Source organism: Microbacterium sp. JC 701 (genome assembly GCF_021026215.1).
Classification (GTDB): Bacteria; Actinomycetota; Actinomycetes; order Actinomycetales; family Microbacteriaceae; genus Microbacterium; species Microbacterium algihabitans.
The window spans coordinates 678,975-735,343 of sequence record NZ_JAJNCV010000001.1; the positions used below are offsets into that span (position 1 = coordinate 678,975).

Here is a 56,369-nt window from a genome sequence, read left to right on the forward strand (position 1 = left end):
CTCGAAGAGGTCGCGGAGCGCGGCGTGGTCGTGCGCGTCCTGCTGGATCACTGGGCCAACCGCGGCAAGCCGCACTACAAGCGCACGCTGCGCCGTCTCGATGCCATGGGCGCGCACTGGCACCTCATGCTGCCGGTGCAGCCGCTGCGCGGCCGGTACCAGCGCCCCGACCTGCGCAACCACCGCAAGCTGCTCGTCATCGACGGCGACGTCGCCTACATGGGGTCGCAGAACGTCACCGATTCCTCGTACAACCTCCGCAAGAACATCCGCCGCGGCCTGCACTGGGTCGACCTCATGGTGCGGGTGCAGGGCCCCGTGGTCGCGAGCATCAACGCGGTCTTCCTGTCCGATTGGTACAGCGAGACCGACGAGACCCTCCGCCACGAGATCGACCTGTTCAGCGTGACGTCGGGCCCGGGCGATCTCGATTGCCAGATCGTGCCGTCGGGTCCGGGCTTCGACTTCCAGAACAACCTCAAGCTCTTCCTCGGCCTGCTCTTCGCCGCCCAGCAGAAGATCATCATCGTCAGCCCCTACTTCGTCCCCGACGAGGCGCTGCTGCTCGCGATCACGACCGCGTGCCAACGCGGCGTGCACGTGGAGCTGTTCGTCTCCGAGGAGGGCGATCAGGCGATGGTGTACCACGCGCAGCGCAGCTACTACGAGGCGCTCCTGCGCGTCGGTGTCGTCATCTGGATGTACCCGAAGCCGTTCATCCTGCACAGCAAGAGCGTCACGATCGACGACGAGGTCGCCGTCATCGGCTCGAGCAACATGGACATGCGATCGTTCGGTCTCAACCTCGAGGTCTCGCTGCTCGTGCGCGGCGAGGAGTTCGTCCGCGACATGCGCGCGGTCGAAGACCACTACCGGGGTCTCAGCCGCCAACTCACCATCGAGGAGTGGCGTCGTCAGCCGCTGCGCTCCACGATCCTCGACAACCTCGCGCGTCTCACCTCGGCCCTGCAGTGATCGCCCGCCGGCGCGCCGGATCAATGCACCCGCCCGCCGGACGCGCCGACGTCACGCCGACGCCGTCCAGGAAACTCCGCCATCATGGGCGCAACTCGCCCCGGAGGTTCTCATGTCCCGTCATCGTCTGACACTCATCGCCGCGATCGGCGCCGGTCTGCTCGCGGCCGGTGCCCTCACGGGCTGCGCCACGGCCGCGTCGACGCAGGGTTCGACCCCCGCGTCGTCATCGACTCCGGATGCCGAGGGCACGGCATCCGCCGATTCGATCCAGGTCGGCTGGCTCGAGGGGGGCGCCGCGGTCGCCCTCGTCACGCTCGGCAGCTCGTCGTGTCCGCCGGTCGTGGAGGGGGAGCCGAGCGTCGAGGGGACCACCCTGACGGTGGTGCTGGCCGACTCGCGGCGCACGACGTGCACGCGCGACATGGCGCCGCGCGCGACCCTCGTCAGCGTGCCGACCGGAGTGGATCCGACGGCCGGACTCGCGGTGCGCGTCACCGGTGCGGCCGAAGGGGCGGCGATGCTCCCGGGCCTCGCCGCGGCCTCCGCGAGCCCGGAGCAGTTCACCTCGAGCGCGGGATGGGTTGGCCGCGACCTGCTCGCCGTCCTCACCTACGGGAGCTCCGGCTGCCCGCCGGTGGTCGAATCGGTCACCGCGGCAGGGTCCGAGCTGGCGGTGCAGTTCGCGACGCCGCCCGCCGATCGCATCTGCACGATGGACCTCGCCCCTCGTGTGACGGTCGCCGAGGTGACCGGCGTCGCCGGGCCCGACGTCACCTCGGTCGCGCTGTCCGGCGGCGGTGTCGAGGCGCCGGAGCCGATCGCCATCCTCGGCTCGCGCTGACCCCGGTCGCCGATGGCGCGAGGCGCTGACCGACGACCGCTCAGGACGGGTCGATCACCAGGAGGTCGCCGACCTCGCACTCGAGCACCCGGCAGATCGCCGACAGCGTCGAATAGCGGATCGCCCGGGCGCGGTCGTTCTTCAGCACCGACAGGTTCACCACCGAGACCCCGACGAGCTCGCTGAGGCGGGTCAGCGTCATGCCTCGGGCCTCGAGCAGCTCGTCGAGACGGCAGTGGATGCCGGTGGGGCCGTCGTCGGTCGCCGCCGGGGTCATACGAGGCCCTCGGTGTCGCGCTGCAGGCGGTCGCCGACCGCGAAGGCGGTGCTCGCGAGGGCTGCGACGAAGGCGACGCCGATGAGGGAGGGCAGGTCGACCAGCTGCACGTCTCCGCGGTCGTAGGTGCGCTCGGAGAGCCAGGCGATCGCTCCGTTGGCCACCATGTTCTGGAAGAACGGCACCCCGGCGATGCCGACCAGGGCGACGATGCCCGCGGCCGACACCAGGGCGGTGTTGCGACGACTGAAGATGCGCCCGCGCAGGATGTCGGCGGTGAGGACGAGGAGCAGGATCACCACGGTGATCACGACCGCGGCGAAGAGGCCCTCCGCGATGAACAGCGACCACAGGGAGGCGGGAGGAAGGGAGGGTGCGGTCACCACGCCTCCGGTGAGCTCGATCGCGACGGGCGCACCGTCGGGGCCGAGAGGGGCCTGCGCGGGCGAATCGAGGAACGGCACCGCGACGCGGACGTTCTGATTCGGGGCGGCGGCGATGATGTTCGCGATGCTGCGGACGACGGCCCAGACGGCGATCGCGGCGCCGGCCACGACGAAGAACCAGAGGGACGCAGCGTCGCTGCGGGAGAGGACGCGGGGAGGTCGGGGGGATACCATGATCGCTCCTTATCGATGATCGTTGTTATCGGTTTTCGATAAGCTAACGACTATCGATGGGTTCCGCAAGGTCGACCGCGCAGACGGTATGCCCACGGCGAACATGGGTCTCAGGCCTCCGGCCGCTGGTTACTCTCGTTGTACGGCGCGCGGAGGCGTGCCTGTCAGCCCATTTTTGGAGGGACTGAGGATGTTCGAGAGATTCACCGACCGTGCTCGTCGTGTGGTTGTGCTCGCCCAAGAAGAGGCGAAGATGCTCAACCACAACTACATCGGAACCGAGCACATCCTCCTAGGCCTCATCCACGAGGGTGAGGGTGTTGCTGCCAAGGCGCTGGAGTCGCTGGGCATCTCGCTCGACGCCGTCCGCGAGCAGGTGCAGGACATCATCGGCCAGGGGCAGCAGCAGCCGACCGGCCACATCCCCTTCACGCCCCGTGCGAAGAAGGTGCTCGAGCTGTCGCTGCGCGAAGCGCTGCAGCTGGGCCACAACTACATCGGAACCGAGCACATCCTGCTCGGTCTCATCCGCGAGGGCGAGGGCGTCGCCGCACAGGTGCTCGTCAAGCTCGGCGCCGACCTGAACAAGGTGCGCCAGCAGGTCATCCAGCTGCTCTCGGGGTACCAGGGCAAGGAGCCCGCGGGCGTCGCCTCGGGTGCCGGCGAGCAGAGCCAGGGAGCCGCCCAGGGCGGTTCGGCGGTGCTCGACCAGTTCGGCCGCAACCTCACGCAGGCCGCGCGCGACAACAAGCTCGACCCCGTCATCGGGCGCGAGAAGGAGATCGAGCGCGTGATGCAGATCCTGTCGCGCCGCTCGAAGAACAACCCCGTCCTCATCGGCGAGCCCGGTGTCGGAAAGACGGCGGTCGTCGAAGGCCTCGCCCAGGCCATTGTCAAGGGCGACGTGCCCGAGACGCTCAAGGACAAGCAGGTCTACTCGCTCGACCTCGGCTCGCTCATCGCCGGATCCCGCTACCGCGGTGACTTCGAGGAGCGCTTGAAGAAGGTCACGAAGGAGATCCGCACGCGCGGCGACATCATCGTCTTCATCGACGAGATCCACACCCTCGTCGGTGCGGGTGCCGCCGAGGGCGCGATCGACGCCGCGTCGATCCTCAAGCCCCTCCTCGCCCGCGGTGAGCTCCAGACCATCGGTGCCACCACGCTCGACGAGTACCGCAAGCACTTCGAGAAGGACGCCGCGCTCGAGCGCCGCTTCCAGCCGATCCAGGTGGCCGAGCCGAGCCTGCCCCACGCGATCAACATCCTGAAGGGTCTGCGCGACCGGTACGAGGCGCACCACAAGGTGCAGATCACCGACGGCGCGATCGTCGCGGCGGCCAACCTCGCCGACCGCTACATCAGCGACCGCTTCCTGCCCGACAAGGCGATCGACCTGATCGACGAGGCCGGCGCCCGCCTGCGTCTGTCGATCCTGTCGAGCCCGCCGGAGCTGCGCGAGTTCGACGAGAAGATCGCCAAGGTCCGCGAGCAGAAGGAACTCGCCTCCGAGGAGCAGGACTTCGAGAAGGCCGCCGCCCTGCGCGATGAGGAGAAGTCGCTCCTCGCCGAGCGTCTGCGCCTCGAGAAGCAGTGGCGCTCGGGCGACGTCGCCTCCCACGCGGTGGTCGACGAGGGTCTGATCGCCGAGGTGCTCGCCCAGGCGACCGGCATCCCGGTGTTCAAGCTCACCGAGGAGGAGTCCAGCCGCCTCATGTTCATGGAGAAGGCCCTGCACCAGCGGGTCATCGGCCAGGAAGAGGCGATCGCGGCCCTCTCGCGCACGATCCGTCGGCAGCGCGCGGGCCTCAAGGACCCCAAGCGCCCCTCGGGCTCGTTCATCTTCGCCGGCCCCACGGGCGTCGGAAAGACCGAGCTCGCCAAGGCGCTCGCCGAGTTCCTCTTCGACGACGAGGGTGCGCTGATCTCCCTCGACATGTCGGAGTTCGGTGAGAAGCACACGGTCTCGCGTCTGTTCGGTGCCCCTCCCGGATTCGTCGGATTCGAAGAGGGCGGCCAGCTCACCGAGAAGGTGCGCCGCAAGCCGTTCTCGGTCGTTCTCTTCGACGAGATCGAGAAGGCCCACCCCGACATCTTCAACTCGCTGCTGCAGATCCTCGAAGAGGGTCGCCTGACCGATGGTCAGGGTCGCGTCATCGACTTCAAGAACACCGTGATCATCATGACGACGAACCTCGGTTCGTCGGCGATCGCCGGTGGCCCCGTCGGCTTCCAGGTCGAGGGCAGCGCCCAGACCTCGTACGAGCGGATGAAGGGCAAGGTCGACGAGGAGCTGAAGCGTCACTTCAAGCCCGAGTTCCTCAACCGCGTCGACGACGTCATCGTCTTCCCGCAGCTGAACAAGGACGAGCTCCGTCAGATCGTCGGCCTGTTCGTGAAGCGTCTGGCCGACCGTCTGCTCGACCGCGACATGACCGTCGAGCTGTCGGACGAGGCGAAGGACAAGCTCATCGACATCGGGTTCGACCCGACGCTCGGTGCGCGCCCCCTGCGCCGCGCCATGCAGCGCGAGGTCGAGGACCGTCTCAGCGAGAAGATCCTGCACGGCGAGCTCGAGTCGGGCGATCACGTCAAGGTCGGCGTCGAGAACGGTCAGTTCTCGTTCGAGACCAGCCCCCGCGGTGAGAAGGTCGCGATCGGGGTCGGCACGGCCGGCGAGATCGCCGCGACCCCCGACACGCTCGCGGGCAGCTGATCGCATAGCGAAGGAAGGGCTCGGATGCCACGGCATCCGGGCCCTTCGTCGTTGCGGCGTACGCTTGTCGGATGACCTCTTCCGCGCCGTTCGTCGTCCGCCCCGCCGGAACCGCCGACGTCCGCCGCATCCACGAACTGCTCGAGCCGTTCGTGCAGAAGCGCATCCTGCTGGGCAAAGACCTCGTCGTGCTCTACGGGTCGGTGCAGCAGTTCGTCGTGGCCGAGGCCGACGGAGTGGTCATCGGCTGCGGTGCCCTGCACGTGATGTGGGACGACCTCGCCGAGATCCGCACCCTCATCGTGCACGACGACTGGCTTCATCACGGAGTGGGGCGGGCGATCGTCGAGGTGCTCGAGGCGCGGGCTCGCGAGCTGGGCGTCTCGCGGCTGTTCTGCCTCACCTTCGAGGTCGACTTCTTCACGCGGCGCGGCTTCGCTCCGATCGGCGAGCAGGTCGTCGACCCCGACGTGTATTCGCAGCTGGTGCGCAGCCCCGACGAGGGGGTGGCCGAGTTCCTCGACTTGGCGCACGTGAAGCCGAACACCCTGGGCAACACCCGCATGCTCAAGCAACTGTGAGCGTGCCGTGGCGGGGGCGCCTCGCTGCTGCGCCTACCCTTGAACCATGACCGATGCCCCCCGTAGGCGGAGGCAGTCCCCGGCGGTCTACCGTCGACGTCGTCTCGCGGCCGGGCTTCTCGCCCTGATCGTGATCGGCCTCGTCGTGTGGCTCGTCGCGGCTCCGCCGTGGCGCACCGCCCCCACTGCCGATGCTCCGCCCACCCCTGCCGCGAGCACGCCCGCCGTCGCGCCGAGTTCCGCCGCGCCCGCGGTGGCCGACTCCCCGTCGCCCACGCCGGCGGCGCCCTCCGGACCGGTGGAGTGCACGCCCTCCGACATCACGGTCGAGGCGCTGTCGGACAAGGCGGAGTACGCGCAGGGCGAGAACCCTCAGCTCTCGATCCGCCTGACCAACACCTCGGCGAACCCCTGCATCATGAACGTCGGTACGAGCGCGCAGTCGTTCACCGTCACCAGCGGCTCCGACGTGTGGTGGCGTTCGACCGACTGCCAGTCGGAGCCCAGCGACATGGAGGTCACCCTGTCGGCCGGGCAGACCGTCACGAGCTCCGCGCCGCTGACCTGGGACCGCACGCGTTCCTCGGTCGGCACGTGCGAGAGCGAGCGCCCGTACGCGCCCGGCGCCGGAGCGACCTACCACTTGAGCGTGTCGATCGGCGGGATCCCCTCGACGGGGACGGCGTCGTTCGTGCTGCGCTGACCCGAGCATGACGAGGGGGCGGATGCCGCGGCATCCGCCCCTCGTCTTTGTCCTCAGGAACGTCGGTCGGTGCCGAACACCTCGCCCTCCATGGCGTCGTAGCCCTCCTGCTGCGGGTCGCCGTGCAGCCCGCCGGACAGGGCGTACTCCTCTTCGGGCGAAAGTACGAGGCGGTGCCGACCGTACACGGCGAAGGCCACGAAGATCACCGCGTAGACCGCGATGATCGCGACGATCGCGAGCAGGTACGCGGAGTTCAGCAGCAGGCCGAAGAACACCACGGCGGCGATGATCGCGGCCGAGTACGCGCCGAACAGGCCCCACGGGCTCTTGTAGGGCCGCACGGCGTTCGGGAACTTCCGGCGGAGCACGATGAACGAGACCATCTGCAGGAAGTACGCCAGCACCGCGCCCCATACGGCGATGTTCAGCACGATCGCGCCGGCCGGGCTGGTGTCGCCTCCCGCGGCCTGGACCACCACGAGGGCGATGAAACCGAGGACCGCGCCGAAGACGAGGGCCACCCACGGGGTCTTGCGCTTTCCGGTGAGCGAGAGCCACCGCGGGTAGTACCCGGCGCGCGAGAGCGAGTACATGTTGCGGCCGTAGGCGAACATGATGCCCATCAGCGACGCGAGCAGGCCCACGAGGGCGAGCAGGGACAGGAGCGCTGCGGCCTGGTCGCCGACCATCGCGCGGAAGCCGTCGAGCAGCGGTTCGACCGATTCGCCGGTCGCGTCGGCCCCGAGTACGCCGGTGTTGAGGAAGAGCACGATGAGGCCCGTGACGATGAGCGTGCCGCGCGCCCAGAGGCCGGCGCGCGGGATGTCGCGGGCCGGGTCGTGCGACTCCTCCGCGGCGAGGGGGAGCTCCTCGATCCCGAGGAAGAACCACATCGCGAAGGGGAGGGCGAGCAGGATCGATCCGACGCCGAAGGGGAGGAACTCCGTGTTCCCGGGCTCGGGGGTTTGATTCCACAGGGAAGCCCAGTCGAAGGCCCCCGATGCCAGCGCCATGATCCCGAAGACCACGATGATGCCGATCGAGATGATCGATACGACGATCGCGAACCCGAACGAGATGTTGGCGCCCGCCGCGTTGAGCGCGATGAACAGGGCGTAGAGGATGATCCACCACACGAACGCGGGAAGGCTCACGCCGGTGAGGAGCTCGAGGGCCGAGTCGGCGTACTGGCCCGAGAAGTAGACCACCACCGCGGTGGTGGCGACGTACTCGATGGTCTCGGCGAGGCCGGTCGCGAGGCCGCCCCAGGGGCCCATCGCCGACCGGGCGAACGAGTAGGCGCCGCCGGTGTGCGGCATGGCCGCCGCCATCTCGCCGATCGAGAAGGTGAGGCCGTAGTACATGATCACGAGGATGACGAAGGCGATCAGCATGCCTCCGAAGCCGGCGAAGCCGATGCCGAAGTTCCAGCCGGAGAAGTCGCCCGAGATGACGGCGGCGACCGCGAGGCCCCACAGCCCCCACACGCCGGCGGAGCGTTTCAGGGTGCGTTTCTCGAAGTAGGTGGCGTCGGTCGCCGTATAGGTGGCTCCGGCGACCTTTTTTCGTGAGTGGCTCGCGGTGGACATAGGGCCTCCAGACGTATCGGGCAGGCTTCGGGCTCGCCTTTGCGGAAGATCATGGCCTTCTATTGGTCGACCTGTCTACCTTTGGCGTGTAAGTTCCTCGTTACGTCCTCCGCTCGGGAGGGCGTCGATGAGGCGAGAGGGACACCATGGCGGGCAATCTCACCACCGCGGAGCTGGATGCCGTGATCGATGCGGGAGAGATCGACACGGTCGTCGTCGCCTTCCCCGACGCGCAGGGCCGCCTCGTCGGCAAGCGCGTCGCCGCGCGGTTCTGGCGCGACGAGGTGCAGGGCCACGGTGCCGAAGCGTGCAACTACCTGCTCTCGGTCGACGTCGACCTCAACACCGTCGACGGCTATGCGATGTCGAGCTGGGACAAGGGCTACGGCGACATGCTCCTCGTGCCCGACCTCGACACCCTGCGACGCGTGCCCTGGCAGCCCGGAACCGCGCTGGTGATGGCCGACCTCGCCTGGGAGGACCGCGCGCGCGTGGTGCAGTCGCCCCGCGGCATCCTGAACGCCCAGCGCGAGCGGCTGGCCGAACGCGGCCTGACCGCCTACGCCGGCACGGAGCTCGAGTTCATCGTCTTCGACGACTCGTTCCGCGACGCCTGGGCCAAGGGGTACACGCACCTGACGCCCTCGACCGACTACAACGTCGACTACAACCTGCTCGCCACCACCCGGCTCGAGCCGCTGCTGCGCGACATCCGCGTCGGCATGGACGGCGCCGGCATGTACTGCGAGGGCGTGAAGGGGGAGTGCAACTTCGGCCAGCAGGAGATCGCGTTCCGCTACGCCGAGGCACTCGAGACCGCCGACAACCACACGATCTACAAGAACGGCGCGAAGGAGATCGCCGACCGCCACGGCAAGTCGCTCACATTCATGGCCAAGTTCAACGAGCGCGAGGGCAACAGCTGCCACATCCACCTCTCGGTGCGTGGCGACGACGGCGCGGCCGTCATGGCGGGCGACGAGGAGCACGGGTTCAGCCCCCTGATGCAGCACTGGATCGCCGGCATCCTCGCGACCCTCCGCGAGTTCACGCTGCTGTACGCCCCCACCATCAACTCCTACAAGCGCTACGCCAAGGGGTCCTTCGCGCCGACCGGCGTCGCCTGGGGTGTCGACAACCGCACGTGCGCACTGCGCGTCGTCGGTCGCGGCTCATCGCTGCGCGTGGAGAACCGCGTGCCCGGGGGAGACGTGAATCCGTACCTTGCGATCTCGGCGATCATCGCGGGGGGCCTGTACGGCATCGAGAACGAGCTCGAGCTGCCCGAACCGCTCACCGGCAACGCGTACGCGGCGGGCGTGGACACGCTGCCCACGACCCTGCGCGACGCCGCGAAGCTCTTCTCCGAATCGACGATCGCCCGCGCCGCCTTCGGCGACGAGGTCGTCGAGCACTACCTGAACCAGGCGCGTATCGAGGTCGAGGCCTACGACGCCGCCGTGACCGATTGGGAGCGGGTGCGTGGTTTCGAGCGCCTCTGATCCGAGCAGGACCCCCGTCGTGGGGCTCACCACCTACCTCGAGCGCGCGAAACAGGGAGTCTGGGACGTGCGCGCCTCGTTCCTGCCCCAGCAGTACTTCGACGCCGTGACCGCCTCGGGCGCCACCGCGGTGCTGCTGCCGCCGCAGCCGCGGTCCGAGCAGGCCGCCGCGGCGGTGCTCGACGGGCTCGACGGGCTGATCCTCACCGGCGGCCTCGACGTGCAGCCCGAGCTCTACGGCGCCGAGCGCCACCCCACGACCGACCCCGCCCGCGCCGACCGCGACGCGTGGGAGATCGCGCTGCTCGCGGGGGCGCGGGAGCGCGGCATCCCGGTCTTCGGCATCTGCCGCGGACTCCAGCTCATCAACGTGGCCATGGGCGGCACGCTGCACCAGCACCTGCCCGAGGCGCTCGGCACCGAGCGGTACCGCATCGGCGGCGGCGTCTTCGCCGAGAACGTCGTGGAGGTCGAGGCCGACACCCGGCTCGCCGGCCTCGTCGGCGCCGGACCCCTCACCGTCCACAGCTACCACCACCAGGGCGTCGACCGCGTCGCCGACGGCCTGCACGTCACCGCGCGCACCGACGACGGGCTCGTGCAGGCCGTCGAAGTCGACGGCGACGACTATCTGGTCGCCGTGCAGTGGCATCCGGAAGAGAACGCCGAGGACCGGCGACTCTTCCTCGGACTCGTCGCCGCCGCAGCCCGGCACCGGGCCGCCCGTTCCCCTGAACACCAGAAAGCCACCGCATGAGTTCCTTCACCGTCACCGATCCGTCGACCGCAAAGCCGATCACCACGCTCGAGCGCGCCGACGTCGCCGAGGTGGACGCCGCCGTCGCCGACGCCGTCCGCGCGCAGCGCTCGTGGGCGGCCCTCGCCCCCGTCGCCCGCGCCGATGCGCTCCGCTCGTTCGCGCGCGTCGTCGAACAGCACGTCGACGAGCTCGCCGCTCTCGAGGTGCGCAACTCCGGACACCCGATCGGCTCGGCCCGATGGGAGGCCCAGCACGTCGCCCAGGTGCTCAACTACTACGCCGGTTCTCCCGAGCGCCTGATCGGGTCGCAGATCCCGGTCGCCGGCGGACTCGATGTGACCTATCACGAGCCCTACGGCGTCGTCGGCATCATCGTGCCGTGGAACTTCCCCATGACGATCGCCGCGTGGGGCTTCGCTCCCGCGCTCGCCGCGGGCAACGCCGTCGTGCTGAAGCCGGCCGAGCTCACCCCGCTCACCGCCGTTCGTCTCGGCGAGCTGGCGATCGAGGCAGGGCTCCCGGAGGGGCTGTTCCGCGTCGTCGTCGGATCGGGCTCGGTCGTCGGCCAGCGCTTCGTGACCCACCCCGACGTGCACAAGGTCGTCTTCACCGGATCGACCGAGGTCGGCACCGAGGTGGCGGCCGGGTGCGCCCAGCTGCTCAAGCCCGTGACCCTCGAGCTCGGCGGCAAGAGCGCGAACATCGTCTTCGCCGACGCCGACCTCGAGAAGGCCGCGGCTGGCGTGCCCGGCTCGGTGTTCGACAACGCCGGCCAGGACTGCTGCGCGCGCAGTCGCCTCTTGGTCGAGCGCAGCGTCTTCGACCGATTCCTCGAGATGCTCGAGCCGGCGGTCGCGGCCTGGAAGGTCGGCGATCCCCACGACGAGGCGACACAGATGGGGCCCCTGATCTCGGCATCCCACCGCTCGAGCGTCCAGGGCTTCCTCGACGGCGCCGAGGTCGCGTTCCGCGGGTCGGCCCCCGAGGGCGACGGATTCTGGTTCGCCCCCGCCGTGGTGCTCGCCCAGCCGGGCGACCGCATCGCCCGCGACGAGGTGTTCGGCCCCGTGCTGGCCGTGCTGCCGTTCGACGACGAGGCGGATGCCATTCGCCTCGCCAACGACACCGCCTACGGCCTCGCGGGCTCGATCTGGACGGAGAACCTGGGGCGCGGCATCCGGGTGTCCCGTGGGGTGCGCAGCGGGGTGCTGTCGGTGAACTCCCACTCGTCGGTGCGCTACTCCACCCCGTTCGGCGGAATGAAGGCCTCGGGCCTCGGTCGCGAACTGGGTCCGGATGCCGCCGAGCACTTCACCGAGACGAAGAACGTCTTCTACGCCACCGAGTGACCGCCCCTCTCCCAACCCCGTCCCACGCGTAAGGAACCACAGCTCATGACCATCGACCTCACCCAGCGTCTGCGCGATCGCGTCGCCATCGTCACGGGGGGCGCGAGCGGCATCGGCCTCGCCACCGCCCGTCGCTTCGCCGCCGAAGGCGCCCGCGTCGTGATCGCCGACCTCGACGGGACCACCGGCACCGCGGCGGCCGCCTCGGTCGACGGCGTCTTCCGTCAGGTGAACGTCGCCGACGAGGACTCCGTGAACGCTCTCTTCGACGGCGTGGCCGCCGACCTCGGCAGCGTCGACATCGCCTTCAACAACGCCGGCATCTCGCCCGCCGACGACGACTCGATCGAGACGACCGAGCTGCCCGCGTGGGACAAGGTGCAGGACGTCAACCTCAAGAGCGTGTACCTCTGCTCGCGCGCGGCGCTGCGCCACATGGTGCCGGCCGGTCGCGGGTCGATCATCAACACCGCCTCGTTCGTCGCGCTGCTGGGCTCGGCCACCTCGCAGATCTCGTACACCGCGTCGAAGGGCGGCGTGCTCGCGATGACGCGCGAGCTCGGTGTGCAGTTCGCGCGACAGGGCATCCGGGTCAACGCGCTGTGCCCCGGACCCGTCAACACCCCGCTCCTGCAGGAGCTCTTCGCGAAAGACCCCGAGCGCGCGCAGCGCCGCCTGGTGCACGTACCGATGGGCCGGTTCGCGGAGCCGGAAGAGATGGCCGCGGCCGTGGCCTTCTTGGCATCCGACGACGCGTCCTTCATCACCGCCACGGCGTTCGTGGTCGACGGCGGTATCACCAACGCCTACGTGACCCCGCTCTGAACCCGACGTGACAGGCTGAGAGGGTGAGCGAGGCGCCCCTGGACGACCTGCGACGGGCCGTCTACCGGCCCGTTCGCACCGGCAACGCGCTCGAAGACACCACGGCGCGCATCGTGCAGACCGTGCGACTCGGACTCGTCGCGCCGGGGGAGTCGCTGCCCGCCGAGCGCGAGCTCGCCGCCCTCTACGGCGTCAGTCGCGACACCGTGCGCGAGGCTCTGCGGGAACTGTCGGATGCCGGTTGGCTCGAGACGCGACGCGGGCGCTACGGCGGGACCTTCGTCGTCGACCCCGTGCCGAGGCCGTCGGAGCCGGCGGTCGTGTCACCCGCCGAGCTGTCGGACGTGATCGCCCTGCGCGGAGTGCTCGAGCCGGGCGCCGCGTGGGCGGCGGCGGGTCGCTCCCTCTCCGCCGACGAACGCGACGTGCTGTGGGCGCGGCATGAAGCCGCCGCCGTCGCCGGGGGAGCGGACTACCGCCGACTCGACACGCTGCTGCACCTGACGATCGCCGAGCTCGCCGGCATCCCGTCGCTCGTTCCCCTCGTCGCCGACAATCGCGCGCGCGTGAACGCCTGGCTCGACACCTTTCCGCTGCTGCCGCGCAACATCGACCATTCGACCTCGCAGCATGCGGCGATCGTGTCGGCGATCCTCGCGGGACGACCGGATGCCGCCCACGCGGCCATGCGCGACCACCTCGCCGGGTCGGAGGCGCTGCTGCGGGGGTTCTTGGCGTAGACGGTCGCGCGGGGCGGACCTCTGCGGTGGGCCAGGTGCGGTTTGGTGCGGGTTCTGCACGTTGGGGCGAGAATTGTCCGCCCCGAACGACGGGATGCGCCCCGAACCGGCGATGTGGTCGCGGCGCCGACCGTGGGGTCCAGCGGCGCGGGGCCGCGGCTGCGGGCGTCCGCGAGGTGCGGTTTGGGGCGGGTTCTGCACGTTGGGGCGAGAATTGTCCGCCCCAAACGACGGAATGCGCCCCGAACCCTCGATGTGGTCGCGGCGCCGAGCCCGATTAGGCTCGGAGGATGGCCGCAGGCAAGAAGCGCAAGGGGAAGAAGCTCGACGTGGACTTCAAGAACACCGCGCTCAGCGACGCCCTGCAGACGCAGGACATGGCCGCGATCGCTTTCGCGCTCCGCCACGGACCGACTGTCGTGCCGCTGATGACCCCGGGCGACGCCGACGACCCGCTCAGCGTCGGCGAGGTGTGGACCTACCGCGACCCGAACACCGGCCAGCTGGCGCTGCTGCTGTTCAGCGACGCCGCGCACAAGCCCGAGACGCTGCCGCCGCACGTGGCTCTGCAGTCACCGCAGTGGCTGCGCACCTTCCTCGGAACGCATCAGGATGCCATCACGACGGTGTTCATCGACATCGCCGGGCCGCACCCGATCCAGGCATCGCCCGCCGACTTGATCGCCGCGCTCGACGCCTGAGCCGCGGGACGGTCTGTCGACCGTCTGCGAATCTCGACGGGGTGCATGACGCAGGACGGCGAGGTGAAGGTTCGCGGGTGAAGGACGCAACTCGCGCGGGTGACCCGCGCGTGCAAGACTCGGGCTATGGAGTACCTGATCGCCGGTGCCGTGTGCGCCGCCGGACTTGTCATCCCCGCCGTGCTGGGGATGACCTCCCCGCACCGCCGTCGCCGGTCGGCTCCTCCCGGTCGCTGAACCGGGCCCGACTCTCTGGTCGGCCAGCGCGTCGGCGTCTTCCGTTCGAGTCGACGCGCGACCGCGGTGTCCTCGGCCGGTCGGCCTTCGAAGCCGGACCCGCGTCAGAACCCCGGTTGGCTGTCGTCGCGGGGCATTCCGCGCACCTGCAGCTCGTTGATGGCCTGCGCCAGCTTGCGCGACGAGGAGTCGAGCACCGTGTGGTACCCGAGGCGCTTCGCTTCGGACGCCCGCTGGGCGGCCTGGGTGACGTTGCGGATCTCGCCCGTGAGGGTGAGTTCGCCGATCGCGGCGAGACGCTTCGACACCTTGCGGTTCTTCACGGCGTTGGCGACGGCGATCGCGATGGCGAGGTCGGCGGCGGGTTCGACCAGGCGCACTCCGCCGACGGTCGAGACGTAGACGTCGCGGTCGGAGAGCGTCAGCCCCATGCGGCTCTCGAGCACCGCGAGCACCATCGCCACGCGCGAAGAGTCGACGCCGTTGACGATGCGGCGAGGGTTCGGCGCGGTCTGGCGCACCGCCAGGGCCTGGATCTCGACGGGCAGGGCCCGCCGACCCTCCATCGCGATGGTGACGCACGTGCCGGGTTCGGGCTCGCCGTGACCGAGGAACAGGGCGCTGGGGTCGGCGACCTCGGCGATGCCGGTGCCGGTCATGTCGAAGCAGCCGACCTCGTCGGTCGGCCCGAAGCGGTTCTTCAGGGCGCGGACGAAGCGCAGTGAGGTCTGGCGGTCGCCCTCGAAGTGGCAGACGACGTCGACGAGGTGCTCGAGGATGCGGGGGCCGGCGATCGAGCCGTCTTTGGTGACGTGGCCGACCAGGATGATCGGCAGGCCGCGCTCTTTCGCGACACGGATGAGGGCGGATGCCACCTCGCGCACCTGCGCGGGCTGCCCGGCGGCACCGTCGCTGTGCGCCGACGAGACCGTCTGCACCGAGTCGACGATGAGCAGGCCCGGCTCGACCTGGTCGATGTGGCCCAGGATCGTGGCGAGATCGGTCTCGGCCGCGAGGAAGAGCTCGTCGTGCAGGGCGCCGGTGCGTTCGGCACGCAGGCGCACCTGTGCCGCGGATTCTTCACCGCTCGCGTAGAGCACGCGGCGACCCGCGCGGGCGCTCTGGGCGGCCACCTCGAGCAGCAGCGTCGACTTGCCCACGCCCGGCTCGCCGCTGAGCAGGATGGCGGCGCCGGGGACGATGCCGCCGCCCAGCACGCGGTCGAACTCGCCGACCCCGCTCGTGCGGCGCGGGGCGTCTTGCGTGTCGATCTCGGTGATGCGGCGCGCGACGCGACCGGCTCCCGGGGTGACCGGCGTGATGGAACGCACGATCCCCGTCTGCTCCGCCGCCTCGACGACGGTTCCCCACGACTGGCACTCGCCGCAGCGTCCGACCCACTTCACCGTCGTCCATCCGCACTCGGTGCACCGGTAGGGCGCGGGGGCTGCAGCGGGACGTCGGGATGCCATGTGCTCAGGCTACGCGGGGCCTCCGACATCGCTCGTCGCCGGGGTCATGGCATCCGGAATCTGCCCCTCTTCGCACGCATGGGGCGGACGGGGTCGACGGGAGGGGGAGCGCGGAATCAGTCGCGCAGCGACTCGGCGACGGTCGTCAGCGCGTCGGCGGAGCGGCGCAGGAGCGTCAGTTCGTCGGCCGAGAACGGCGTCGCCGCCAGGGGCACGGCGCCGCGCGCGGAGACGATCGAGGGGACCGACAACGCCGTGCCGCTGATGCCGTGGAAGTCGTCGAGCACCGTGCTGACGGGCAGGATCGCGTGCTCGTCACGCAGGACGGCCTCGACGATGCGGGCGCTGGAGAGGCCGATGGCGTAGTTGGTCGCGCCCTTGCCCTTGATGACCTTGTACGCGGCGTCGCGCACGTCGACGGCGATCGCGTCGAGCTCGGCCTTGTCGAAGCGGGTGCCGTCGGGCAGCTCGAACTGGGTGATGGGGACCGAACCGATCGTCGCCGTCGACCACAGAGGGAACTCCGTGTCGCCGTGCTCGCCGACGATCCAGGCGTGGACGCTGGAGGTCGCGACCCCGGCGCGCTGGGCGATCTTCCACCGCAGGCGCGAGGTGTCGAGCACGGTTCCGGAGGCGAAGATGCGGGATGCCGGGAGCCCGGTCGACTGCTGGGCGAGCACGGTCAGCACGTCGCACGGGTTCGTGACGATGACGTACACGGCGTTCGGGGCGACCTCGAGGAGCTTCGGCATCATGTCGCCGATGATGCGGGCGTTCGTGGCGGCCAGTTCGGTGCGCGTCTGACCGGGGTTCTGCTTCGCGCCGGCGGTGATGACGACGACGTGCGACCCCTCGGCGACCGAGACGTCGGCCCCGCCGGTGATGTCGCTCGACCCCGTAAACTGCGTGCCGTGGGCCAGGTCGAGCACCTCGGCCTCGACCTTCTCGGCGGCGATGTCGTACAGGGCGACGTGCCGCGCTGACCCGCGGATGAGGGCGGCGTAGGCGACGCTGGCCCCCACGCTGCCTGCTCCCACGACCGTCAGCTTCGAGTTCTCGATCACACTCATGGCTCGATCCTGGCAGCGGTCGGGAACCGCTTCCAGTGGCATCGTTCGACGGTGGACGAACGGGGGTCGAGCCCCGCTCCCGCGCCGATTCGCGGCATCCCGGAGAGTGTCGTAAGCTAGTCGGCGGTGACGTGTCCGAGCGGCCGAAGGTGCAACACTCGAAATGTTGTGTAGGTTCACCCCTACCGTGGGTTCAAATCCCACCGTCACCGCCACCACGAAGGCCCCGAATCCTCACGGATGCGGGGCCTTCGTCGTTTCCTCGGTCACAGCACCTTCGACAGGAAAGCGCGCGTTCTCTCGTGCTGCGGGTTCGAGAGAACCTCACGGGGGTCTCCGGACTCCACCACGACGCCGCCGTCCATGAAGACCAGCGTGTCCGCGACCTCGCGCGCGAAGCCCATCTCGTGCGTGACCACGATCATCGTCATGCCGGAGCGCGCGAGACCCTTCATCACGTCGAGCACCTCGCCCACCAGCTCCGGATCGAGCGCTGACGTGGGCTCGTCGAAGAGCATGAGCTGGGGCTCCATGGCCAACGCTCGGGCGATGGCGACCCGCTGTTGCTGGCCGCCCGACAGCTGCGAGGGATGATGGTCGCCCTTGTCGTGCAGACCGACTCTGACCAGCATCTCCTTCGCCGCCTCCACCGCTCGGGCTTTCGGGACGCGCTTGACGCGGACGGGTGCTTCGATGATGTTCTCGAGGGCGGTCATGTGCGGGAAGAGATTGAAGCGCTGGAAGACCATTCCGATCTCGCGGCGCTGCCTGGCGACCTCCCGCGGCTTCATCTCGTACAGCCGGTCGTTCTGCTGGCGATAGCCGACGACGGAACCGTCGAACGTGATCCTCCCCGCGTCCACACGCTCCAGGTGGTTGATGCAGCGCAGCAACGTCGACTTGCCCGACCCGGAGGGGCCGATGATGCACAGCACCTCGCCCGGGTCGACGGAGAGCGAGATGTCCTCCAGGACCCTGTGTGCTCCGAAGCTCTTCGAAACGTGCTCGGCGACGACCAGGGGTGTGGTCTCGGCCGCGGATACGGCGCCGATATCGCTCACTCGTCGCCTCCGTCGTGACGTGCGTTCGCGGCCGCGGAGAGGGCGAGGGTCCGCGCGCGTCGGTGGTTCTGCGGTCGCCGCGGACCGGTTCCGCGGGAGAAGCGCTTCTCGAGGAAGTGCTGCCCGATCATCAGGACGGACGTGAACAGGAGGTACCACAGCGACGCCACGATGAGCAGCGGCACCGGGGTGTAGGTCACGGCGGAGATGTCGCGGGCGACCCCGTAGAGATCGGTGGTCAGGGGGATCGCGGCCACGAGCGACGTGGTCTTCAGCATGGAGACGACCTCGTTGCCGGTGGGCGGAATGATCACGCGCATCGCCTGCGGGATCACGATGCGGGTCATCGAGTGCCACCATGACATCCCGAGGGCTGTCGCGGCCTCCTCTTGGCCGTCGTCCACCGAGAGCAATCCGGCGCGCACGATCTCCGCCATGTACGCGGCTTCATTCAGGGCCAATCCGAGGACGGCGATGAGGAACGCATTCTGCATGAACGCGAGGTCGAGAGCGATGTGCAGGTCCGTCCACGGAACGCCGAGGACGATCTGGGGATAGATCAGTGAGAACAAGCCCCAGAACACCAACTGCACGTACACCGGGGTCCCGCGGAAGACCCACAGGTACAGCCACGCCACCGACTTCACGACGGGGTTCGGAGACAGTCGCATCACCGCCAGCGCCAGTCCCAGGACCACGCCGATGGCCATCGAGTAGACGGTGAGTTGCAGGGTGACCAAGGCTGCGGCGCTGATGCGTTTGTCGAAGACGTAGGTGCCGACGTACTCCCAGCCGTAAGCGCTGCGCTGGGCGGCATCGACGACGAACCCCGCGAGTGCGAGCACGAGCACGACGGCGAAGACCGCTCGCCACGGGTGCCTGAGCCTGACGATCGGAAGCGACTCGGTGACGGGAGCGCCGGTCGGGGGCGGGATGGTCCCCGCCCCCGACCGGCTCGAGCGAGCTCGTGACACGGGGTCAGCCCTTCGATGCCGCGTTGACCTCGGCGGTGGTGACGGCGCCGTCCGAGACGCCCCACTGGTCCAGGATCGCTCGGTAGGTGCCGTCGTCGATGAGCGCCTGCACCGTCTTCTGCAGGGTCGGCGTGAGCGTCGAGCCCTTGGCCACGGCGAGGCCGTAGGGAGCGACGTCGAAGGTCTCGCCGGCCGCCTGCAGTTTGCCGTCGGTCTTCGAGATCGCGTAGAGGGTCACGGGGGAGTCCGCGCTGAGAGCGTCGGCTTTGCCGAGGATGACCGCGTTGGTGGCGTCGTCCTGCGTGTCGTAGCGGAGGACCTCGATGGCCGGCTTATCCGCCTGCGTGCACGCGGCGGACTTGGCCGGGACCTCGTCGGTGTCTTCGTAGGTGGCCGTCTGAACAGCGACCTTCAGGCCGCAGGCGTTGTTCGGATCGACCGTCTTACCCGCTGCGGACGCCCACAGGATGCCCGCGGAGTAGTAGTTGACGAAGTCGACCTGCTGCTCGCGCTCGGTCGTGTCGGTGAAGGACGACATGCCGAAGTCATCCTTTCCTCCCGTCACGGAGGGGATGATGTTGTCGAACTTCGCGATCGCGAAGTCGGCCTTCACTCCGAGCTTGGACGCGATCGCGTTGGCCAGGTCGACCTCCCAGCCGACGGGGTTGCCCGCGGCGTCCTTGAACTCGTTCGGCGGATAGGTGTCGTCCATCCCGATGACGAGCTTCCCGGAGGAGCGGACGGCCTCGGGGAGGGCCGCGGCGAGGGCGTCGTCTTTCGTCACCTGGATGGACGGGGAGCTCGACGGCGACCCGCCATTCTGGGCGGCCGAGTTGTCGACGCACCCCGCCAGCGCCAGGGCGGCGATCGCTGAAAGTGCTGCTGCAGGGACGATTCGTGAAGTGCGCATCGTGTCTGTTCCTCTTCGCGTGGACGGTGGCCGTGTGCGACCTACGGGAGTGCCGTCGGCGCCGGCGACGAGGTGACGAGTGGCCCTCATCCGGTGCGCCAGCGAGACCGCGCGCCGACGTTATCGAGGGCGTTGTTACCCACGCATTTCGTATCTCCCTTCTGTGCGGATCCGGCTTCGGATCGGCGATTTCCGCCCATGCCCGCGGGAGCTTTTTGGGCGAACCGCCCGCCGAATGAGCGCTTACGGGGATTCGAGATACACCACCACAGGCGCGCTCCCCGACCCGCGACGAACGGGTTGCGCCGCGGGTGCTTGACCCGACACCATTCCCGGATGGAGAGAAATCCCCCACGAGTCGGATGGTTCTTTCTCGTGATGGGCGTCGTCGTGGCCATCGGCGGCGGCGCTGTCACCGCGTTCGTGGACGACGACGACCTCGTTGGACGGTTGCAGATTCCCGCCGGCGTCTACGGACCCGTGATGATCATCGCTGGGCTCGCCATCGCCGCCTACGGCACCGCCATCGTCGTCAGAGCCCGCAGAAGCTGAGTCGCCCCCCAGGCAGCCGCGCCCAGCCCCATCCTCACCCGCCCGCGGCCTGCCACGATGAGTCCATGCCCGTCATCGAGTCCCGCTGTGTCGTCCCGGTCGATGCGCGCACGGCGTTCGCCGTCTCGCAGACCACCGGCGAGATCCGCAAGCGATGGGATCCGTTCATCCGACGCCAGTACTTCGTCGACGGCGCGACCGCCCCGGGGAAGGGCGTGCGGACATACACCGTGCAGCGTTTCGGCTTCCGGATGGAGAGCGAATACGTCTCCTACAACCCGCCGTCGAACGTCGGCATGAAGATGACGAAGGGGTCGTGGTTCTTCGAGCGTCTCGCGGGCGGGTGGAAGTTCACGCCCGTCGCCGACGACCCCGGCAGCACGCTCGCGGTCTGGCGCTACAACTTCGCGTGCCGGCCCCGGTGGCTGGCGCCGCTCGCCGAACGGATCGGCACGTTACTGCTCCAGCGCGACATGGATCGGCGCATCCGAGGCTTCGCGCGAGGATGCAGCGACCCGCTCGTGCTGGCGGCTGCGCGCCCGTCACCCGCCTGAAGCGCCGCCGCGCTCGCGTCGTCTTCACCCGCTTCGCGCTTCACACCCGCGGCTGCTGCTGGGTGATGCAGTGGATGCCGCCGCCGCGGTCGAACAGCGGGCGGGCGTCGACCGTCACGACGCGCCGACCGGGGTAGGCGTCGCCGATGATCGCGCGGGCGCGGGCGTCGGCGGACTCCTCGCCGAAGCCGCAGAGCACGACGCCGTCGTTGGTGACGAGGTGGTTGATGTAGCTCCAGTCGACCCAGCCCTCGTCGTCGCGGAGGGTGGCGGGGGCGGGCACACCGGTGATCGTCACCGCGCGGCCCCGCGCGGCGAACGCGTCGGACAGCTCACGGCGCACGAGCTGCGACACCTCGAAGTCGGGGTGGGCGGCATCCGTCTGCTCGTGCACGAGCACGTGATCCGGTGACGCGAAGGTCGCGACGATGTCGACGTGGCCGTTCGTGCCGAACTCGTCGTAGTCGCGGGTGAGTCCGCGCGAGAGCCACACGGCATCCGTCGCCCCGATCGTGCGGGCCATCTCGGCCTCGACGCGGGCGCGGTCGGCGAAGGGGTTTCGGCGCGGGTCGAGCTGCACGGTCTCGGTGAGGAGCACGGTGCCGGTGCCGTCGACGTGCAGGCCGCCGCCCTCGGCGACGAGAAGCGAGCCGATGCGTTCGGCGCCGATGTGCTCGGCGACCACGCGTGCGATGCCGGCCGACTTCTGCCACTCGGCCCAGTCGGGGGCGCCCCAGCCGTTGAAGATCCAGTCGACCGCGCCGAGCGCCCCGGGACGATCGGGGTCGGTGACGAAGGTCGGGCCCACGTCACGCATCCAGAACTCGTCGAGCGGCGCCTCGACGATCTCGACCCCCGCCGACAGCATGCGCCGGGCGCGCGCGGTCTCGGTGGGGTCGACGACCATCGTCACCGGCTCGAATTGCGCGACCGCGTGGGCGACGTCGGTCCACGCGCGGTAGCCCTCCTCGCGGGCCTCGGCTCCGTCTCCGAGGGTGAAGCCCTCGCGCGGGAAGGCCATCCACGTGCGTTCGTGGGGGGCGGTTTCAGCGGGCATGCGCCACATGGCGTGCTCCTCGAGGGTCGGGGCGGGTCAGAATCCGGTGGTCAGGACGTGATCGAGCGCGTCGACGAAGACGTCGACCGACGCCTGCGTGACCACCAGCGGCGGTTTGATCTTCAGAACGTTCTGGAAGTCGCCGGTGGGCTGCATGATGACGCCCCGCTCGAGCAGGCGGTCGCAGATCGCGGCGGTCTCGGCGGTGGCGGGTTCGAGGGTCTCGCGGTCGCGCACGAACTCGACGCCCAGGTACAGGCCCGAGCCGTGCACGGTGCCGATGAGGTCGTGCTTCTCGCCGAGCTTCTCGAGGCGTCGCTTGAGGTGACCGCCGACGACCCGAGCGTTCTCTTGCAGCCCCTCCTGCTCGATCACGTCGAGCACGGCCATGCCGATCGCCGACGACACGGGCGAGCCTCCGGTGGACGAGAAGAAGTACCCCTGCGTGCGGTAGCGGTCGGCGACCTCGCGCCGCGTGATGACGGCGCCGAGGGGGTGGCCGCCGCCGATGGACTTCGCCACCGCGACGATGTCGGGCACCGCCCCCTGCTGCTCGAAGCCCCAGAACCATTCACCGAGGCGGCCGTAGCCGACCTGCACCTCGTCGGCGATCGCGAGCCCGCCGTGGCGGCGGATCGCGGCGTACACCTCGGTCAGATAGCCGTCGGGAAGAGCGACTCCGCCCGCGTTGCCGAAATAGGTCTCGGCGATCATCCCCGCCGGAGGGCGACCGGATGCCGCGAGCTCGTCGATGACCGCGACGGCTTCGGGCGCGTACTTCTCGGCATCCGCCCCCCGGTACTTGCCCCGGTAGGAGTTGGCGGCGTCGACGGTGTGCACCCACGCGGGGCGGGTGGACAACGCGTTCGGGTTGTCGGCGATCGAGGTCGACACCGCATCGCTGGCGTAGGTCCACCCGTGGTACGCCTCGCGCATCGCGACGATGTCGGGTCGGCCGGTCGCGGCCATCGCCAGGCGGATCGCGAGGTCGGTGGCCTCGGAGCCGGAGTTGACGAAGAACACCGTGTCGAAGCCATCGGGGAGGGTCGCCGCGATGCGATCCGCGAAGTCGGTGATCGCGCGGTAGTGGAAGCGCGAGTTCGTGTTCAGCAGGCACATCTGGCGCGAGCCCGCCGCGACCACGTGAGGGTGCGCGTGACCGACCGAGGCGACGTTGTTCACCATGTCGAGGTAGACCCGGCCGTCGACGTCGACGAGGTGCTCGCGCCAGCCGCGCTCGATGCGCGGGGGAGCGGCGTAGTAGTGCTCCTGCACCTCCGCGAGCACCTCGTGGCGCCGAGCGAGGAGGTCGTCGGGGGTCGGGGCCGCGGCCGGAACGCCGATCACGGCGCCGGGGTCGCCGGCCACCTCGCGCCACGCGTCGGCCAGCGCGCGGGTGGTGCGCCGCGGGGGAACGTGTGCGTCGAGCGGTCGCCGAGCCGAGAGGCGCGTGCGGGCGGGCAGGGTCGTCACGCTCTCGGCGCCCACCGTCCACACCAGGGCGTCGTCGGCGTCGGCCGGGTTCGCAAGCCAGACGAGCACATCGGTCGGCACGGTCTCGGGGGTCGGGGGCAGCGGGTCGGTCGTTCCGGTCAGGCGCGCGCGCCATGCGGGCACCGTCACGACGTCGGCGCCCGCGTCGAGGGCGGCCATTGCCGCGTCGTCGAGGGTCGAGGCATCGAGCCAGGCGCCCTCGTCGTTCAGCGGCGACTCCGTCGCGGCGTCGAGCTCGACGTGACGGCCGAGCGAGAGCACCGGAGCGCCGGTCCACGCGGGCTCTTCGGAGCGGGAGCGCCCCAGGGCCGCCCGGGTCGCGGCCGTGATCACGGGGATCGGGACGGATGCCGCCTGCTCGAGGATGCGGAACTCGCGGTCGAGCGCGACGCTGGCGTACTCGTTCTCGTCGTCGAGGCGCACCTGCGCGCGGCCGCTGAGCACGAGCACCGCGCCGCGGAGGATGACCAGGGGCCAGAGCGCGGTGAGCTCGTCGTCGGTCAGGTCGCGTACCTGGTCGAACGCGCGGATGGCGGGGAAGGCGGTCTCGGGGGTCGCATCGTCGTGGTGCAGCACCGAAGAGACGGTCACCGCGATCTCGCCGACGCGCCACGACGCGCACACGTCGCCGAAGTCGATGACCGCGTCGGGGACCGCGGCGCCGGGGGCGCACAGCACGTTGTCGTCGGTGACGTCGAAGTGCCCGGCCTGGACGGGGAGCCGATCGCGGACCGGGGCGAGAGCCGCTCGGGCGGCGTCGGCCGCGCGCTGCACGATCGCCCGCACCCCGGCATCCGGTTCGAGGGGGAGCAGGGTGTCGATGACGCGCTCGGCGTGGCGGAGGTCCCACTGCAGCACGCGGGCGCTCGCGGGGTGGGTGAAGTCGGCGAGCGACAGGCTCACCGCCGCCGACAGCGCGCCCATGTTCTCCACCGTCGCGGGGGAGAGGTATCCCGAGCCCATCAGCGTGCGGCCGGCGATGTTCTCGATCACCCGGGCGTGGATGCGGCCCTGGCTGGACTCCCACCACGTCGACATCGCGCCCCGCGGCCCCACGACGATGCGCGGGATGCGCACCTGCGGGCTGCGCTCGGCGACGCGTGCCGCCGCGGCATCCTGCATCTCGATCTCGGCCTCGCTGAAGACCGGGTTGCTGAGCTTGAGCACGCCGAGCGGCTCGGCCGAACCCCGGGCGAAGACGCGGAAGTTCTGATCCTGCTGACTGCCGAGAGCCTGCACGTCGATCTCGACGCCGAACGTGTCGGCGAACAGGCGCTGCACCTCGTCGTCGGAGAGCGTCGGAGTGGGCAGATCGACCTGGCTGAAGTAGTCGAAGACCGGGGTCGGCGCGATGTCGGTCATGGTGTCCTCGGGCGATTCGGGTGTCAGAGGGAAGAGTCGGATGCCGTGGCGACGGCGCCGGCGACGGCTCCACCGGCGTCACGGACGGCGACCACGACGAGCGGGCCGGAGGGAGCGACCCACGCGCTCACGGCCTCACCGTACAAGTCGGGTGAGACCTGGGCCACACCGCTCACACGGTCGCCGTCCACCCGGAGGGGCACGCGCACGCCGTCGACGAAGAGCGCGACGTCGACGGCCGTCCCCCCGGCGACGGTGGCCGTGACGCTCACGCGCTCGCCCTCGCGCACGACGTCGTCGACCGTGACCGACAGGTCGCCCTCCGCCGCCGGGCGCGGGTCGGCGAACAGCGCCTCGTCGGGCAGGGCGGGGGTGCGCGGCGGCGTCGTGCGGCGCTCGCCGAGGGCCGCGATCGCCTGGGCCAGCTGCACGAGGCGGGTGTCGCTGTAGGCGGGACCGGCGAGGGTCAGGCCCACCGGCATCCGGGTGTCGGCCATCGTCCCCATCGGCACGGTGACGGTGGGGATGCCGAGGTGGCGGGGGACGAGGTTGCCGTTCGAGACCCACACGCCGTTGCGCCACGCGATGTCGGCCGAGGCGGGGTTCACGTCGGCGTCGGCGGGGCCCACGTCGGACTGCGTGGGGAAGACGACCGCGTCGATGCCCTCGGCCTGCATCCACTCCTCGAAGTCGACGCGGCGGGTGTGCTCGAGGCCGCGTAGCCCTTCTTCGAGGCTCGGCACGTCGCGCCAGTCGGGGTTCCACTGCTGCGCACGGTCGACGTACTCGCCGATGTCGTACGAGATGTCGTAGTGCCAGATGCCGTAGCGGTCGGGAAGCGCTCCCGGTGGGTGGGGGAAGATCAGGGCCGCCTCGGCATCGGCCAGGCGGGGGAGCCGCGGGTCGGCGTTCGTGCGCAGGAACGTGTCCATCGCCCACACCGCGAGATCGCCCACCTCGTCATCGAGGAAGGTGCGCGTGACGAATCCGCGGTCGAGGAAGTCCTCGTCGCCCGCGTGCAGCTTCTCGTAGCGCTCGACGACGGGGAAGGCGGTCTCGACGACCTCGGCACCCGCGGCTTCGAGGTCGGCACGCAGGTCGTTCCAGAGGGCCATCACGCTGTCGCGCGTGACGATGGGCGAGGCGTTGTCGGGATCGCCGTTGACGTAGATGCGCGGCACGGCGAGGCGCAGGCCCGCGAGCGGCAACGGCTCGAGCGCCGCGAACGACTCGGGGCGCACCTCCGACGGGCGCGGGAGGTCGATGAACGGCTGCGTGCGCCAGAGGTCGCCCTCGGTCTCGGCGTCGTCGACGACGACCGCGTCGAGCACGAGCTGCAGGTCGGCGACCGATCGCGTGTGCGGCACGACGACGTCCATCGTCGGGACGAGGGGCCAGTTGCCGCGTACCGAGATCATCCCGCGCGAGGGCGTGTACGCCACCAGGGCGTTGTGCGAGGCGGGCGCGCGACCCGACGACCAGGTCTCTTCGCCGAGTCCGAAGGCGCAGAAGCTCGCCGCGGTGGCGGTGCCCGATCCGTTGGACGAGCCGGAGCCGAAGGCGGATGCCAAGTAGTCCCCGTTGTAGGGCGATTCGGCGCGGCCGTACACCCCGCGCTGCATGCCGCCGGCGGCCATGGGAGGCATGTTGGTGAGCCCCAGGAACACGGCGCCGGCTTCGCGCAGCCGCTCGACGGCGAAGGCGTCGTCGCCCGCGACGAGGTCGCGGAAGGCGGGGGATCCGGATGCCACGGGCAGGCCTTCGACGCGGTAGCTGTCCTTCGCCGTGAAGGGAATGCCGTCGAGGGGGCCGAGCGTCTGCCCCTGTGCGCGGCGCAGGTCGGACGCGCGTGCCGCGGCGAACGCGCGGGGGTCGAGCACCGGCACGCTGTTGAGGCGGATGCCGGAGCGGTCGTACGCCGCGATGCGGTTGAGGTAGCGCGCGACGAGCTCGACGCTCGTGATGCGACCGGCGTCGAGGGCGTGGCGCAGGCTGTCGATGTCGGCGTCGACGACGGTGAGGGCCTCGGAGGTCATGGCCAAAACCTACACTGTTTGTTTTGCGGTTTCGAGAAAAATCTGCACGAGAAGTGTTTCGCCTGCTCTCGGCAACGGCTAGCCCGAATCACCCCCTTCCTGAGACGATGCGCGGATGGATGCCACCACCGACGAGCCCGCGATCCTGCCAGATCGACCGACGTCCGACGCGCGTCGCCCCATCGCCCTGATCGTGGGAGTGATCGCGACGGTGCTGTTCGTGGCCCTGCGCCTGGCCGTCGACCTCGACGGCGGGGCCCCGCTGGCGTTCGATCAGTGGTGGGACGACGCGATGGCCGCCCTGGCCAACCCCGTCCTGGTGATCGTCGCGTGGATCCCGGCCACCGTCGGCGGCACGATCGGCATGATCGTCATCGGCGTCTCGACCACCATCGTCTTCCTGTTGATCAAGCGCCCCTGGGACGCCCTCAACGTCGCGGGGGCGATCGCCCTCGTCGTGCTGATCGGTGCGCCGCTCGCGTCCGTGATCGCCCGCGCCCGACCGGCCGACTCCCTCGCCGAGACCCAGGCGACCTCGTTCCCCTCGGGGCACACCGCCGTGGCGACGACCATCGCGATCACCCTCGCGCTCATCCTGCGCCGCGGGTGGATCTGGGTCGCCGGGGCGGTGTGGGTCCTGCTGATGATGTGGAGTCGCACCTACCTGCACGCGCACTGGCTCTCCGACGTGACGGCGGGCCTACTCGAGGGCGTCGCCGTGTCGACGTTGGTGTGGGCGCTCGTCGAAGTATGGAGAGTGCGTCGCGCGCAACGGGTGGTCGCCGCGGCTTCCTGAGCGCTATCGTGCCCGGATGACTTCCGCCTCCGCCTCCGCTTCCGCCGCCGCCGACAAAGCGCAGGACTCCACCGCCTTCCGAGTGGCGGCGCGCATCGGCTACGTGGTGCTGGGGCTGCTGCACCTGTTGATCGGGGTCATCGCGATCTCGATCGCCACCGGCAGCGGCGGCGACACCGCCGACCAGAGCGGGGCGCTGGGCCAGGTCGCGAAGGCACCGGCCGGAATGCTGCTGCTGTGGGTCATCGTGATCGGTCTCGCCGCCCTCGCGGTCTGGCAGATCGCCGAAGCCGTCGCCGAGCGCGACCCCGACACCAAGAAGCGATGGGCCCATCGCGCGAAGGACGTCGGCACCGCCGTCGCCTATGCGGCGATCGCCCTCACCGCCTTCACGGTGGTCTCGGGAGGCAGCTCCGACTCGGGGGAGCAGTCGCGCACGATGAGCGCGCAGCTGATGGCGACACCCGCCGGCGTCGTGGTCCTGGTGGTCATCGGCCTCGCCGTGGCCGCCATCGGCGTCGCCTTCATCATCCGCGGAATCACCAAGGCCTTCATGAAGAACATCTCGAGCCCCGGCGGAACCGCGGGTCGCGGCATCCGGACGTTCGGCATGGTGGGCTACATCGCCAAGGGCATTGCGATCGGTGTCGCCGGAATCCTGTTCCTTGTCGCGGCCTTCGCGCACGACCCGAACGCCGCCGGCGGTCTCGACGCGGCGTTGCGCTCGCTGGCCGGGCTGCCGTTCGGTCAGATCGTGCTCTGGCTCGTGGGCGCCGGACTCGTCGTGTACGGGCTGTTCTGCTTCGCCCGCGCGCGTTACGCGCGCATGTGAGCCGGGCTCACGCGGGAGGGCGGGGACGCGCTCCCGCGATGAGCAGCGACAGGCCGAGCTCGAACGCGCGCGTGGCCACCGGGTCGGCCGGGTCGTGGCTCGAGAGCGTGTCGTAGGCAGCCGCGAAGCGGGGGACGTCCTGCTCCTGCCCCGACGGGTCGAACATGACCGAGGGGCCGGTCATGTCGAGCACGCTGCCGATGATGAACGACTCGAAAGCAGTCAGCAGCGGGAGGATGTCGTCGCTCGACCAGCCGACGCGTTCCGCGGCGATCGCGAAGTCCTCGTACTGCGACATCAGCAGGGGAGCCGACGAGCTCTGCGACATCAGCAGGGGGATGGTCTTCGGATGCCGGCGGAAGGCGTCGCGGTAGGAGCGCGCCCACAGCAGTAGGCCCTCCTCCCATTCGCGTTCGCGGAGGTATGACGAATCGATGCGCGCCGACACGAGGGCGCGGACGTCTTCGACCAACGCGGCGAGATTCGGCACGTGGTTGTAGAGCGAGGTCGGGTGCACCTTGAGGCGGTCGGCGACCCGGCGGATGCTCGCCCCCTGGCTGCCGTCGCGGTCGATGAGGGCGAGCGCGGCACGGGCGATCGCGTCGCGCGAGAGCTTGGGCTGGGTCGGCCGGGGCACGGCGGGGCCTTTCGGTGGGGTTCGACCACGCTACGCGATGCGATGTGTTTCGAACGTGTAAGGCGTTCGTGACGAGTCGGCGAAACGGCCGGGAGCGGGGGAGAACTCGTCGTAGCGTTCAAGAAACCTACGCTGTATGTTTCTCACAGCGTGGGTCACGAGGAGGTTTTCCATGGCGATCGTCGTCTTCACCGGCGGGACGATTCGGGTCGACGGGCAGCAGCCCGACATCGACCGTCTCGTCGTCGTCGACGGTGTCGTGGTCGACGACGCGCATCCCGTGTCGTCCGACGCCGAGCACGTCGACCTCGACGGGGGGCTGCTGCTGCCCGCCTTCGGCGACGGCCATGCGCACCCGCTGCTGGCCGGTCGCGAGCGCACTGGACCCGCCCTGCGCGACGCCGCCCGTGTGGCCGAGATCGTCGAGCGCGTGCGGGAGTGGGCCGCGGCATCCGATGCCGCATGGCTCGTCGGCGGCAGCTACGACGCGACGATCGTCGAGGGCGGCCTGTTCGACGCGCGCTGGCTCGACGACGCCGTGCCCGACCGCCCCGTCGTGCTGCACGCCTGGGATTACCACACCGTGTGGGTCAACTCCGCGGCGCTGCGTGCCGCCGGGGTCGACGCCGACACCCCCGACCCCGCGCTCGGCCGCATCGTGCGTCGAGCCGACGGCTCGCCCTCGGGGACCCTCATCGAGCGTCCGGCGATCGACCTCGTGCTCGACCACGCTCCGCGCCCCTCTCTCGCCGCCGACGTAGAGGCGCTCGCCGCCGCCACCGCCGCCCTCGCCGCACATGGCATCGCGTGGGTGCAGGAGGCGTGGACCGAGACGCCCGACGTGCCGACGTGGATCGCCGCCGCGCGCGCCGGACGCCTGGCGGTCGACGTCGACCTCGCGCTGCGCGCCGACCCCACCCGCTGGCCCGCTCAGCTCGACGAGCTGCGAAAGACGGCCGCGCAGGTGTCGGCCGCGCCCGGGCTGACCTGCCGCACCGTGAAGTTCTTCGTCGACGGCATCCTCGAGAACCACACGGCCCACCTGCTCGAGTGCTACCACGACGCCCGCACGCGCGGCCTGCCCAACTGGCGGCCCGATCAGCTCGTCGATGCCGTCGCCGCGTGCGACGCCGCGGGTTTCGACGTGCATCTCCACGCCATCGGCGACGCCGCGGTGCGCGCCGCCCTCGATGCGGCGGAGGGCATCCGCGAGAGCCTGCGGCGCGGCCGACGGCTGACCATCGCGCACGCGCAGGTGGTCGACCCCGCCGACCTGCCCCGTCTCGCCGACCTCGACGTGACGTTCTGCTTCCAGCCGCAGTGGGCGATGGCCGACGACGTCATGACCGAGCTCACCCTCCCGCGCCTCGGCCCCCACCGCGAGCGGCAGTACCGCATGCGTGCGGCCCGCGATGCCGGAGCACGCCTCAGCTTCGGCAGCGACTGGCCCGTCACCTCGCCCGACGTCCTGGTGGGGCTCCGCACCGCCGTCACGCGGCAGGACGCCGCCGGCCGACCGGCCGGAGGCTGGCAGCCCGACGAACGACTCACCCTCTCCGAAGCCATCGACGCCGCCACGAGCGGCGTGGCCCACCAGGCCGGCGACCATGCCACCCGCGGGACCCTGCGTCCCGGCATGCGCGCCGACCTCGTCTGGCTCGACCGCGACGTGCGCCGCGGCCCCGCCGACCGCATCGCCGATGCCCGAATCCGGGGCACCTGGCGACGCGGTATCCGCACCTATACGGCGCCGGTCCCCGAACCCGCCGCCGTCTGACCCGAACAGGAAAGCGCGTGACCTCCACCGACACCTCGCTGCGGCGAGTCATGGGAGTTCCCTCCCTGGTCATCTTCGGCTTGGCGTACATGGTGCCCCTCACCGTGTTCACGACCTACGGCCTCGTCGCCGTCACCACGGGCGGCCACGTGCCGACCGCCTACCTCGTCACCCTCGTGGCGATGCTCTTCACGGCGTTCAGCTATGCCGCTCTCGTGAAGGCGTTCCCGCGCGCCGGAAGCGCCTACACCTACGCCCGCCGCGCCTTCGGCGGCACGGTCGGCTTCCTCACCGGCTGGTCGCTCATGATCGACTACCTGCTGCTGCCGCTGATCAACTACGTGCTGATCGGCATCTACCTCAACGCGCAGCTGCCGGGGATCCCCCCGTGGGTGTTCGCCCTGGCCGGGGTCCTGCTGATCACGGGCCTGAACATCGTCGGCGTCACGGTCGTGCGCAACGCGAACCTCGTGCTCGTGGGCCTGCAGCTCGTCTTCGCCGCGGTGTTCGTGGTGTGCGCGGTGCTGCACGTGCTGCAGAACCCGGGCGTCTCGCTGCTGCAGCCGCTGTACGACGCGGGCCTCACCTTCCCGGGGCTCCTGGCCGGCGCGGCGATGCTGGCGCTGTCGTTCCTCGGATTCGATGCGATCTCGACGATGTCCGAAGAGGCGCGCGACCCCGAGCGCACGGTTCCCCGGGCGATCGTCCTCACGACGGTCATCGGCGGACTCATCTTCACCGTCATCGCCTACGTGTCGACGCTGGTGATCCCGAACGTGGCCGACATCGAGAATCCGGATGCCGCGGCCAACCAGATCATGGAGATGTCGGCGGGCCGTTGGCTCGAGGTGTTCTTCCTCGTCGCCTACATCGCCGGCTGCATCGCGGCGGCCCTCGCCTCCCAGGCGAGCGTCTCGCGCATCCTCTTCGCGATGGGCCGCGACGGTGTGCTCCCGCGCTTCTTCGCCCGGCTCAGCACGAGGTACCGCACGCCGATCGGTGCGGCCCTCTTCGTCGGTGTCGTCTCTCTCGCCGCGCTCTTCGCCGACCTGAACACCGTGGCATCCCTCATCAGCTTCGGCGCGCTCGCCGCGTTCTCGCTGGTCAACCTCTCGGTCGTGAAGCACTTCCTCATCGACGAGCGTCGGCGCGGGGGCGCGGCGATCTTCCGGTACGGGGTGCTGCCGGGCCTGGGCTTCGCGCTGACCGCTTGGCTGTGGTTCAGCCTGTCGCCCCTCGCCCTGACCGTGGGGCTCGTGTGGATCGGTGTGGGTGTGATCTGGCTGGCGGTGCTCACCCGCGGCTTCCGCCGTCGCAGGCCCGAGGTGGAGTTCGACGACGAGGCCCCGGCCCCCGAGCGGGTCGTCGCCTGACGCGCGTCGCCGCGGCGCTCCGGGCGTCGCGGCGACCATCTCGCCCCGCGGGTCCGTCCGGGCGACACCCCGGCCGGTCGTCTCCGGTCGGCATCCACGTCACCCGGTGCCGGCGAGCCAGTGGTCCTCGACCTCCGCGGCCGTCAGGACCCGGTCGTAGATCGCGCCGTACTGGATCGAGCCCGTGAAGAAGGCGGGGTCGCTCGCGGCGGGACCGGTCTGCGACGTCCAGAAATCGGTCTTGCCGCATCCGAACTTCCAGTAGCCGTCGTACCACTGGCCTCGGGTGGCGCCGTCGCTACCGACGAGTGCACCGTCGACGTACAGCTGCATACCGGAGCTCGAGAGCGTCGCGACCACCGCGTGCCACGCTCCGTCGGCGTAGCTTCTGCCCGCGGGCGTGGCGATCAGGGCGAAGGCGTCGGGAAAGTTGCCGTAGACGATGCGCCCGGTCGCGTCGAGGTAGATGTGGCGGTCCCAGTGGTTCTCGTTCTCGGGTGCCGGGTCGGTGCCGAACCCCACGATCTTGCCGCTCGGGGCCGAGGTGGTCGAGAACCACGCCTCGAGGCTGTAGGTCTGCGGGTCGAGCTGGCCGGGCACGTACAGGCACTGCGAGCCGTCGAAGGTCACGGATCTGGCGGGGCTGTCGCGTCGGCATCCTACCGAGCCCGAGGTGGTGGGGGGCTTGCGCCAGGTGCCGGTGCGACCGTGGCCCGAGATGTCGGTCTCGGATGCCGTCGAGGTCGCCGACATCGCGTACGCGGCGTAGAGGTCGGAGGGGTTCTCGGCGGCGAGGCGGGTCACGGCGAAGCGGCAGTCCTGATTGATCGCCCCCGCCGTGTCGGAGGTGTTGCGGATCGATGCGGAGAGGGCGGCCTGGCTTCCGCCGACGCAGGTGAGCGCGATCACAGCGACGAGGGTCGCGATGGCCACGGGGACGAGCACCGTGCGCGCGCGACGATCGGCGCGGACGCGCACGCCCCCGGCCGGCACGACGTCGCTCTCGCAGATCAGGAGGGACGCGAAGAAGGGCAGAAGGCACAGGAGCACGAGCAGGATGCGCGCCGGCAGGTCGGGGTCGGGCACGGGAGTGAGCGAGTACGCACCCGAAGCGATGCGATGAGTGGACAGCACCGTCGCCTGCTCGCCACTGATCAGACGGGTCGTGTCGACGAGCAGGGGCAGGATGCCGGTGTTCACGACGTGCATGAGGGCTCCGTCGCCGCTGTCGGCGGCGCGGAAATCGAGCAGCACCATGTTGAACCACGGTCGGAGCCAGAAGGTCAGCGCCGTGATCACGACCGCCCATCCGGTCAACCGGACGCTCCACGCCCACGCGCGACGGCCGGAGCGCGCCCGCGCGAGCGCCTCGACGAGAATCGCGCCGAGCAGGAGCCAGGGGGCGGCCTTCAGCACGAACCCGAGTCCGGGTGCGATGAGCGTGGCCGCGCCGATGATCTGATCGGGACGCACGTCCCACGGGTCGGCGGAGCCGTTGAGATCGCCACGCGTGCGGAAGACGTCGCCGTCGGTCTCGACGATGCGGTGCGTGATCGTGCGGTCGTCGTGCGTGTACGTCAGGACATCGCCCACGTCGTAGTGGCTGCGGGGCTCCGTCACGACGAGCGTGCCGACGGGCGCCGCCTCGGCCATGCTCGGGGTCTCGACGACGAACAGACGGGTGCCCGTGGCCCCGAGAACGGTGGCGATCGCGACCGCGAGCAACGCGATCACGACCGCCACCGGTAAAGCGGATCCGCGACGACCCCGGGCGGGCGGAGCTTCGAGGGTGTCGGTCACGGGGCGGGGCTCAGGACGAGAACGTCCAGGTGAGCGGCTGCGACACCTTCAGGTTCGAGTAGCTGGCGTCGAGGGTGCTCGGCAGGGTCACCGCGAACGTGAAGGTCGCCGATGAACCGGCCGGGAGCGAAGAGGCCCCCACCTTGTCGAGGATGTCGATCGTCGACGACAGGCCGGCGACGGTGCCGTCGTAGAGGACGAAGGCGCCGGAGGTGATCTTGATCTTCATCTGCGAGCACAGGTCGGTGGCGGAGCCGTAGACCGTGCTCGAGGCCGACTGGGTGCACGCGCCGGGGGTCAGCGTGAAGCCCTTCGCGTCGAGCGTTCCGGCGTTCAGGATCGGGATGTTCGTCGTGACCGTCTGGCCCGGTGCCATCGCCAAGTCGCCGCCGTACTTGTTGATGGTCGAACACGTGGCGCTGTTCGTGGACACCCCGCTCGCACCGTCGGTGCTCTTGCAGACGATCTGCCCGGTGGAGTCGTTCTCCTGCATGATCAGCGAGCCCGCGCCGGCGGTGTTGATCGTGTTCTGGATCGACGCAGTGAAAGCGGCGACGGTGGGTGAGAGCCCGAGGGCGAGGATCAGCGAGGCGATGCTGCCGGCGAGGACGACGGGCAGCGCGAGGCGGCGGCGCCGGCGCGCGGGCGTGGGTGAGGACGATGAGGACACGGGTGCTCCTTGGTGGGCGAGGACGGGGTTGGGCATCCTCATACAAGGACCCCCGTTATCCCGGCTGAGGGGCGTGCCGACGTCGACCCGGGCGGGTGGAGTGTCGTCCGGCCCCATCACGAGGGCCGCGCGGCGGAGCGCGGCGGCGTCACCCCCACGGCAGGGTCCTCCGACCTCTCACCCGCCCGCCAGATGGAGGTCACCCGCGAACGACGCTCGCCCCCGCGCGACGCGAGGCGGCGCAACCCTCACCGAGAACTCAGGTCGGGCGGGTATCCCGGAGATCCACGGACCCCGACGAGGAGAGCCATGACCACCGCCACTGTTCCGCTGCGCGCGACCGCGGCCGCCGTCGGGGCGCTCGCGCTCGCCGCCCTCGCCGGATGCGCTGCCGAACGGCAGACGGATGCCGGCACCCCGAGCCCCGCGCCGCCCTCGTCCATTGCCCCGTCGCCGTCGCCGTCGCCGTCGTCGTTTTCCGATGCACCGCTCGCCCTCTCTCCGGAGCCGACCACGGTGGTCGAGGGGCTCACGACCCCGTGGTCTGTCGCCTTCGACGCGGACACCGCGCTGGTGAGCCAACGCGACACCGGCGAGGTGCTCGAGATCGTCGACGGATCCACGCGAGTGGTCGGCGAGGTACCCGGGGTCGCGCCCGGCGGCGAAGGAGGCCTGCTCGGCATCGCCGTCTCCGACGGGTTCCTGTACGCCTACGCGACGACGGCCGACGACAACCGCGTGATGCGTCTCCCCCTCGAGGGCGAGCCCGGCTCGCTGCGCCTGGGCGCCGCCGAGACGGTGGTCGACGGCATCCCCTCGGCGAACATCCACAACGGCGGGCGCATCGCCTTCGGCCCCGACGGTCTGCTGTACGTCACGGCCGGAGATGCCTCCGAGCCCGGTGCCGCCCAGGATTCCGGTTCGCTCGGCGGCAAGATCCTGCGCGTCGAGCCCGACGGGGCCATACCTGCCGACAACCCGTTCCCGGGTTCGCCGGTGTGGAGTCTCGGTCACCGCAACCCGCAGGGCATCGGGTGGGATGCCGCGGGCGTCATGTACGCGTCGGAGTTCGGCCAGAACACCTGGGACGAGTTGAACGTCATCGAGCCGGGTGCGAACTACGGCTGGCCCGAGGTCGAGGGCACGGGAGGGCAGGCGGGCTTCGTGGACCCCGTGCAGCAGTGGGCGCCGACGGATGCCAGTCCGAGTGGTCTCGCGGTGATCGACGGGGCGGTGGTGATCGCCAACCTGCGCGGCCAGCGCGTGCGCGTCGTCCCGACCGCCGACCTGGGCGCGGCGTCGGAGTACTTCGTCGGCACGTACGGGCGGCTGCGCGACGTCGTCGTCGCCCCCGACGGTGCACTGTGGGTCGTGACGAGCAACACCGACCGTGGAGGCGGCGATTCCGACGCGATCCTGCGCGTGCCCCTCGTCGCCGACTGAGCGTCAGGGGGTCAGGACCGTGACGCCCGCCTCCGCGAGGGCTGCAGCGAGCTCCGCGGACGGCGGTGCGTCGGTGATGAGGTAGTCCGCCTTCTCGAGAGGGGCGATCTGCGCGAACAGGCGCCGGTCGAGCTTGGAGGAGTCGGCGAGGATCGCCGTGCGGTCGGCCTTCTGGATCATCTCGGTCATCATCGTGGCGTCGCCGAGGTTGCTCGTGGAGAAGCCCGACCCGTCGACCGCCCCCACCGCGATGAGGGCGTAGTCGCTGCGGATGTCGACCTCGGGGGAGTGCGAGTTCATCGCGAGGGTCACCGGGCCCGTGGTGGCCTGGGTGATCGTGCGGACCGCTCCGCCGAAGATGAAGAGGTCGCGGAACACCGACGGCGAGATCTCGGCGGGGATGCGCAGGTTGTTCGTCGCGATGGTGAGGTCGCGGTGGTTGCGCAGGGCGCGCGCGACGGCGAGCGTCGTCGTGCCGGCGTTCAGCATGAGCGTGGAGCCGTCTTCGATGAGCTCGACGGCGAGGGCGGCGATGCGCTCCTTCTCGGAGATCTGCATCTGCAGGCGCACGTCCAGCCCGCGATCACGGCCGGGGACCGACATCGCGCTGACGGCCCCGCCGTGCGTGCGCACGACGATGCCCTCGCGATCGAGCTGATCGAGATCGCGGCGGACGGTGTCGATCGAGACGCCGAAGTGCGAGGCGAGGTCGACCACCGTGACCTGTCCGGTGTCGGCGACGTAGGCGGCGAGTTCCGCCTTGCGGCCCGCCGGCAACCGCCGCTTCGTCGTGGCTGTGCTTCCGTCCATGGCGTCATCTTTAGCACGGTTCTGCTGCGGCATCCGCAGGATTTGTGAGAAAACGGCAAAGAACAGCAGCTTTGGCCGGTGATCTGGGTTCTCTGGCGCGCTTTCGTGCGTGAATTGTCACGAATCTGCATCGAACGCTTGACCTTCTCCCGCAAGGACGCGCATACTCATGCTCAAAGATGCAAGAACGCGCAGAACAGCGCGAAATGCAGCAGATCTCAACGAGGAGAAACGATGGACAACAGCGGGCGCCGGCGTCGGAACGCCTTCAAGCTCGTCGGTGTCGCAGCAGCGGCCACGACCCTCCTGGCGATGGCGGGGTGCTCGTCGAACAACGCCGCACCCGCGGATGGCGGGGACGTCACGATCGAATTCGCCCAGTGGTGGGAGCCCGAACTGGGCGACGGGCAATTCCGCGGTCTCATGGACCAGTTCGAGAAGGAGAACCCGGGCATCAAGGTCGACCTGGTCAGCGGCCCGTACGCCTCCACCAAGGAGCAGCTCTTCGCCGGAGCGGCATCCGGCACCATGCCCGACGTCGTCGGTCTCGACGGCGCGTGGGTCAGCGACTTCGCCAAGCAGGGCGTGATCGCCGACCTGTCGAAGCTCATGAGCGACTCCGGCTACGACGAGAGCCAGCTCGCCAGCCAGATCAAGGTCGACGGCAGCACGTACATGATCCCGGTCGTCAACTTCGTCTACCCGATGTTCACGAACGACGGTCTGCTCTCGCAGGCGGGCGTCTCGGCTCCGCCGTCCACGCGCACCGAGTTCGCCGACGCCGCGAAGAAGATCACCGCCCTCGGCGGCGACGTCTCCGGGTGGGTGCTTCCGCTCTCGCTCGAAGCCCCCAACGGCGTGCAGAACGACGTCATGTCGTGGGTGTGGGCCTCGGGCGGATCGATGCTCAAGGACGGCAAGCCCGACCTGACGAACTCCGACGTCTCGTCGGCGACCGACTACATCCAGCAGCTGTGGAAGGACGGCGTCATCGCGCCGGGCTCGTTCACCATGAAGGAGCAGGACAAGGTCGAGGAGTTCACGAACGGCCGCGTGGGCATGATGATCGACTCGCTCGCGCACATCAACCTCATCCGCGAGTCCAACCCCGACCTGAAGTTCTCGATCTCGGCGATCCCCGCCGAAGACGGCTTCTCCGGCGAGCGCGGCATCCCCTACGCCTCGTGGGGCATCGGCGTCGCCGAAAACTCCGAGCACAAGGACGCCGCCTTCAAGCTCGTGCAGTTCCTGATGGGCAAGGACGTCAACAGCGAGCTGTCGACGATGGCCAAGGCGTTCCCGGGCAACACCGAGAGCGTGCCCACCTTCGTCGAAGACGACGAGCTGTTCAAGACCGCCTTCGACATCTACAAGAAGGGCTACCCGGCGAACGAGTTCACCGGTCTGCCCGTCGCCGAGGACCTGATGCGCCAGTTCGGCGAGCAGTTCCAGGCAGCCCTCGACGGTCAGCAGTCCATGAGCGACGCGCTGAAGAAGTCGCAGGACGAATGGACGTCGGAGTTCTGATCCGATCCTGATCCGGGATGCCGCACCGTACCGCCTGGCGGTGTGGCATCCCGCTCATCGAAAGCCGCACACCATGTCAATGCGCACCCTCACTCCCCCCGACACCGAGGTGATCGTCACCGGACGGCCCACCTCGCGCCGCACCCGCCAGCTCCGCAAGGCCGGCGAGGCGTACGTCTTCCTGTCGCCGACCCTGATCCTGCTCTTCGTCCTGATGATCGTTCCGATCGTGATGGTCGTGGGGTACTCCTTCCAGGACAACGTCATCCTGAACAAGAGCCCCGACCTCGTCGGCGTCGACAACTACGTCGCGATCCTGACGGACCCGGGCTTCTGGAAGGCCACCGGCAACACCCTTTTCTTCACCCTCACCAGCGTCGCCGCGCACCTCGTGCTCGGTCTGTCGTTCGCGATGCTGCTCAACAGTCGCCTGATCGGAGCGGTGCCTCGCGCGATCTTCCGCGGGCTGTACGTGCTGCCCTGGCTGTTCACCGTCGCGGTGATCGCGGTGCTGTGGCGCATGCTGCTCGCCCCCAACGGCATCGTCAACTTCCTCCTGAACACGAACATCGAGTGGCTCTCGTCGCCGCAGCTCGCCCTGGGCACCGTCACGTTCATCAACATCTGGGCCGGCTACCCGTTCTTCATGGTCAGCCTGCTCGCCGGCCTCCAGGGCATTCCGAGCGACCTGTACGAGGCGGCGACCGTCGACGGGGCGAGCCCCGCCCAGCGGTTCTGGAACGTCACGATCCCGCAGCTGCGACCCATCATCGTCAGCCTCGTGCTGCTCGACCTGATCTGGACCTCGCAGCAGTTCGCCCTCATCTGGCTGACCACGGGCGGCGGTCCGATCGACGTCACCGAGATGCTCAGCACCTTCACCTACAAGCTCGCATTCGCGAAATACGACTTCTCGATGGCCTCCACCTCGGCGGTGCTGGTCCTGGCGATGTCGATGATCATCGCGGTGCTCTACGTCCGCCAGCAGAAGGCGAGGGACTGACATGGCCTCGACGACCACCACGCCGCGTCAGCGCGTCGGCACCACCGCCCCGCGTCAGCGCGTCGGTACCACGAAGACGCGTCGCCGGCTCGCCCAGACCGGCGTGCTCATCGGCCTCGTCATCGGAGCGGTGTTCGCCGCGGGTCCGGTGCTGTGGATGCTGTCGAGCTCGTTCAAGTCGAACACGCAGATCTTCGAGCTCCCGCCGCGCCTGATCACCGACACCTTCTCGTTCGACGCGTACGTGTCGATCTTCACCAACCCCGAGACGGTGCGCTTCTTCATCAACAGCTACGTCGTGGCGGGAGCGGTGACGATCCTGACGCTCCTCGTCGCGATCCAGGCGGCGTACGCGTTCAGCCGCTTCGAGTTCCGCGGCAAGCGCATCGTCAACGTCATCATCGTCAGCGTCCAGGCCGTGCCGCCGATCACGCTGCTCATCCCGTACTTCGGGCTGATGGTCGGGCTCGGGCTCTACAACACCTATCCGGGCCTGATCTTCACCTACATGGTCTTCACGTTGCCCTACGCGATCATCATGATGACCGGGTACTTCAACACCCTCCCCAAGGAGCTCGACGAGGCGGTCCGCGTCGACGGCGCCGGCTCCTTCACCGCGCTGTGGCGCGTGCTCGTGCCGATCTCGATCCCGGGCATCGTCTCGGTGGGCATCTACACGTTCATGATCGCGTGGAACGAGTTCCTGTTCGCCCTGACCCTCACGCGCACCATCGACATGCGCACCGTGCCCATCGGCATCCAGTTGCTCATGGGCCAGCACTCGTACGAGTGGAACCAGATCATGGCGATGAGCATCCTCGGCTCGATCCCGGTGCTGCTGCTCTTCCTCTTCTTCCAACGCTTCTTCATCAGCGGCCTGACGGCCGGCTCGGTGAAGAGCTGACCGCCGCCCAACCAACCCCGAACAAGGAGTCATCCGTGCTTTACACCGGCAAGTCCATCCTCGACGTCGCCAATGCCCACAGCTTCGCCATCCCGGCCTTCAACATCAGCGACTGGGCGATGTTCACCGGGATCATGGACATCAGCGAGGAGAAGAACGCTCCGGTCATCATCGCGATCCACCCCGACGAGGTGTCGCACATCACCACCGACCTGATCCCGGCGATGCACGCCCGCGCGCACCGCTCGAGCGTGCCGGTGGCCATCCACTGGGACCACGGCGGAACGTACGACCAGATCATCACCGCGATCAAGGCCGGCTTCACCTCGGTCATGATCGACGCCTCGCTCGAGCCGTTCGAGCAGAACGTGGCGCTCACCCGCAAGGTCGTCGAGGCCGCCCACGCCGTCGGCGTGCAGGTCGAGGGAGAGCTCGGCACCATCGGCGCGAACGACAGCTACGGCGAGTCGGGAGCGGCCGAGATCATCTACACCAACGTGGACGACGCGGTGCGCTTCGTCGAGCAGACCGGCGTCGACAGCCTCGCGATCGCCATCGGCACCTCGCACGGGCTTTACCCGGCCGAGAAGAACCCCGAGCTGCGCCACGACCTGCTCGAGCAGATCAAGGCCGCCGTCGGCATCCCGCTCGTGCTGCACGGCGGATCGAGCAACCCCGACGCGGAGCTCACCCGCGCGGTGTCGCTCGGCATCAACAAGATCAACATCTCCAGCGACATCAAGGTGGCGTACCACGACCGCATGCGCGAGGTGCTCGGCACCGACCGCCGTTTGCGCGAGCCGAACGCCATCCAGCCCGAGTGCATCGCCGCCATGAAGGTGACCGCCGCTGAGAAGATCGACCTGTTCGGCGCCGCCGGCAAGGCCGACCTCTACTGATCGGACGGTGATCGACGTCATGGCGGAAGACCTCGTGCTCGGACTCGGCGGCACCGTCGACTACGAGATCCGGTGGGATGCCGATGTGCTCTCAGCCCTCGCCGAGAGCTACGGCATCCGTGTCGACGAGTTGACCACCACGACGCCGATCATCGACGAGCGGGCGCTCGTCGTCACCGTGCTCGCCTTCCTCGCCACCGGCGGGGGAGGCGAGCGCTTCGTGCTGTCGTCGGAGATCGTGGAGACCTTCGCCGCGCACTTCGACAAGACCATCACCCTCGGCGGGACGGGGGTGCGCGCGGGGATCGCCCTCGACCGCATCGGCGTGCCCACGGTGCAGCATCTCGTGAGCATCGACGACAACGTGCGGCGTCTGCTGCCCGCGTCGATGAGCATCGTCTCGTCGGCCACGCACGACACCCTCGACCCGCACCTCATCGTGCAGTACCCCGAAGCGACGACGGTGCGTCTGGTCGACGGGGCGGTGACGGCGCGGACGTCGAACCGCATCATCTTCGCGAACGACGCCCCGAACCGCGAGATGGCGATCGCGGCCGGCCTCGGTGACGCCCTCGCCGACGCGGCGGCATTCCTGGTGTCGGGCTTCAACACGATGCAGGATGCCGCTCTGCTCGCGTCGCGGCTCGACGATCTCGTCGCGGCGATGCGGCGCCTCCCGCCCGAGGCCCTCGTCTACTACGAGGACGCGGGGTTCTACCGCCGCGAGCTGTCGGCCCTCGTGCGCGAGCGCCTCCTGGAGCGCATCGACGTCTACGGGATGAACGAGGACGAGCTGCAGGAGTACCTCGCCCGCCCGGTCGACCTGCTCTCGCCGGCCGATGTCTGCGCCGCCCTCGCCGACGCGCACGCGCTGATCCCCGCACGGGCCCTGGTCGTGCACACCCGGTACTGGGCGATCGCGGTCGGCCCCGCAGCGGCCGCGCACCGTGCGGGCCTCGAGAGCGCGGTGCGCACGGCGGCCACGCGCTTCCGGCTCGGTGACGCCTGCACGGCGGCCGACCTCGACGACACCGCGCGCCTGGGCCGACACCCCGGCGGCGAGACGGTCGTCGCCGCCACGGAGCGCGAGCTCGGCGCGACGGGAGTGGCGGCCTTCGTCGTCGACACAGCCCAACCCACCACGATCGGCCTGGGCGACACCTTCGTCGGGGGCTTCCTCGCCGCGGTGCCCGCTGCGGCCCGACGCGCCACCGCCGTCGCCCTCGATCGGGCCCTCGACGCGGCGTGCGGCCGGCTCTGACCCACGGCGGCGGGCGGGGTCAGTGCGCCCCGGTGTCGGCATCCGGATCGGAGAACGGCCCGCACGCCGCGATCACGCGGCGAAGGCTCACGGCCGCGGCCCAGGCGTCGAGGGGTTCGTCGTGCGCCTCGAGTGCGCGAAGACGGTCGGTGAAGGTCGTCAACGCCTCTTCGGCAGCGTGCAGCTGGTCGGCCGTACCGACCGGATCGGGCGGTGTCTCGACCAGGTGCGCCACCGTCGTGATCGCTTCGGAGAGGACCCGGCGCGCGTCGGCGGGGAGCTTGGCGTCGACGGAGGGACCGCTGGTGAGGCCGGCGAGGGCGGCGGAGAGTTCCCGCGTGGCGTCGGCCGTGCCCGTCAGGGCGTCGAGGCGCCGCCGGCCGAGGTCCCGCGGCGCCTGCAGCCGGCGACCGCGCGGGTTGTAGCGGCGGCTCTCGTCGGCCAGTTCGACCTCTTCGCGCACATCGGCGAGGGTGCCGCGCAGGCGAGCTTCGGCCTCGTCCGCGGCGTCGGGGTCGAACGAGTGGCCGGCGAGCGAATCGGCGATGCTCCGCAGCGACGCGGCGAGCGCGTCGCGCAGTTCGGCGAGGCGGTCGTCGGCGCGCTTCACGCGCAGGGGCGGGACGACGACGAGGTTCACGATCACGCCGACCACGACGCCGAACGCCATGGTGACGAGGTACGACACGGAGTAGCCGTCGGGGTCGGCGCCGCCCAGCAGCAGCACGAAGAGCCCGGCGATGGCCACCCAGTCGCGGCCCACGCCGAGGGCGCGGACCCCCGCGAGGAGCACGCCGATCAGGATGACGGCGGCCACGGCGGCGATGCGCGGCACGCCGAGGCCCACGACGGCGAGGCTGGCGAGCCCCAGGCCGATGCCGATCCCCAGCCCGACCACGGCCTGCACGCCACTGGAGGCCGATCGCGCGACCGTCGGATACATGCTGACGAGCACCCCGAGCGGCGCGTAGTACGAGTACTCGCTCTGCGCCCACGGCACGTACGGCGCGAGATACCAGGCGAGAGCGGCGGCGACGGCCGTCTTGGCGGCGAGCAGCAGGCGGTCGGCGGTCACCGCGTCGGCCCACCACCGTCGGGGGTCGAGGGCGGGGGGAACGTTCACAGGCACAGCGTGCGGGGGCGAGGCGACACCACCCCATGCTGCGTGCTCGCGCCGATCTCGTCGCGGGGGTTGCCGCCGCGCGACGGGGCGGGTAGCCCTCACCCCTTCGGGCGGTAGGCCCTCCAGAGCACCCGGGCGTGACGGGCCTTGGCGCGCTCCACGCCGTTCTCGTCCTTGCGGGCGGCGCTGATCCATTCGGCGAGGCGACTGGCCACCGCTCCGAGCACCATGCTGATGTCGGCGTGCGTCGCGGGCGGCACTGCGGCTTCGGCCGCCGGCATCCGCCCCTTTGGTCCCAGATCGTCGTCGATGTGCCGGAAGACCAGCCGCGCGACGCCGACCGCGTGGCTGTTGACGACGCAGTGCGCGGCGCCCTCGATCTCCCATCGGCGGGCGCTGCGGGCGCGCGCGACGAGACGGGAGTGCAACCGCCGCGGCGACGGGCGATCGAACTCGCCGCGCAGCAGGAGCAGGCGCGCGTGCCCCGCGCCGACGCGGTCCGAGATGCGGTAGCGGAGCATGTGGGGGAGCGCCTCGAAGAAGTACAGCACTCCGCACAGCAGGTAGGCCGAGACGGCCAGGAGGGCGATGTGCAGCGACTCTCGCACGGTCGACTGCACGAAGCGCACGGCCTGGACGAGGGCGTTGGCCTCCGCCTCGTCGACGACCGGACTCACGAGGACGGCGTGCGAGAGGTCGGGGCGCCGGGCGAGCACCTCGGTGACCACCTGCGTCCCCATCGAATGGCCGAGCAGAACGGGGTCGACGAGGTCGTAGTGGTCGAGCACGCTCTCGACCTGGTCGGCGAAGAACGCGGCGGTGGGCTGTTCTCCGGATGCCGGGACCCCACCGAAACCGGGCAGATCGAGCGCGAACACCTCTCCGCGTTCGGCGAGCAGCGGAGCGAGGAACTCGAAATAGGTCGCGGCGACGCCGATGCCGGCGATGAGGACGAAGGCGCGGTCCGCCCGCGCTCCGGTCGACATGCGCGTGACGCGCGTGCGGACCGCGCCCCGCCGGTGCGTCTCGACCTGCACGTCGATGGAGGAGGAGTCGGCCATCGATCCAGGATGCCGTACGCCACGGCATCCGCTGTCAATCCCGGACCCGACGTCGCAGGTGCGGCCTAGCCTTCCTGCATGAGCGATACTTCCCGTGAACACGAGACCCTCGGCGCACAGCGAGAGGGCGACAACCCCGCAGAGAAGGACCCGTCGGACTGGGTCACCGGTGACGAGCCGATGACCGCGCCGCAGGCCAGCTACCTCGACACCCTCGCCCGTCAGGCCGGAGAGGAGATCTCCGCCGACCTCACCAAGGCCGAGGCATCCGAGCAGATCGAGCGTCTGCAGGGCGAAACCGGCCGCTCCACCGAGTGACCCTCACCCCCTGAACGACGAGGCGTCCCCGCGACCGGATCAGGTCGTGCGGGACGCTTCTTCGTCTGCGGAGATGTCGTCGATGTCCTGCTGCTCTCCGCGCGCGATGTCGTCGAGGAAGTCGGCGACCACGCGGCGTTCGGCGGGGCCGAGGCGCGCCGCCGCGGCCACGGCGGAGGAACGACGCACCGACAGCACACGGCGGGCGGGGGATGAGGGGTCGATGGTCTCGCGGACGACGATCGACCGGCGGTCGCCGGGGTACGGCTCGCGCGCGACCCAGCCGGCGTCGGCGAGGCGGTCGATGAGCGCCGTGGTCGCCGCCGACGAGATGCCGAGCATCGAGGCGAGCAGACGAGGGGTGACGGGTTCGTCGTCGGGGGAGCGCTGCAGCAGGAAGCGCAGCACCTTCGCGTCGTTGGGGCCGATGCCCAGGGAGTTCAGCGCCGCTCGCTCCGAAGCGATGCCCGAGTCGGTGAGGTCGTTGAGCGCTCTGACCACGTCGTCGGCGGAGGCCGTGTGTCGCATCTCTCCTCCTCAGGTGTCTCGGTGATCTAGTGGTTTCGAACCCGATCAAGTAGGCGACTGTTGTATTCCGCCATGCTACCTGTCGATCAACCGCAGGGGCAGGGGGCTGGACGAGCGGCTCTGACATAGGATGCCCAGGTGGAAAACGGGTCGGAAGCGTCGCGCTATTGGTACGGCGCGAGTGAAGAGGATCGCCGCCGTCGCGCGGTCGACGTGCTCCAGGCCTTCCGCGTGTACCGCGCCGCCGAGGTGGCGATGCGTCGTCGCACGCGCGAATCGATGTCGATGGGCGAGAACGAGCTGCTCGTGCTGCGCTACCTGCTGAGGGCCGCCGGCCAGAACCGACAGGTCTCGCCGAGCGAGCTCACCCGTTACCTGGGCGTCTCCACGGCGTCCACCACCGCGATCGTCGACCGACTCGAGAAGACCGGACACGTCACGCGCGTGCCGCATCCCACCGACCGCCGCAGCATCTTCATCGTGGCCACGACCGAGAGCGACGACGAGGTGCGGGCCACGCTGGGCGACATGCACGCCCGCATGATGTCGGCCGTCGTCGACATGTCGCCCGAAGACAGTGCCGCGGTCATCGCGTGCCTCGGGCGCCTGCAGGATGCCGTGGACCAGGTCGACCCGCACCCGGTCGAGGTCGACGTCGCCCCCTGAACCCCGATCGCGAACGAGGCGAGTAGCTAGGCGGCCTTCTTTCCCCCGCAGCATTAGGCGGGCGTGACAGCGCGTGAAACCATGGGGGACATGGACGACGATGCACGCGATGCGGTGATCTCTGCGCGCTCGAGCGACGTCGTCCGCGAGGTCGACGGCGTGCTGGTCGCTCCGTTCCGCGAGGTCCTCGGTCGCCTGCGCGCGGACTACCCCGACGAAGATCCCGGCCGTATCGAGGCGATCGTGCTGCGCGAGTGGGAGGCCTTCTCGGCCGGGCGTCCGCTCGTGGTGCCGACCGCCGTCGAAGACGGGGCCCGCGAGATCCTCGGTCCGCCGCTCGTCTGAGTCACGACCCGGGGTGCTCGGGCTCGGGCACGATCAGAAGACCGCCCGAGGAGTTGGCCGAGGTGGCGAGGGCTTCGATCCACGAACGGCTCAGGAGAGCAGGCTCGGGCTCGTCGAACACGAACCGCAGCGGGATCGACGGATGCAGCCACACGGTGCTGCGGCCGACCTCCTGGTCGGGCCCGTGCGTCCACGACAGGGTGAAGCTCTCGCCGCGGCGGAGCTTGGTGGCGATGACGACCTTGACGTGCGCGAGGGCGCGGTCTTCGATCTCGATCGGCGTCGCGACGTCGCCGTAGTAGAGCGTTCCCACACCCGCAACGGTAGTCGCGACCTCGAGGGCCGATCGCGGGGGTTGATTCGCGTCCGGTGACGTGGCAATGACGGGTCGTTCCGCGGAAGCGGTCCCATCTGCGTTCCTCGGATAGGCTCGTGCGCATGGGCAGATTCATCTACGACACCGTCGCCAATGCGGTCGACATCGATGACCGCACGCTCGCGCACCTGCGCATCGTCGTGATGAACAAGCTGCGCCGGTCGGAGTCGTTCATGTTCGACGTCGAGGTCGGAGACGGCAGCGGGCGTCGCAGCTTCTGGATGCACCCCTCGGTGCCCATCCAGTTCCACTTCTACGGCAGCCGTCAGCCGCGCATCAACCGCGTGTGGGTCGAAGACCTCATGCTCGCGGCATCCGGCCCCAATGGGCTGGCGATCACTCCCGAACCGAGCGAAGACGCCCTCGTCGAAGAGGGCTGACCCGCCTCAGTGCTTCTCGGCTTCTTCGGCCGGGGTGATGTCTTCGGGCACGAGCATGATGCCGCCCGAGGAGTTGGCCGAATCGGCCAGGCGCTCGATCCACTCGCGGCTGAGCATCGTCGGCTCGGCGTCGTCGAAGACGAAGCGCAGCGGGATCGCCGGGTGCAGCCACAGCGTGCTGCGGCCGCGTTCCTCGTCGTCGCGGTGACGCCACGAGAGCGTGAAGCTCTCACCGCGACGCAGCTTGGTGGAGATCACGACCTTGAGGTGCGCGAGGGCGCGGTCTTCGATGTGCACGATCGTGCCGCTGCCGCCGTAGTGAATGGTCCCCATGCGGCCCACGATACGCCAGGACACCCGGGGGGTACGCGGGGCGTCGGCGAGTGTCAAGGGCGGGGGTCGCGCACCCCGGGCGTGTCATCGTGAGGGGAATGCACGGAAGGAGGGCGCCGTGACATCTCCCCCGAATCCCTGGCACCCTGAACCTGCGGATGGCCACGACGACGATCTTCCCGACGTCTTCGACGGTCTGACCGCGATCGACGTCGTCGACGGCGAGCTCGTTCCGCGTGCTCCCGCGCCGCCGCGAGCGTGAGGCTCCCAGCGACCTCGTAGCGCTGCTGGTTACGGTCGGATCATGTCTGACCCGCTGGACGATCAGCAGATCACCGTTTCGGGGGCCGCGCTGCGCGCGATGCGCGACGAGTTCCAGCGGTTCCTCATGGAGTACCGCTTCGGGCTCGCCGAGGTCGAGACGAAGATCTCGATCCTGCGCGAAGAGTTCCAGGAGATGCACGCGTACAACCCGATCGAGCACGTCTCGAGCCGGGTGAAGTCGCCCGACAGTCTCGTCGACAAGGTGCGCCGCAAGGGCATCGACACCGACTTCGCGTCGATCAGGTCGACGATCACCGACATCGCCGGCATCCGGGTCACGTGCAGCTTCATCGACGACGCCTACCGGCTCTCCGACCTGCTCACCCAGCAGGACGACATCACCGTCCGCGACGTGAAGGACTACATCGCCCAGCCGAAGGCGAACGGCTACAAGAGTCTGCACGTGATCGTCGAGGTGCCCGTGTTCCTGTCGACCGGCAGGGTGGACGTGCCCGTCGAGGTGCAGTTCCGCACGATCGCGATGGACTTCTGGGCGAGCCTCGAGCACAAGATCTACTACAAGTACGACCGGCTCGTCCCCTCCGACCTCCTCGACGAGCTGAAGGACGCCGCCGACATCGCGGCAGAACTCGATCACCGCATGGAGCGCCTGCACCGCGAGATCCGGGGGCCGCGGCCGGGAGTCGTCTCCCTCTGAGGGCATCGAGTGGCCCGGGCGGGCCGCGGTGGTCACAATGGAGGGATGAGCGACGACGCCGCCCGCCTCGACGAGGTCGCCGCAGAGCTGCTCGCGCTGCCGCCGGCGCGCTTCACCGCGGCGCGCAACGAACGTGCCGCTGCGGAGTCGGGGGCGGTGGGCCGACGCATCGCGAAGCTGCGCAAGCCCACGGTGGCCGCGTGGGCCGTGAACCTGCTCGTGCGCGACGGGCAGCTCGGCGAGGCCGTCGAGCTGTCGCGGGCCCTGCACGAGGCGCAGGACGACCTCGACGCCGCTGAACTGTCTCGGCTGGGGCGTCAACGCCGGCAGCTGGTGGCCGCGCTCGCGCGGCGGGCCGGAGAGCTCGCGGCCGAGGCCGGAACGCCCCTCAGCGCGACGGTGGCGGATGCCGTGCAGAAGACGATCAACGCCGCGGTGGTCGACGAGTCGGTGGCGGCGGCCGTGCTCACCGGGCGCCTCGTCGCCCCGATCGACCTCGCCGATCTCGGCGAGGGAGAGCTGACGACGGCCGTCGCGGGGTCGGTTCCCGAGGCGCTCCCGGCGCCGCAGCCGCGCGACGACCTCGCCGCACGCCGGGAGCGCAAGGCCGCCGAGCGTGCGGAACGCGAAGCGGAGCGCGCGCACGCCGCCGCCGAGCGGGAGCAGACCGCGGCGGAGCGCCGACGGGTCTCGGCGCAGGAGCGAGCGGAGCGGTTGCGCGAGCGCGTCGATGGGCTCCGCGCCGATCTCGAGCGCGCCGAGGCGGAGGCCGACGACGCCGACGCCGAGCTCGACGAGCGCGAGAAGGAGAGGGCGGATGCCGCTGCGGCGGTGGCGTCGAGCCTCCGCACGCTCGAGAAGGCGCGCGCTGCGCGCGAGGAAGGAGAGCGCGGGTGAACACCGCCGTGGAGGGGATCCTCGCCGCCGCGCGGACGCGGCTGGCCGACGCCCCGCGCGAGCGCCTAGGGGAACTGCAGGAAGGGCGCCGCCTGCTCGGCATCCCGCGGGCCGCGCGCATCGCCCCGCGGGGGACGGCGTGGCATCTCGGAGCGCTGCTGCTCACCGACGACGCGGTGCTGAGCACCGGCGACATCGTGCGCTCGCGCGCCGAGGTGCGCCGCGGATTCGCCGCGGAATCGCAGCGGCGTCGCGCGGAGCTCTCGGCCGCGGCCGCTCGAGGAGGCGTGCCAGAGGGCGAGACGATCCACATCCAATGGGCGCCGGTGGACCTGTCGGCGCTCGGGGAGCGCAGCGCACCGCTCGCGCTCCGGGGCGGGGAGGTGCTCGTGCGCTGGAGCGCCGCGGGCGGGTACATGCCCCTGGAGCGCTACCTCGACGAGCGCATCGAGCTGCTGCGGCATCCGCCCGAGAGGGCATAGAGACCCGCGCGCATAGCCGGGGGTGGGGTGGGTGTCAACTGCCGTGACCACGCAGGTTCGCGGAAACGACGCTGGTCTATCGTGAGCGACGTGCAGCAGGTATGGCCAGGATCCAGTTATCCCCTCGGGGCCACTTACGACGGTAATGGGACGAACTTCGCCCTGTTCAGTGAAGGAGCGGAAAAGGTAGAGCTCTGCCTCTTCGATGAAGACGGAACGGAGACGTGCGTCGAGCTGATCGACGTCGACGCGTTCGTCTGGCACGCTTACCTCCCCAACATCCTGCCCGGGCAGCGCTACGGCTACCGCGTGCACGGGGAGTACGACCCCGCGAACGGCAAGCGCTTCAACCCCGCGAAGCTGCTGCTCGACCCCTACGCGAAGGCCGTCGAGGGCCAGATCGACTGGGGTCAGCCCGTCTTCAGCTACGAGTTCGGCGATCCCGACTCGTTCAACGACGAGGACTCCGCCGCCCACATGATGAAGGGCGTCGTCATCAACCCGTTCTTCGACTGGTCGGGCGACCGTCAGCCGAAGATCCCCTACGCCGAGTCGTTCATCTACGAGGCGCACGTACGCGGCCTCACCCAGCTGCACCCCGACGTGCCCGAGGAGCTGCGCGGCACCTACGCCGGCATCGCCCACCCGGTCGTCATCGAGCACCTCAAGAAGCTCGGCATCACGGCGATCGAGCTCATGCCGGTGCACCAGTTCGTCAACGACTCCACTCTCGAGGAGAAGGGGCTGTCGAACTACTGGGGCTACAACACCATCGCGTTCCTCGCCCCGCAGAACACCTACTCCTCCACCGGTGACCACGGTCAGCAGGTGCAGGAGTTCAAGGCCATGGTCAAGGCCCTGCACGCCGCCGGCATCGAGGTCATCCTCGACGTGGTCTACAACCACACCGCCGAGGGCAACCACATGGGCCCGACGTTGTCGATGCGCGGCATCGACAACGAGGCGTACTACCGCCTCGAAGACGACGACAAGCGCTACTACACGGACTACACCGGCACCGGCAACAGCCTGAACGTGGGCAACCCCCACACGCTGCAGCTGATCATGGACTCGCTGCGCTACTGGGTGCTCGAGATGCACGTCGACGGCTTCCGCTTCGACCTCGCCTCGACCCTCGCCCGCGAGTTCTACGAGGTCGATCGCCTCGCGGCCTTCTTCGAACTCGTGCAGCAGGACCCGATCGTCTCGCAGGTCAAGCTCATCGCCGAGCCGTGGGACGTGGGCCCCGGCGGCTACCAGGTCGGCAACTTCCCGCCCCAGTGGACCGAGTGGAACGGCAAGTACCGCGACACCGTCCGCGACTTCTGGCGCGGTGAGCCGCAGGCCCTCGGCGAGTTCGCCTCGCGCCTCACCGGGTCGGCCGACCTGTACGAGCACTCGGGCCGCTTCCCCGTGGCATCCATCAACTTCGTCACCGCGCACGACGGCTTCACCCTGCGCGACCTCGTGTCGTACAACGAGAAGCACAACGAGGCCAACGGCGAAGACAACAACGACGGCGAATCGCACAACCGCTCGAGCAACATGGGCATCGAAGGTCCCACCGACGACCCCGAGGTGCTCAAGCGCCGTGCGCAGCAGCAGCGCAACTTCATCGCGACGCTGCTGCTCAGCCAGGGTGTTCCGATGCTGCTGCACGGCGACGAACTCGGTCGCACGCAGGGCGGCAACAACAACGGCTACGCGCAGGACAACGAGATCACCTGGGTGGACTGGTCGAACATCGACACCCCGCTGATCGAGTTCACCGCCGCGCTCGCGCGACTGCGCAAGCAGCACCCGACCTTCCGCCGCAGCCGGTTCTTCGACGGTCGCCCCGTGAAGATGGAGGAGGGCGCTCCGGTGCCCGACGTGGTGTGGCTGCGACCCGACGGCTCGCTCATGCAGCCCGAGGACTGGGACAACGGCTTCGGCCTGGCGGTGGGGGTCTTCCTCAACGGCCAGGGCATTCGCGAGCGCGACCGTCGCGGCGAGTCGATCAGCGACGACCACTTCCTCGTGCTGTTCAACGCGGGCGACGACAAGGTCGACTTCCAGCTGCCCGACTTCGAGTACGCCCCCAAGTGGGACGCGTACGTCGACACCGCGGGCGAGCGCGCCAACACCGAGCCGCTCAACCCCGGCGAGACGCTGCCGCTGGAGCCGAAGTCGCTGATGGTGCTCCGCGAGCACCACCTGCCCGAGCCCGAGGTCGACCACTCGGTCGCGGCCTCGCTCACGGCGCAGATCCAGACGCTCGGCACTGACGACCTGCCCGGGCAGGCGCCCAAGCCGGAGCTGTGACCGAGATGCGGCATCCGCTTTCGACGTATCGCCTGCAGATCCGCGAATCGTTCACCCTCGACGACGCCGCCGAGGTCACGGATTACCTCCGTGACCTCGGGGTCTCGTGGGCGTACCTCTCGCCGATTCTCGAGGCCACGCCCGGGTCGGACCACGGCTACGACGTCGTCGACGTCACGCGCGTCGACCCCGCCCGCGGCGGCGCCGAGGGACTCTCGCGCTTCGTGCAGGCGGCGCGCGCGAAGGACCTCGGCATCCTGATCGACATCGTGCCCAACCACATGGGCGTCTCGGAGCCGCGGAGCAATTCGTGGTGGTGGGACGTGCTGCGCCAGGGACGGGCCTCGGCCCATGCCCCCGCCTTCGACATCGACTGGGAGTTCGGCGCGGGCAAGGTGCGCGTGCCGATCCTGGGCGCCGATCTCGCCGAGGTCATCGATGAGATCTCGTACGACCCGACGCCGGCCGACGACGCCCCCGACGGGCTGATCCGCTACTACGACCACGCCTTCCCGGTGGCTCCGGGAACGGGGACGGATGCCGCGGCCTCGGGCTCGCGCGACGCGATCGAGGCTCTGCTCGACGCGCAGAACTTCGAGCTGCGCTTCTGGCAGGACGAAGCGGCCGACCTCAACTACCGCCGCTTCTTCGCCGTGACGACCCTCGCGGGTGTGCGCGTCGAGCTGCCGGAGGTGTTCGAGGCGACCCACGCCGAGATCCTGCGCTGGGTGCGCGAGGGTCTCGCCGACGGCCTGCGGGTGGACCACCCCGACGGTCTCGTCGACCCGGGTGGGTACCTCGACCGCCTCTCGGCCGCCCTGCGAGAGGCGAGCGACGACGAGGTCGGTTATGTACTCGGCGAGAAGATCCTCGAGCACGGTGAAGCCCTGCCCTCGTGGTGGAAGACCGCCGGCACGACCGGATACGACGCGCTCGCCGAGATCGACCGCGTGCTCACGGATCCCGCGGGTGAGGTGCCCCTCGACGCCCTGGATGCGCGCCTGCGCACCGAGAGCGACCTGCCCGCCCTGACCGGCTGGCACGACCTCATCCACGACACCAAGCGCAAGATCGCCGACTCCATCCAGGTGTCGGAGATCCGCCGCATCGTCCGTGGCCTTCCCGCCGAGCTGCGCGAGGAGTTCGAGGCCGAGGTGCTGCAGGACGCCCTCGCCGAGATCCTCGCGTGCTTCCCCGTCTACCGCTCGTACCTCCCGGCGGGGCGCGCGCACCTCGACGCCGCCTCGGGCGAGGCCGAGATCCGCCGCCCCGAGCTCGACGACGTGATCGAGAAGCTCGTGCCGGCCCTCGCCGACACCGACCTCGAGATCGCGTGGCGCTTCCAGCAGACGACCGGACCCGTGATGGCGAAGGGCGTCGAAGACACGGCGTTCTACCGCTACACGCGGCTGGGCTCGCTCACCGAGGTGGGCGGCGACCCGGGCCAGTTCGCGCTCGACGTGCACGGCTTCCACACCGCGCAGGCGCTGCGCCACGCGTCGTGGCCGACCGCGATGACGACGCTCTCGACGCACGACACCAAGCGCGGCGAAGACACGCGTGCGCGCATCGCCGTGCTCGCCGAGATGCCCGAGCGGTGGGCCGCGCGACTCGAGGAGTTCCGCGGCATCGCCTCGACCGGGCACGGTCCCTTCGACGCGCTGCTGTGGCAGGCCATCGTCGGGGCGTGGCCGGCCTCGGCATCCACTCCCGAAGGTCTGAAGGACTACCGCGAACGCCTGCACGCCTACGCCGAGAAGGCCGCGCGCGAGGCGTCGGAGGTCACCGGCTGGTGGGAGCAGGACGAGGCCTTCGAAGAGCGCATGCACGCGCTGGTCGATGCGGCCACCGGTCCCGCGGCCGAGCGCGTGCGCGCGTTCGTCGACGAGATCTCGGCCGACGGCTGGTCGAACGGACTCTCGGCCAAGCTGCTGCAGATCATGGGCCCGGGCGTCCCCGACGTGTACCAGGGCTCGGAGCTGTGGGAGCAGTCGCTGGTCGACCCCGACAACCGTCGGGCCGTGGACTTCGCGGAGCGTCGGCGGCTGCTCTCCTCGATCGACGGGACGGATGCCGTGCGCCCGCCCATCGACGGGACCGGGGCCGCGAAGCTGCTCGTGACCTCGCGCGCGTTGCGTGTGCGGAACGACGTGCCGCTGGACGTCTACCGTCCGCTCGAGGCCGCCGGCGTGGCATCCGATCACGTCGTCGCGTTCGATCGCGGCGGGGTGTTCGCGGTCGCGACGCGCCTGCCCCACGGCCTGCGCACCGCGGGAGGCTGGCGCGACACCGTGCTGCTGCTGCCCGACACGCTGGTCATCGACGTGCTCACGGGCAAGCAGTACCAGGGCGGTCCGACCCGCCTCGGCGAGCTGCTGGCGAAGTATCCCGTCGCTCTGCTGATCTCCTGACCTGCGCGCGGCGGGGTGTGCGCCCCGTCGCGCGACGACCATCTCACGCGCGAAGGAAAGAACCCACATGAGCATCGACGTCTGGGCACCCAAGGCCGAGCGAGTGCGGCTGCGCCGTCTCGACGACAGTGGCGACACCGTCGTCGAAGACGTGGAGATGTCGGCGGATGCCGGCGGGTGGTGGACCGCTCCGGTCGACCTCGCTGACGGCGAGCGGTACGGCTTCGTGCTCGGCGACGGCGACGACCTGCGTCCCGACCCGCGGTCGCGGCGCCAGCCCGGCGGCGTGCACGAGGCGTCGGCGTGGTTCGACCCCTCGGTCTACGCGTGGAACGACGCTGCGTGGACGGGCAAGCAGCTCGCGGGCGGGCTGATCTACGAGCTGCACCTCGGCACCTTCACCCCCGAGGGGACCTTGGATGCCGCGATCGGTCGCCTCGACCACCTCGTCGACCTGGGCGTGACCCACGTCGAGCTGCTCCCGGTGAACGGCTTCAACGGTACGTGGAACTGGGGTTACGACGGGGTGCTCTGGTACACCGTGCACGAGGCCTACGGCGGACCGGAGGCCTACCAGCGCTTCGTCGACGCCGCCCATGCCGCGGGTCTCGCCGTGATCCAGGACGTCGTCTACAACCACCTCGGACCCTCGGGCAACTACCTGCCCCTCTTCGGCGAGTACCTCCGCGAGGGCAGCCGCAACACGTGGGGCGACTCGGTCAACCTCGACGAAGACGCCGTGCGCGCCTACATCGTCGAGAACGCGCTGATGTGGATGAGCGACTACCACGTCGACGGTTTGCGCCTCGATGCCGTGCACGCGCTGCTCGACCACCGCGACCCGCACGTGCTGCAGGAGATCGCCGAGCGCACCGACGCCCTGTCGGCGCACCGCGGCATCCCGCTCACGACCATCGCCGAGAGTGACATGAACGACCCGAAGCTGATCCTCCCGCGCGAGGCCGGCGGCTACGGACTCACCGCGCAGTGGTCGGATGACTGGCATCACACCGCCCACGTCGCCCTGACCGGAGAGACGATCGGGTACTACGAGGACTTCGCCGACCTCGACGCGTTCCGCAAGGTGAGCGAGGGCGGCTTCTTCCACGACGGCACCTACTCGACCTTCCGCGAGGAGAAGCACGGCAAGCCCGTCCCCGCCGACGTGCCGAACTGGCGCCTGGTGACCTTCGCGCAGGACCACGACCAGATCGGCAACCGTGCCGCCGGCGATCGCCTCTCGCAGACGCTCGACTACGACCGCCTCGCCGCGGCCGCCGTGCTCACGCTGACGGCCCCCGGCACGCCGATGCTGTTCATGGGCGAGGAGTGGGGCGCCACCACCCCGTGGCAGTTCTTCACCTCGCACCCCGAGCCCGAGCTCGGCAAGGCCACCGCCGAGGGGCGCATCGCCGAGTTCGAGAAGATGGGCTGGGACGAGTCGACCGTGCCCGACCCGCAGGACCC

Annotated in this window: 53 protein-coding genes, 1 tRNA gene and 1 pseudogene (2 of these 55 cut by a window edge); 35 read left to right on the top strand and 20 right to left on the bottom strand. The window is 69.8% G+C overall.

The features are described 5' to 3' along the window. Positions 1-975: the 3' portion of a cardiolipin synthase gene (gene cls, locus LPW41_RS03265; protein WP_144830039.1), read on the top strand. Its footprint begins 492 nt before the window's first position; the window shows 975 of its 1,467 coding nt (coding positions 493-1,467); the start codon falls outside the window, past its left edge; its stop codon occupies positions 973-975. A gap of 112 nt (positions 976-1,087) precedes the next feature. Continuing rightward, positions 1,088-1,819: a hypothetical protein gene (locus tag LPW41_RS03270; protein ID WP_230704109.1), complete on the top strand. Its 732-nt coding sequence runs from the start codon at positions 1,088-1,090 to the stop codon at positions 1,817-1,819. 40 nt (positions 1,820-1,859) lie between these two features. Here LPW41_RS03270 and LPW41_RS03275 read toward each other — a convergent pair whose 3' ends face one another. Both LPW41_RS03275 and LPW41_RS03280 read right to left on the bottom strand, forming a co-directional pair. Further along, positions 1,860-2,096, bottom strand: coding sequence for a helix-turn-helix transcriptional regulator (locus LPW41_RS03275; RefSeq protein ID WP_144830033.1), 237 nt, complete (start codon positions 2,094-2,096; stop codon positions 1,860-1,862). Further along, positions 2,093-2,716: a hypothetical protein gene (locus tag LPW41_RS03280; protein WP_230704110.1), complete on the bottom strand. Its 624-nt coding sequence runs from the start codon at positions 2,714-2,716 to the stop codon at positions 2,093-2,095. Before LPW41_RS03280 ends, LPW41_RS03275 begins: the two co-directional genes overlap by 4 nt. 190 nt (positions 2,717-2,906) lie before the next feature. Here LPW41_RS03280 and LPW41_RS03285 point away from each other — a divergent pair, with 190 nt between their 5' ends. From LPW41_RS03285 to LPW41_RS03295, 3 genes are all read left to right on the top strand, one after another. Then, positions 2,907-5,432, top strand: a complete 2,526-nt coding sequence (locus tag LPW41_RS03285; protein ID WP_144830026.1) for an ATP-dependent Clp protease ATP-binding subunit — start codon at positions 2,907-2,909, stop codon at positions 5,430-5,432. A gap of 71 nt (positions 5,433-5,503) precedes the next feature. Then, on the top strand, positions 5,504-6,013 hold the full coding sequence (locus LPW41_RS03290; RefSeq protein WP_144830023.1) for an amino-acid N-acetyltransferase: 510 nt from the start codon (positions 5,504-5,506) through the stop codon (positions 6,011-6,013). 46 nt (positions 6,014-6,059) lie between these two features. Next, the gene (locus LPW41_RS03295) at positions 6,060-6,716 is read left to right on the top strand and encodes a hypothetical protein (protein ID WP_186325422.1); all 657 of its coding nucleotides are present in this window, start codon (positions 6,060-6,062) and stop codon (positions 6,714-6,716) included. A 53-nt stretch (positions 6,717-6,769) separates the two neighbouring features. Here the strand turns inward: LPW41_RS03295 and LPW41_RS03300 are convergent, their stop codons facing one another. Further along, positions 6,770-8,308, bottom strand: coding sequence for an amino acid permease (locus tag LPW41_RS03300; protein ID WP_154096791.1), 1,539 nt, complete (start codon positions 8,306-8,308; stop codon positions 6,770-6,772). A 146-nt stretch (positions 8,309-8,454) separates the two neighbouring features. Here LPW41_RS03300 and LPW41_RS03305 point away from each other — a divergent pair, with 146 nt between their 5' ends. The 6 genes from LPW41_RS03305 (at position 8,455) to LPW41_RS03330 (ending at position 14,185) form a co-directional block, all read left to right on the top strand. Beyond that, a complete protein-coding gene (locus LPW41_RS03305; protein WP_154096790.1) occupies positions 8,455-9,810 on the top strand; it encodes a glutamine synthetase family protein in 1,356 nt (451 codons plus the stop codon). Then, positions 9,791-10,567 carry a gamma-glutamyl-gamma-aminobutyrate hydrolase family protein gene (locus tag LPW41_RS03310; RefSeq protein WP_144830014.1) on the top strand — a complete coding sequence of 259 codons (777 nt, stop codon included), beginning with the start codon at positions 9,791-9,793 and terminating at the stop codon, positions 10,565-10,567. Before LPW41_RS03305 ends, LPW41_RS03310 begins: the two co-directional genes overlap by 20 nt. After that, complete coding sequence (locus LPW41_RS03315; RefSeq protein ID WP_144830011.1) at positions 10,564-11,919, top strand: aldehyde dehydrogenase; 1,356 nt, start codon at positions 10,564-10,566, stop codon at positions 11,917-11,919. The genes LPW41_RS03310 and LPW41_RS03315 overlap by 4 nt, the downstream gene beginning before the upstream one ends. A 45-nt stretch (positions 11,920-11,964) precedes the next feature. Continuing rightward, the gene (locus tag LPW41_RS03320) at positions 11,965-12,744 is read left to right on the top strand and encodes a 3-oxoacyl-ACP reductase (protein ID WP_144830008.1); all 780 of its coding nucleotides are present in this window, start codon (positions 11,965-11,967) and stop codon (positions 12,742-12,744) included. Between the two features lie 23 nt (positions 12,745-12,767). Beyond that, a complete protein-coding gene (locus tag LPW41_RS03325) occupies positions 12,768-13,484 on the top strand; it encodes a FadR/GntR family transcriptional regulator (protein ID WP_144830005.1) in 717 nt (238 codons plus the stop codon). A 290-nt stretch (positions 13,485-13,774) separates the two neighbouring features. Beyond that, on the top strand, positions 13,775-14,185 hold the full coding sequence (locus LPW41_RS03330; protein WP_230704111.1) for a dehydrogenase: 411 nt from the start codon (positions 13,775-13,777) through the stop codon (positions 14,183-14,185). Between the two features lie 341 nt (positions 14,186-14,526). On the opposite strand, the gene radA is transcribed toward LPW41_RS03330, so the two are convergent. Beyond that, the gene (gene radA, locus LPW41_RS03335) at positions 14,527-15,894 is read right to left on the bottom strand and encodes a DNA repair protein RadA (protein WP_230704112.1); all 1,368 of its coding nucleotides are present in this window, start codon (positions 15,892-15,894) and stop codon (positions 14,527-14,529) included. Between the two features lie 116 nt (positions 15,895-16,010). After that, positions 16,011-16,964 carry an L-lactate dehydrogenase gene (locus tag LPW41_RS03340; RefSeq protein WP_154096789.1) on the bottom strand — a complete coding sequence of 318 codons (954 nt, stop codon included), beginning with the start codon at positions 16,962-16,964 and terminating at the stop codon, positions 16,011-16,013. Between the two features lie 125 nt (positions 16,965-17,089). Between LPW41_RS03340 and LPW41_RS03345 the strand changes: the two genes are divergently transcribed. Further along, a tRNA-Ser gene (locus LPW41_RS03345) sits at positions 17,090-17,179 on the top strand. 51 nt (positions 17,180-17,230) lie between these two features. On the opposite strand, the gene LPW41_RS03350 is transcribed toward LPW41_RS03345, so the two are convergent. From LPW41_RS03350 to LPW41_RS03360, 3 genes are read right to left on the bottom strand one after another with little or no spacing between them, the layout of a single operon-like run. After that, positions 17,231-17,983, bottom strand: a complete 753-nt coding sequence (locus LPW41_RS03350; protein ID WP_154096322.1) for an amino acid ABC transporter ATP-binding protein — start codon at positions 17,981-17,983, stop codon at positions 17,231-17,233. Between the two features lie 38 nt (positions 17,984-18,021). Continuing rightward, complete coding sequence (locus tag LPW41_RS03355) at positions 18,022-18,999, bottom strand: amino acid ABC transporter permease (protein WP_230704113.1); 978 nt, start codon at positions 18,997-18,999, stop codon at positions 18,022-18,024. Positions 19,000-19,003: 4 nt separating this feature from the next. Then, entirely contained in the window at positions 19,004-19,909 is a 906-nt protein-coding gene (locus LPW41_RS03360) for an ABC transporter substrate-binding protein (RefSeq protein ID WP_187358367.1), read from the bottom strand. 378 nt (positions 19,910-20,287) lie between these two features. Between LPW41_RS03360 and LPW41_RS03365 the strand changes: the two genes are divergently transcribed. Both LPW41_RS03365 and LPW41_RS03370 read left to right on the top strand, forming a co-directional pair. Next, positions 20,288-20,461, top strand: a complete 174-nt coding sequence (locus LPW41_RS03365) for a hypothetical protein (RefSeq protein WP_230704114.1) — start codon at positions 20,288-20,290, stop codon at positions 20,459-20,461. Positions 20,462-20,526: 65 nt separating this feature from the next. Further along, on the top strand, positions 20,527-21,015 hold the full coding sequence (locus LPW41_RS03370) for an SRPBCC family protein (protein ID WP_230704115.1): 489 nt from the start codon (positions 20,527-20,529) through the stop codon (positions 21,013-21,015). A gap of 40 nt (positions 21,016-21,055) precedes the next feature. On the opposite strand, the gene LPW41_RS03375 is transcribed toward LPW41_RS03370, so the two are convergent. The 3 genes and pseudogenes from LPW41_RS03375 to LPW41_RS03385 form a co-directional block, all read right to left on the bottom strand. Further along, on the bottom strand, positions 21,056-22,081 hold the full coding sequence (locus LPW41_RS03375) for an agmatine/peptidylarginine deiminase (protein WP_230704116.1): 1,026 nt from the start codon (positions 22,079-22,081) through the stop codon (positions 21,056-21,058). Between the two features lie 27 nt (positions 22,082-22,108). After that, complete coding sequence (locus LPW41_RS03380; protein ID WP_230704117.1) at positions 22,109-24,928, bottom strand: aminotransferase class III-fold pyridoxal phosphate-dependent enzyme; 2,820 nt, start codon at positions 24,926-24,928, stop codon at positions 22,109-22,111. A gap of 362 nt (positions 24,929-25,290) precedes the next feature. Beyond that, a pseudogene (locus tag LPW41_RS03385) lies at positions 25,291-26,964 on the bottom strand (amidase); the annotation flags it as partial. Positions 26,965-27,079: 115 nt separating this feature from the next. Here LPW41_RS03385 and LPW41_RS03390 point away from each other — a divergent pair. After that, the gene (locus LPW41_RS03390) at positions 27,080-27,760 is read left to right on the top strand and encodes a phosphatase PAP2 family protein (RefSeq protein WP_230704118.1); all 681 of its coding nucleotides are present in this window, start codon (positions 27,080-27,082) and stop codon (positions 27,758-27,760) included. Between the two features lie 16 nt (positions 27,761-27,776). After that, positions 27,777-28,592, top strand: a complete 816-nt coding sequence (locus tag LPW41_RS03395) for a DUF1206 domain-containing protein (protein WP_144829975.1) — start codon at positions 27,777-27,779, stop codon at positions 28,590-28,592. A 7-nt stretch (positions 28,593-28,599) separates the two neighbouring features. On the opposite strand, the gene LPW41_RS03400 is transcribed toward LPW41_RS03395, so the two are convergent. Next, positions 28,600-29,229: a TetR/AcrR family transcriptional regulator gene (locus LPW41_RS03400; protein ID WP_144829972.1), complete on the bottom strand. Its 630-nt coding sequence runs from the start codon at positions 29,227-29,229 to the stop codon at positions 28,600-28,602. Between the two features lie 172 nt (positions 29,230-29,401). Here LPW41_RS03400 and LPW41_RS03405 point away from each other — a divergent pair, with 172 nt between their 5' ends. After that, complete coding sequence (locus LPW41_RS03405; RefSeq protein WP_230704119.1) at positions 29,402-31,006, top strand: amidohydrolase; 1,605 nt, start codon at positions 29,402-29,404, stop codon at positions 31,004-31,006. Between the two features lie 17 nt (positions 31,007-31,023). Continuing rightward, the gene (locus LPW41_RS03410) at positions 31,024-32,379 is read left to right on the top strand and encodes an APC family permease (protein WP_230704120.1); all 1,356 of its coding nucleotides are present in this window, start codon (positions 31,024-31,026) and stop codon (positions 32,377-32,379) included. Positions 32,380-32,478: 99 nt separating this feature from the next. Here the strand turns inward: LPW41_RS03410 and LPW41_RS16995 are convergent, their stop codons facing one another. Further along, positions 32,479-34,122 (bottom strand): LamG domain-containing protein, encoded by a 1,644-nt coding sequence (locus LPW41_RS16995; RefSeq protein WP_230704121.1) that lies wholly within the window; start codon positions 34,120-34,122, stop codon positions 32,479-32,481. A 67-nt stretch (positions 34,123-34,189) separates the two neighbouring features. Further along, positions 34,190-34,849, bottom strand: a complete 660-nt coding sequence (locus LPW41_RS03420; RefSeq protein WP_230704122.1) for a hypothetical protein — start codon at positions 34,847-34,849, stop codon at positions 34,190-34,192. Positions 34,850-35,158: 309 nt separating this feature from the next. On the opposite strand from LPW41_RS03420, the gene LPW41_RS03425 reads away from it, so the two are divergent. Next, positions 35,159-36,292: a sorbosone dehydrogenase family protein gene (locus LPW41_RS03425; RefSeq protein WP_230704123.1), complete on the top strand. Its 1,134-nt coding sequence runs from the start codon at positions 35,159-35,161 to the stop codon at positions 36,290-36,292. A gap of 3 nt (positions 36,293-36,295) precedes the next feature. Here LPW41_RS03425 and LPW41_RS03430 read toward each other — a convergent pair whose 3' ends face one another. After that, positions 36,296-37,102, bottom strand: a complete 807-nt coding sequence (locus tag LPW41_RS03430) for a DeoR/GlpR family DNA-binding transcription regulator (protein WP_144829955.1) — start codon at positions 37,100-37,102, stop codon at positions 36,296-36,298. Between the two features lie 234 nt (positions 37,103-37,336). Between LPW41_RS03430 and LPW41_RS03435 the strand changes: the two genes are divergently transcribed. The 5 genes from LPW41_RS03435 (at position 37,337) to LPW41_RS03455 (ending at position 42,696) form a co-directional block, all read left to right on the top strand. Beyond that, a complete protein-coding gene (locus LPW41_RS03435) occupies positions 37,337-38,629 on the top strand; it encodes a sugar ABC transporter substrate-binding protein (RefSeq protein ID WP_144829952.1) in 1,293 nt (430 codons plus the stop codon). Positions 38,630-38,702: 73 nt separating this feature from the next. Beyond that, positions 38,703-39,632: a carbohydrate ABC transporter permease gene (locus tag LPW41_RS03440; RefSeq protein ID WP_144829949.1), complete on the top strand. Its 930-nt coding sequence runs from the start codon at positions 38,703-38,705 to the stop codon at positions 39,630-39,632. A 1-nt stretch (position 39,633) separates the two neighbouring features. Further along, complete coding sequence (locus LPW41_RS03445; RefSeq protein ID WP_230704124.1) at positions 39,634-40,536, top strand: carbohydrate ABC transporter permease; 903 nt, start codon at positions 39,634-39,636, stop codon at positions 40,534-40,536. A 35-nt stretch (positions 40,537-40,571) separates the two neighbouring features. Continuing rightward, positions 40,572-41,435 carry a ketose-bisphosphate aldolase gene (locus LPW41_RS03450; protein WP_230704125.1) on the top strand — a complete coding sequence of 288 codons (864 nt, stop codon included), beginning with the start codon at positions 40,572-40,574 and terminating at the stop codon, positions 41,433-41,435. Between the two features lie 7 nt (positions 41,436-41,442). Continuing rightward, entirely contained in the window at positions 41,443-42,696 is a 1,254-nt protein-coding gene (locus tag LPW41_RS03455) for an ADP-dependent glucokinase/phosphofructokinase (protein ID WP_230704126.1), read from the top strand. 19 nt (positions 42,697-42,715) lie between these two features. On the opposite strand, the gene LPW41_RS03460 is transcribed toward LPW41_RS03455, so the two are convergent. Together LPW41_RS03460 and LPW41_RS03465 are read right to left on the bottom strand one after the other, a co-directional pair. Beyond that, a complete protein-coding gene (locus LPW41_RS03460) occupies positions 42,716-43,819 on the bottom strand; it encodes an aromatic acid exporter family protein (RefSeq protein ID WP_186325420.1) in 1,104 nt (367 codons plus the stop codon). Positions 43,820-43,917: 98 nt separating this feature from the next. Next, complete coding sequence (locus tag LPW41_RS03465) at positions 43,918-44,880, bottom strand: alpha/beta fold hydrolase (RefSeq protein ID WP_230704127.1); 963 nt, start codon at positions 44,878-44,880, stop codon at positions 43,918-43,920. A 78-nt stretch (positions 44,881-44,958) separates the two neighbouring features. Between LPW41_RS03465 and LPW41_RS03470 the strand changes: the two genes are divergently transcribed. Beyond that, positions 44,959-45,198 (top strand): DUF3072 domain-containing protein, encoded by a 240-nt coding sequence (locus LPW41_RS03470; protein WP_144829936.1) that lies wholly within the window; start codon positions 44,959-44,961, stop codon positions 45,196-45,198. A 39-nt stretch (positions 45,199-45,237) separates the two neighbouring features. Here LPW41_RS03470 and LPW41_RS03475 read toward each other — a convergent pair whose 3' ends face one another. Continuing rightward, positions 45,238-45,726: a MarR family winged helix-turn-helix transcriptional regulator gene (locus LPW41_RS03475; protein ID WP_144829931.1), complete on the bottom strand. Its 489-nt coding sequence runs from the start codon at positions 45,724-45,726 to the stop codon at positions 45,238-45,240. 138 nt (positions 45,727-45,864) lie between these two features. On the opposite strand from LPW41_RS03475, the gene LPW41_RS03480 reads away from it, so the two are divergent. Both LPW41_RS03480 and LPW41_RS03485 read left to right on the top strand, forming a co-directional pair. After that, on the top strand, positions 45,865-46,392 hold the full coding sequence (locus LPW41_RS03480) for a MarR family winged helix-turn-helix transcriptional regulator (protein ID WP_154096226.1): 528 nt from the start codon (positions 45,865-45,867) through the stop codon (positions 46,390-46,392). 90 nt (positions 46,393-46,482) lie between these two features. Beyond that, positions 46,483-46,737 (top strand): hypothetical protein, encoded by a 255-nt coding sequence (locus LPW41_RS03485; protein WP_154096225.1) that lies wholly within the window; start codon positions 46,483-46,485, stop codon positions 46,735-46,737. 1 nt (position 46,738) lies between these two features. On the opposite strand, the gene LPW41_RS03490 is transcribed toward LPW41_RS03485, so the two are convergent. Beyond that, a complete protein-coding gene (locus LPW41_RS03490) occupies positions 46,739-47,050 on the bottom strand; it encodes a hypothetical protein (protein WP_144829922.1) in 312 nt (103 codons plus the stop codon). Positions 47,051-47,175: 125 nt separating this feature from the next. On the opposite strand from LPW41_RS03490, the gene LPW41_RS03495 reads away from it, so the two are divergent. Further along, complete coding sequence (locus LPW41_RS03495) at positions 47,176-47,493, top strand: hypothetical protein (RefSeq protein ID WP_056226105.1); 318 nt, start codon at positions 47,176-47,178, stop codon at positions 47,491-47,493. Positions 47,494-47,499: 6 nt separating this feature from the next. Here the strand turns inward: LPW41_RS03495 and LPW41_RS03500 are convergent, their stop codons facing one another. Further along, positions 47,500-47,826, bottom strand: coding sequence for a hypothetical protein (locus LPW41_RS03500; RefSeq protein ID WP_144829919.1), 327 nt, complete (start codon positions 47,824-47,826; stop codon positions 47,500-47,502). A 118-nt stretch (positions 47,827-47,944) separates the two neighbouring features. Here LPW41_RS03500 and LPW41_RS03505 point away from each other — a divergent pair, with 118 nt between their 5' ends. From LPW41_RS03505 to treZ, 7 genes are all read left to right on the top strand, one after another. Next, positions 47,945-48,088, top strand: coding sequence for a hypothetical protein (locus LPW41_RS03505; protein WP_186325419.1), 144 nt, complete (start codon positions 47,945-47,947; stop codon positions 48,086-48,088). A 42-nt stretch (positions 48,089-48,130) separates the two neighbouring features. Further along, positions 48,131-48,808, top strand: a complete 678-nt coding sequence (locus LPW41_RS03510; RefSeq protein ID WP_144829916.1) for a GTP pyrophosphokinase family protein — start codon at positions 48,131-48,133, stop codon at positions 48,806-48,808. Between the two features lie 45 nt (positions 48,809-48,853). After that, complete coding sequence (locus LPW41_RS03515) at positions 48,854-49,705, top strand: transposase (protein WP_230704128.1); 852 nt, start codon at positions 48,854-48,856, stop codon at positions 49,703-49,705. After that, the gene (locus LPW41_RS03520) at positions 49,702-50,187 is read left to right on the top strand and encodes a glutaminase (protein ID WP_144829910.1); all 486 of its coding nucleotides are present in this window, start codon (positions 49,702-49,704) and stop codon (positions 50,185-50,187) included. The genes LPW41_RS03515 and LPW41_RS03520 overlap by 4 nt, the downstream gene beginning before the upstream one ends. An 81-nt stretch (positions 50,188-50,268) precedes the next feature. Then, on the top strand, positions 50,269-52,491 hold the full coding sequence (gene glgX, locus LPW41_RS03525) for a glycogen debranching protein GlgX (RefSeq protein ID WP_230704129.1): 2,223 nt from the start codon (positions 50,269-50,271) through the stop codon (positions 52,489-52,491). 5 nt (positions 52,492-52,496) lie between these two features. Next, positions 52,497-54,902 (top strand): malto-oligosyltrehalose synthase, encoded by a 2,406-nt coding sequence (gene treY, locus LPW41_RS03530; protein ID WP_230704514.1) that lies wholly within the window; start codon positions 52,497-52,499, stop codon positions 54,900-54,902. Positions 54,903-54,969: 67 nt separating this feature from the next. Then, positions 54,970-56,369, top strand: the 5' portion of a protein-coding gene (gene treZ / locus LPW41_RS03535) for a malto-oligosyltrehalose trehalohydrolase (RefSeq protein ID WP_230704130.1). 352 nt of this gene lie beyond the right edge of the window; the window shows 1,400 of its 1,752 coding nt (coding positions 1-1,400); the start codon lies at positions 54,970-54,972; its stop codon lies beyond the right edge, outside the window.

Excerpts from the sequence above, each read along its gene's own strand:
- LPW41_RS03305 (WP_154096790.1), top strand. The coding sequence starts at position 8,455 with ATGGCGGGCAATCTCACCACCGCGGAGCTGGATGCCGTGATCGATGCG.
- LPW41_RS03295 (WP_186325422.1), top strand. The coding sequence starts at position 6,060 with ATGACCGATGCCCCCCGTAGGCGGAGGCAGTCCCCGGCGGTCTACCGT.
- LPW41_RS03495 (WP_056226105.1), top strand. The coding sequence starts at position 47,176 with ATGGGCAGATTCATCTACGACACCGTCGCCAATGCGGTCGACATCGAT.
- LPW41_RS03365 (WP_230704114.1), top strand. The coding sequence starts at position 20,288 with ATGGGCGTCGTCGTGGCCATCGGCGGCGGCGCTGTCACCGCGTTCGTG.
- LPW41_RS03445 (WP_230704124.1), top strand. The coding sequence starts at position 39,634 with ATGGCCTCGACGACCACCACGCCGCGTCAGCGCGTCGGCACCACCGCC.
- LPW41_RS03435 (WP_144829952.1), top strand. The coding sequence starts at position 37,337 with ATGGACAACAGCGGGCGCCGGCGTCGGAACGCCTTCAAGCTCGTCGGT.
- LPW41_RS03285 (WP_144830026.1), top strand. The coding sequence starts at position 2,907 with ATGTTCGAGAGATTCACCGACCGTGCTCGTCGTGTGGTTGTGCTCGCC.
- LPW41_RS03380 (WP_230704117.1), bottom strand. The coding sequence starts at position 24,928 with ATGACCGACATCGCGCCGACCCCGGTCTTCGACTACTTCAGCCAGGTC.
- LPW41_RS03330 (WP_230704111.1), top strand. The coding sequence starts at position 13,775 with ATGGCCGCAGGCAAGAAGCGCAAGGGGAAGAAGCTCGACGTGGACTTC.
- LPW41_RS03440 (WP_144829949.1), top strand. The coding sequence starts at position 38,703 with ATGTCAATGCGCACCCTCACTCCCCCCGACACCGAGGTGATCGTCACC.
- LPW41_RS03425 (WP_230704123.1), top strand. The coding sequence starts at position 35,159 with ATGACCACCGCCACTGTTCCGCTGCGCGCGACCGCGGCCGCCGTCGGG.
- LPW41_RS03315 (WP_144830011.1), top strand. The coding sequence starts at position 10,564 with ATGAGTTCCTTCACCGTCACCGATCCGTCGACCGCAAAGCCGATCACC.
- LPW41_RS03280 (WP_230704110.1), bottom strand. The coding sequence starts at position 2,716 with ATGGTATCCCCCCGACCTCCCCGCGTCCTCTCCCGCAGCGACGCTGCG.
- LPW41_RS03465 (WP_230704127.1), bottom strand. The coding sequence starts at position 44,880 with ATGGCCGACTCCTCCTCCATCGACGTGCAGGTCGAGACGCACCGGCGG.
- LPW41_RS03340 (WP_154096789.1), bottom strand. The coding sequence starts at position 16,964 with ATGAGTGTGATCGAGAACTCGAAGCTGACGGTCGTGGGAGCAGGCAGC.
- LPW41_RS03370 (WP_230704115.1), top strand. The coding sequence starts at position 20,527 with ATGCCCGTCATCGAGTCCCGCTGTGTCGTCCCGGTCGATGCGCGCACG.
- LPW41_RS03375 (WP_230704116.1), bottom strand. The coding sequence starts at position 22,081 with ATGTGGCGCATGCCCGCTGAAACCGCCCCCCACGAACGCACGTGGATG.
- LPW41_RS03270 (WP_230704109.1), top strand. The coding sequence starts at position 1,088 with ATGTCCCGTCATCGTCTGACACTCATCGCCGCGATCGGCGCCGGTCTG.
- LPW41_RS03485 (WP_154096225.1), top strand. The coding sequence starts at position 46,483 with ATGGACGACGATGCACGCGATGCGGTGATCTCTGCGCGCTCGAGCGAC.
- LPW41_RS03320 (WP_144830008.1), top strand. The coding sequence starts at position 11,965 with ATGACCATCGACCTCACCCAGCGTCTGCGCGATCGCGTCGCCATCGTC.
- LPW41_RS03515 (WP_230704128.1), top strand. The coding sequence starts at position 48,854 with ATGAGCGACGACGCCGCCCGCCTCGACGAGGTCGCCGCAGAGCTGCTC.
- LPW41_RS03300 (WP_154096791.1), bottom strand. The coding sequence starts at position 8,308 with ATGTCCACCGCGAGCCACTCACGAAAAAAGGTCGCCGGAGCCACCTAT.
- LPW41_RS03430 (WP_144829955.1), bottom strand. The coding sequence starts at position 37,102 with ATGGACGGAAGCACAGCCACGACGAAGCGGCGGTTGCCGGCGGGCCGC.
- LPW41_RS03475 (WP_144829931.1), bottom strand. The coding sequence starts at position 45,726 with ATGCGACACACGGCCTCCGCCGACGACGTGGTCAGAGCGCTCAACGAC.
- LPW41_RS03500 (WP_144829919.1), bottom strand. The coding sequence starts at position 47,826 with ATGGGGACCATTCACTACGGCGGCAGCGGCACGATCGTGCACATCGAA.
- LPW41_RS03390 (WP_230704118.1), top strand. The coding sequence starts at position 27,080 with ATGGATGCCACCACCGACGAGCCCGCGATCCTGCCAGATCGACCGACG.
- LPW41_RS03290 (WP_144830023.1), top strand. The coding sequence starts at position 5,504 with ATGACCTCTTCCGCGCCGTTCGTCGTCCGCCCCGCCGGAACCGCCGAC.
- LPW41_RS03470 (WP_144829936.1), top strand. The coding sequence starts at position 44,959 with ATGAGCGATACTTCCCGTGAACACGAGACCCTCGGCGCACAGCGAGAG.
- LPW41_RS03395 (WP_144829975.1), top strand. The coding sequence starts at position 27,777 with ATGACTTCCGCCTCCGCCTCCGCTTCCGCCGCCGCCGACAAAGCGCAG.
- LPW41_RS03360 (WP_187358367.1), bottom strand. The coding sequence starts at position 19,909 with ATGCGCACTTCACGAATCGTCCCTGCAGCAGCACTTTCAGCGATCGCC.
- LPW41_RS03275 (WP_144830033.1), bottom strand. The coding sequence starts at position 2,096 with ATGACCCCGGCGGCGACCGACGACGGCCCCACCGGCATCCACTGCCGT.
- LPW41_RS03510 (WP_144829916.1), top strand. The coding sequence starts at position 48,131 with ATGTCTGACCCGCTGGACGATCAGCAGATCACCGTTTCGGGGGCCGCG.
- radA (WP_230704112.1), bottom strand. The coding sequence starts at position 15,894 with ATGGCATCCCGACGTCCCGCTGCAGCCCCCGCGCCCTACCGGTGCACC.
- LPW41_RS03405 (WP_230704119.1), top strand. The coding sequence starts at position 29,402 with ATGGCGATCGTCGTCTTCACCGGCGGGACGATTCGGGTCGACGGGCAG.
- treY (WP_230704514.1), top strand. The coding sequence starts at position 52,497 with ATGCGGCATCCGCTTTCGACGTATCGCCTGCAGATCCGCGAATCGTTC.